This is a genomic window from Streptomyces sp. PL-25, from assembly GCF_058344915.1.
This window is the reverse complement of sequence record NZ_CP136997.1, coordinates 2,451,903-2,509,573: the sequence shown is the minus strand read 5'-3', so window position 1 is coordinate 2,509,573 and position 57,671 is coordinate 2,451,903. Positions and strand designations below refer to the sequence as shown.

Here is a 57,671-nt window from a genome sequence, read left to right as displayed (position 1 = left end):
CCGTACAGATAGCCGCCCAGCAGACTGCCGGAGCGCAGGGTGAGGTCCACGGCCACCACCTCGCCGTCGAGCCGGAACTCGGTCACCACCGCCTCCCCGGCGCGCGCCATCGGGCCCGCCGCCCGCGCCAGGTGCTCGTGGAAGCGCGTCCGCAGATGCTCCGGGGTGACCCCGCGGCCCTGCCACTGGAGCCGGTGCAGCGCGAGCAGCCGCCGTACGGCCGCGCCGGCCTCCTCGGGGCGTACGACACGCCGTTCCACACCGAGCGCGCGCAGCCTGCGCAGTTGGGCGCGGACCCGCTGGGCCCTGGCGGACGGCAGCCGGGCGACCAGCCCGTCCAGGGGCAGGGCGGGCAGCTCCAGGCAGAGCGAGCCCGGCGCGCGGTGCCGGGGGCCGTCCCAGCGGTCGTAGACCTGTTCGACGGCGCTGCCGGGCCGGACCTCGGGGAGGTCGATCAGCGCGGTGCGGGCGGCCCCGGCCAGCGCCCCGGTGAGCGCGTCGGCCGCCGGGCCGGGGCGCCGGTCGTCGATCAGGACGTCGGCGTAGTCGGAGATCGCGCCGCCGAGCGGGACCAGCGCGGGCACCGGCGCGCGGCGCAGCATGAGGGGCGCGGCGGCGACCAGTTCGGCGCCCTCGCGGACCAGGTGGAGCCGCAGCCGCCCCGGGGCGCCGTACGACTGCCACCAGGAGTGCAGCCAGGTGTGGCTCTGGAAGGGGGTGGCGGCGGCGCAGTGTCCGGCCAGGCGGGTCCACTGCGGGGCGAGGGCGGCGAAGGCGCGCGCGTCGGTGACGAGTTCCGTCGTGAGGCCGGGGTGTGCCGCGCGCGGCGGGGGCGCGAGGCGGGCGGTGGTCACAGCCGGCCGTGGACGTCGGCGGCGGGGGCCGGTCCGGGCACCGCCGGGGGGTGCGCGGGGTCGCCGGGCGTGGTCCGCCGGGGCCGTACCAGCAGGGCCAGGCCGCCGAGCAGACCGCCCGCGCTCGCCCCGACCAGGCCGGTCACCGCCGGGGACGCCGAGGACGGGTCGGTGGGGCGTACGGCGCGCGCGAAGCGGACGAGCGAGATGTGCGTGCTGCCCGTGGTGTCCGCGGCGTGCCGGGCGAGCGCGTCGGAGACGGCGTCGGCCATGGCGGTGGCCGGTCCCGGACGGCCCGCGGTGGCGGTCACGGCGATCATCGGCGCGTCGGGCGAGGTCTCCGCGCGCACGTCGCGCCGCAGGGTCCGCACCGGCACGCCCGCCTGCCGCTGGGCGTCCCCGAGCACCGCGACCTGGGTGGCGACCCGCCCGTACGCCTGCGCGAAACCGAGCGCGGCGGCCGGGTCGGACTTCTGGTCGGGGACGGCCACGACATAGCTGGTGGCCGAGTAGACGGGCGGCGCGAGGACGCCGTAGGCGCCGCCGAGCAGCCCGCCGGCCACGGTGCCGGCCGCGACCAGGGACCAGGGCGGCAGACGCCGGACACGGGCGAGGGACAGGCGGCGGGGCCGGGGCGGTTGCTCGGTCATGGGGTGGTCGCTTCCTGGGGTGGGATCGGGGCGGGGCGGCCCGGGGGCCGGGGCGCGGTGGCGGACAGGGTGGCCGTGTACACGTCCAGGAGTCGGGCGGCGGTGCGGGCGATGCTGTAGTGGCGGGCCGCGTCCGGGGGCGTACGGGGGAGCGGGCCCCGGGCGCGTACCTCGGTGATCGCGCGGGCGTACGCCTCGGGGCCGCCCCGGACGCGCCGGGCGCCCGCGGCGGCGTGCGCGGGCAGGTCCTCCACGGCCGGGCAGGAGGCGTACAGCACGGGCAGCCCGGCGGCCAGCGCCTCCACGACCGCGAGACCGAACGCCTCCTGCGGGGACGGCGAGGCGAGCACGTCCATCGCGGCGGCCAGCGCGGGCAGATCGGGGCCCGCCGAGCCGTCCGGCGCGCAGGGCCGCTCCCCGGCGAACAGCACCCGGTCGGCGACCCCCGCCTCATGGGCGGTGCGGCGCAGCACGCTCTCCTCGGGGCCGCCGCCCACCAGCAGCAGCCAGTGGTCACGGGGCAGCCGGGCCAGGGCGCGGACCACGACGTCGAAGCGCTTGCCCGCGGCCAGCCGTCCGATGCCGCCGATCACGTACGCGTCCTCGGGCAGGCCCAGACGGCGGCGGGTGGCGGCGCGCCGGGCCGCGTCGAAGCGGAAGCGGTCCAGGTCGATGCCGTTGGGGACGACCTCGATGCGCGGCGCGGGCACGCCCCAGCGCTGGAGCCGGTCGGCCACCGTGGCGGAGACGGCCACCGTGGTGGAGCCGAGCCGTTCCCCGGCCAGGTACAGCGCGCGCACCCCCGCCGTCAGCGGGCGCCCCTCCAGCTGCCCTTCGCCGAGGGAGTGCTCGGTGGCGACGACCGCGCGGACACCGGCCAGCCGGGCGGCGATCCTGCCGTACAGGCAGGCCCGGTACAGGTGGGTGTGCACGAGGTCGTAGCGGCCCGCGCGGATCACCCGGACCAGGCGCGGCAGCGCGGACAGGTCGCGGTTGCCGCCCATGCCGAGGTGGACGACGCGGACGCCGTCGGCGCTGAGCCCGGCGGCGACCGCGCCGGGCCGGGTGAGCGTCACCACGTCGCAGGAGACGGGCAGATGGCGCAGCAGCAGCCGCAACTGCTGCTCCGCGCCGCCCACGCCGAGGCCGGTGATGATGTGCAGGACCCGCAGCTCGCGCATCTCACACGCCCTTCACGGGGCGGCGGCGCAGCGGGTGCAGCCGGTGCTTGAGGTGCAGCCGCCAGGCCGTGTCCCGCTGCCCGATGTGCAGCCGGGGCAGCGCGTACGGGCCGGTCAGCGGGCCGGGCGCGACGGCGCAGGCGTACCGGTACCCGGCCTCGCGCACGGCGGCCAGCACCCGGGCGTCCACCGCGCCGTAGGGGTAGCAGAAGCCGTCCACGGGCGCGCCGGTCAGCTCTTCCAGGAGCGCCCGGCTGGTGCCGGCCTCGGCGGCGAGGACATCGTCGTCGGCGCGGGTGAGGTCGGTGTGGGTGAGCCCGTGCGAGCCGATCTCCACGCCCTCGGCCGCCGCGTGCCGGATGCCGTCGGCGCTCAGCAGCGGCTTGCGCGGGCCGCGCGGGTCCCAGGCGTTGTGCCCGCCGAGCCGGCCGGGCAGCACGAACAGCGTGGCGCCGCAGGCGTGCCGGTGCAGCAGCGGCAGCGCGGCGGTGACGAAGTCGGCGTAGCCGTCGTCGAAGGTGAGCCCGACCAGGCCCTGCCCGCCGCCCGCCGCGCGGGCGGCCAGCAGCTCCCGTACGGACACCCCGCGCAGCCCGCGCCGCCGCAGCCAGCGCAGCTGCGCGGCGAGCCGCTCGGGCGTCACGGTGACGCGGTACGGGTCGGGCGAGCGGTCGCCCACCGAGTGGTACATCGCCACCCAGGGGAAGGGCCCGGGGAGGCGCCCGGTGGGCTCGGCGATGCCGGTGAGCGGGACGGTGTCAGCGGGAGAGGCCATGCCGGACCCTTCGGGTGACGGAGCGCAGGGAGCGGAACACGGGTTCGACGCCCTCGGCGCCGAGTGCGCGGGCGAGCAGGACGTGGACGGCGGTGACGGTCAGCGCCCCGGCGGCCAGGCCCGCCGCCGCCGAGCCGGGCAGGGCCGCCGCGCACGCCCCGGCCGCGGTGGCGACCACCGCGGCGCGCAGCGGCCGGCTCGTCTCCGCCAGCACCCGCCGCACCCGCAGCGGCACCCCGCACCGGCCGGTGCCGGCCAGCAGCAGCGCGGCCGTGACGGTGATGCCGGCGGCGTTGGCCGCGGCGATGCCCGTCACGCCCCAGGGGCCGACGGCCGCCGCGCCGGTCCAGGAGGTCGCCACGATGCCCGCCGCCATCGCGGCCACCGGGTACCAGGCGGGCCGCCCGCCGGAGAAGTACGTGCGGACCAGGGCGCCCACCAGCGCCTGGCCGAGCAGCCCGAGCGCGTACACGCGCATGACACCGGCCGTCGCGGCGGTGTCGTCCGCCGTGAACGCGCCGCGCTGGAAGAGGAGCTGGATGATCTGCGGGGCGCAGGCGATCACCGCCGCCGCGCCCAGCAGCACCAGGCAGGAGACCAGCGCCAGGTCGCGTTCCACGCGGTCGCGGGCCCGTACGGTGTCGCCGTCGGCGAGCGCCCGCGCCACCACCGGGAAGGTGACGGTGCACAGCATCAGCGACAGCGTCATCGGGATCTGGGCCACCTTCTGCGCGTAGTTCAGGTGCGAGATGGCCCCGGCGGGCAGCGGCGAGGCGAGGAACCGCTCGATGAGCACCTGCGACTGGCGGCACAGCGCGAACAGCAGCACCGTGGCGATGACCGCGAAGTCCATGGGGTGCGCGGCAGCGCCCGGGGCGCCCGTGCGGGGGCCGGAGCGTACGCCGGTGCGCAACTGCTGCCACAGGGCGGGCACCTGGACCGCCACCATCAGACAGCCGCCCACCGCGACCCCGGCCGCCGCCGAGCGCACCCCCCACGCGCCGCCCAGCAGGAACATCGCGGCGACCACACCGGTGTTGTAGGCCAGGTAGATCGAGGCGGGCGCCACATAGCGGCCGTGCGCCCGCAGTACGGCGCTGCAGTACCCGGCGAGTCCGAAGCTGAGCACGCAGGTCGCCGTCAGCCGGGTGCAGTCGGCGGCCAGCCGCGGGTCGGGCAGGCCCGGCGCCAGCGCCTGGACGAGCTGCGGGGCGGCGCCGACGGCCAGCGCGCACACCGCGGCGCACGCGAAGGCCAGCCGGGGCAGCGTGCCGGTGACCAGGGAGCGCACCGGGTCGCCCGCGCCGCCGCGCGCCCGCCGGGCCAGCGCCGCGCTGAACGCCGGGACCAGCGCGAACGCCAGCCCGTCCTCGATGAGCAGGGTCGCGGCGAACTCCGGCACGGTCCAGGCGACCAGGAAGGCGTCCGTGTCGGACCCGGCGCCGAACAGCCGGGCCAGCGACTGGTCCCGGACCAGGCCGAGCAGCGAGCCCGCCACCGACAGCACGGCGGTGACCAGCGTGGCGCGGGCCAGGAAGCCCCGGGATGCGGAGACCGGGACCGGGAGCGCGCGGACGGTGCCGACGGCGGTCGCCGCGCCGCGCGCGGGCGGCACGGTCGCCGTGCCGTCGCCGCCCGGAGGGCCGGAGCGCGGCGGCAGGGGAGGGGGCGTCACCGTCATCGCGCGACACCTCCCGGACCCGGCTCCGCGGCCGTCGCCCACCACGCCACCAGCCCGAAGGACAGGGCGGTCAGCACCGTGGAGGGGCCGCCGATGTCGCCGTAGGCGAAGTCGACGAGCTGCCAGAGCAGCAGCCCGCAGGCGATGAGCCCGCAGGCGGGGCCGCCCGCCCGCGCGGGCCGCTCCCGCCGCGCGCGCCGCAGCCCGCGCAGCGCGCACACCAGCAGCGCGAGCCAGCTCCCGGCGACCGCGGTCAGCCCGGCCAGGCCCTGCTCGCTGAGGACCAGGAGATACATGTCGTGCGGCGACAGCAGCGGCTGCCGCCGGAACGCGGCGCCCGCGCCCCCGGTGTCGCTCGCCGCGGACAGGGACAGCGGGGCGTGCCCGTCGCGTACCTGCGGAAAGTTCTTCAACCCGACTCCCGTCACCGGATGTTCGCGCCAGCTGCCGACCGCGGCGCTCCACAGCGCGTAGCGGTCGCGTACGGACTGGTCCGGGGCGTCGGCGACCCGGGTGATGCTGTCGAACCGCTCCGCCAGCAGGGCCGTCCCGACGCCGAGGCCGCCCACCAGGACCACCGCCGCCGCGGCCAGCACCGCGCCCGCCGTCAGCGCGCGCCGCACCCCGGCCAGCAGCAGTTGCGCCGCACAGGTCACGGCCGTGGCGATCCAGGCGCCCCGGCTGAAGGAGAGCGCCAGCGGCACGAGCAGCACCGCCGCGCATCCGGCGGCCACCGCCCGCTCCCGCGCGCGCGTGTCCCGGCCGAGCGCGAGACCGGCCGCGCACACCAGGCCCAGGGCGACCGCCGTGGCCATGCCCATCACGTCCCCGGCACCGAAGGTGCCGACGGCCCGGACCGGCGCGCCCTGGTAGGAGGCGCCGGTCCCGGTGAGGTACTGGTGCGTGCCCACGGCGCCCTGGAACAGCGCGAGGCCCACGAACGCCCAGGCCGCCACCCGGAAGTCGGCGCGGTCCCGGACCAGCAGCAGCACGGCCGCCGGGACCAGCACGAACACCTGGAGATACCGGGCGAGCCCCGCGCACACGGCGGGCGCGGGAGACACGGCCAGCGCGGTCAGCGCGGTCAGCGCCGCCAGGGCGAAGCCCGCCACCGGCAGCCCCAGCACCACGGCGGCCACCGGGGTCAGCGGGCGCCGCCGCGCGCGCAGCAGCCGCAGCGCGCAGCACAGCACCAGCAGCCCGGAGACCACGTCGGCCGGACCCGCGCCGCCCGCGCCGCCCGGCGCCACCGGCACGGCGAGCGCCGCGAGGACCGCCAGCACGGGCAGCACCGGACCGTACGGCACCCGCCGGACCACCGGCCCGGCGCGCCGCGCGGGCGGCGGGGCGGCCTCGGTGGCGCGGTGCGCCGGCTCGGGCAGGGCGGCCTGGGACACGTCGGTCAGCTCCCCGTCGGCCGCACCAGCGCGACCGCGGTGCGCAGCAGGATGCAGACGTCCTGCCACAGCGACCAGTTGTCGATGTAGGCGTTGTCGAAGCGGGCCCGGTCCTCGATCGAGGTGTCCCCGCGCAGCCCGTGCACCTGGGCGAGCCCGGTGATGCCGGTGCGCATCCGGTGGCGGGCCGCGTAGCCGGGGTGGTCCTGGCTGAACCGGAGCGCGAAGTACGGGCGCTCGGGGCGCGGGCCGACCAGGCTCATGTCGCCGCGCAGCACGTTCCACAGCTGCGGCAGCTCGTCGAGCGAGGTGCGCCGCAGCATCCGGCAGAACGGCCGCATCTCCCGCTCGCCCGCGACGCTCCAGCGGGTGGCCGACTCGTGCGCGTCGGCGGGCCGGTGGGTACGGAACTTCAGCAGGGTGAAGGGCCTGCCGTCCCGGCCGGTGCGCTCCTGCCGGAAGATCACGCCCGGCCCGTCGGCCAGCCGCAGCAGCACCGCGCAGCCCAGCAGCAGCGGCCCGGCGAGCAGCAGCAGGAGCCCGGAGACCAGCACGTCCAGCGCCCGCTTGCCCGCGCTGCCGCGCCGCGCGGGCGCCATCGAGAGCCGCCGGCAGGAGAACCCGGCCAGCCGCTGCTTGGAGGCGTACGACGGCGAGTCCGCGTCGATCTCCCACACCGCGCAGCCCGACTCGGCCAGCGCCCGCAGCAGCGGCCCCTGTTCGGCCCGTACGCACGGGTGGACGGCGAGCACCGCCCGCACCCCGTTCTGCACGACCGCCCGCTCGACGTCCTCGCCGCAGGTCAGCACCGGCAGCCCGCCCGAGCCGCCCCGGGGGCGCTCGGCGACGACCCCGACCGGCCGCATCCCGCACCGCGGGTGCCGCAGCAGGGCGGCGGCCACCCGCTGGGCGGTCGCCTCCGGGCCGATCACCAGGGCGGCGCGCGGACGCCGCAGCAGCGCGGCGCGCCGCCGGGCGTGCACCGCGCCGCGCAGCGCGCAGCCCACCGCCGCCTGGAGCGCGCACCCGGCCAGCAGGGTGGCCGCGGTCAGCGCGTGCTCCGGCCGGTACGCCGCCACCAGCGCGGCCAGCGCCAGCCAGGACACCGCGATCCGGCCGCACACGGCGGGCAGTTCGTCCAGGACCGCCGGGACCGGCGGCGCGGGCGGCTGCGGGCGCAGCAGCAGCGAGGCGGCCACGAGCAGGGCGACGAGCAGCGGCCGGTGCTCGGCCCCGGCGAACGCGGCGGCGGCGCCCAGCAGGGCGGCGGCACCGTCCGCGAGGAGCAGCGGCAGCGGCGCGCCCGCCGGTACCGGGGGACGCCGGCGGCGGGCCGGGAAACGGAACCCGGGTGCCTGGCGGCGCGGCCCGCGGACCGGGACGGCCGTGCCTGCGTGGTCGCGTGGCGGCAGGCCGGGGGCCAGACCGGGCGGGGGGACGGTGCTTTCCGCGGTCACGAGTGAGTGGACTCCCTGTGCTCGGAGGGCACGGCGTGCTCGGCCGGCGGCGCCTGCGGTGCCGGGCGGGCCGCGCCGGGGCGGGCGGCGAGCAGGTCGTGGTAGAGCGCCGTGACCGCGGCGGTGCGGCGCCGGACGTCGTGCGCGGACAGCACATGGGCGCGTCCGAGCCGGCCCAGCTCCGCGCGCAGCGGCGCGTCGAGCAGCAGGGCGGTCACCGCGCGGGCCAGCGCCACCGGGTCCCCGGCGGGCACCAGGCAGCGCGCGGCGAGCGCGGGCGGCAGGCTCTCCCGGGCGCCGCCGACGTCCGCGACCACCACCGGCCGGGCGCACGCCATCGCCTCCAGCGGGGCCAGCGCCATGCCCTCCCACCGGGACGGCAGCACCACCACGTCGGCCGCCCGGTACCAGGGCAGCGGGTCGGCGACGGCGCCGGTGAACGCCACGGAGGGCGGGGCCAGGTCCCGCAGCCGGTCGTGGTCGGGACCGTCCCCGACCAGCACAAGACGCGCCCCGGGCACCCGTTCGGCGACCGGGCCCCAGGCCCGCAGCAGCACGTCCTGCCCCTTCTGCCGGCACAGCCGTCCGACACAGACGACGAGCGGGCCGCGGGAGGTGTCCCCGGCGGTGGTGGGGCCGGTGGGGTCGGCGGGGGCCGGGGAGGAGTGCCCGGGGTCGACGGGGCCGGGGGCCGGGGAGAAGTGCCCGGGGTCGACGCCGTTCGGGACGACGTGCCAGTGCGCGGTGATCCCGGCGCGCAGGCCGGTCGCGCGCTCCTCCTCGCTGACACACACCACCCGCGCCGCCCAACGCGCCCCCCAGCGCTCCCACGCCCGCGCGAGCGCCGCGGTGCCGCCGCCGACCGCCTCGAACGACCAGGCGTGCGGCTGGAACACGGTCGGGATCCGCCCGCGCACGGCCAGCCGCCCGGCGAGCCCGGCCTTGGCGCTGTGCGCGTGCACCAGATCGGGCCGTACGTCGTCGACGAGACGGGTGAGCCGCCGCACCTCCCCGAGGAGCGACCACCCCGGCGCGCGCGCCGCGTTCCAGGGGCGCACATCCGCGCCGAGCGCCCGGAGATACCCGCCGAGCGGGCCGTCCGCGCCGTCCGGGCAGGCCACGGTCACGCCGAAGCCGTCCGCGAGCTGCGCCCGCACCAGGTCCGTCACGACGCGCGCGACCCCGCCGTCCACGGGCTGGGTGAGGTGCAGGACCCGCGGCCGAAGAAGGAGCCGCATGACCGTCGTTGCCTCTTTCGGATGGCCGATAAAGCCGACAAAGGGGTGGGGCAAGAGGTCCGCAACTCTAGTCGCGAAAGGTACTTATGCGACGAAAGCAGGCAAGTGTGTCGGAACTGTGAAGCCGGTCCGATCGGGAGATCACTCTTTTGGCGGCACAACTCGGGGGGCGCGCCGCGCGTTGACCCCAGCGCCGGGCAGCCCGCCCGGGTGTTTGTGTGTCAACTGCAAGGAGCACCTTTCCATGTCGCGTATCGCCAAGGGCCTGGTCCTTACCTCCGCCGCCGCCGCGGCTGTCGCCGGCGGTGCCGGCATCGCCGCCGCCGACAGCGGTGCGAGCGGCGTCGCCGCCCACTCGCCGGGCGTCATCTCGGGCAACGTGATCCAGGTCCCGGTGCACGTGCCGGTCAACGTCTGCGGCAACTCCATCAACGTCATCGGTCTGCTGAACCCGGCGTTCGGCAACACCTGCGTCAACGGCTGACACCGGCGCGGCGAACCTCCTCCGGCCGGCCGCCCTCCCGGGAACCGGCGCCCACCGCTGTGCGGGCGCCCGCGGGAGGGCGGCCGTGCCGTTCCCCCGATCGGACGGCGCGCGCCGGAGCCCCCCGGATGCGCGTCCCGCCAGGTGGGACCGCGTGGCGTCGCACGGCGGCAGGGGGCGGGCGTACGCGGTGGGTGGATGATCGGTTGCGGACCGCGACCAGCGCTTCCACGGTGGGCTCCAGATCCGGTGCTCAGCGAAAGGAACCCCCATGCGTGGTCTGCCAGCACGGCGTGTCGCCTCCACCGCCCTCTGCGCCGCCCTTCTGGCCGGGATCGGCGGCCCCGCCGCCATGGCGGCCGACTCGGTCCGGGGGAGCGGCCCCGCGGCGGCGCCGCGGACCCCGCTCCCCGACCCCGGCACACTGCTCGGCCAGGTACAGAACCTTGCCGGACTCGGCGGCGCCCTCGCCCCGGTCCGCGATCTGGTGACCGCCGTGCTCGACCCGGAGCAGGGCGTGCTGTCGGCCGCCGACACCCAGAAGCTCGGCACCGCGGCGAAGGACGCCCTGGCCCAGGTGGGCGCGGCGGTCGCCGCCGGCACGGCCCAGACCGCCCCCTCGGCGGCCACGTCCACCACACCGTCCACGGTGCCCTTCGCCGCCGCTCCCGCCGCTCCCGCCGCACCAGCCGCGCCCGGCGCCCCTGTGAGCACGGGTGTCCTGCTGCCCGCCGCCGGTACTCCGCGGGTCGCCGCGCCGCGCGCCGCCGACCCCACGAGCGACGCGCTGGCCGCCGTGCGCAAGGCCCTTGACGGCCTGCTCAAGGCGATCGCCGCCGGTGACAGCACCCAGGTGCTCCCCGCCACCGACAGCCTGGTCAAGGAGCTCACCGCGCTGGTCGGCACCGGCCTGCCGGCCGGCGGCCTGTCCACGCAGCCCGCCGCCTCCGGCACGGCTCCGGCGGCCACCGCCTCGACCCTGCCGGCCCTGACGGATCCCGTCGCGGCCGTCCCCGACCTCCAGATCCCCGACGTCCAGATCCCCGAGATCGGCCTCCCCGACATCACCGTGCCCGCGGCGCCCGCCCCGGCGGCGACCGTTCCGGTGGCGGCGGGCGCGGCGGGGGCGTAACCCGGATCCGTACCCGCGGCTGGAGGGCCCAGGGCTCTCCAGCCGCCGTACCGGCCGCGTAGTCGTGTGTATGCCCACGCACCCCCGGAAACCTCTGGATCTCCCTCGTGGCGGGGGCTACAAACGGAACGTAATGGCTGCTCAGGAGCCTGTGGCGGCTCCGCAGCGGCCGTTGGTGCGGCCGACCGCTGGACCGTCGCCACGCTCTCAGGGAGCTCGTGCAGTCGAACAGTGAAGAGCGCCCGTCCTACTGCGAGGGCCGGGCGCTCTTGAACACGTTGATTACTCGGCTGGCTACGGCCGCTGGAACCCGCCGTCCACGGCGCCGCGCGCGAACGCCTTGAACTCGTCCGGCGTGAATATCAGCGCCGGGCCGTTCGGGTCCTTGCTGTCCCGCATCGCCACGGCACCGCCGAGCGCGGCGACCTCGACACACTGGCCATTGCCGCTTGAGTAGCTGCTCTTGCGCCACACGGCGCGGGAGAGGTCAATGTCCTTCATCCTTGCTTCCCCTCCTCTCACTTGCTCTCTCGAACCACTGACGCGATCAGGTCTGCCGAGTCGCTGGGACTCAACGCCATGGCGCGGAGGTGGTCGAAGATTTGGTTGTAGCGCCGTACGTCCTCCGCTGGGACTCGCCGTCCTGCATGCCGGCCTTGAAGGCTCGCCACCCTCCGGCGGTGAAGACCAGAGCAGCGCCCCGACCGTTCTCCTTGCTGTCGCGCGTCGCAACCCGACCATCGCCGAGGAAAGCTACCTCGACACACTCGGCCTGGCCGTTGCTGTAGCTGCTCTTGCGCCACACTGCGCCCGTCAGGTCGGAACTCTTCACTGCTCCAACTCCCTTATCGCTTGGTGAAGGAGGGTCTGCGTGTCCTGCTGGCGCAAGGCAGCACCCCAGATCGCCGTGAACGCCTCGTCGTAGCGACCGATCTCGTGGGGCTTGTCCAAGTAGAGAGCCCCGGTGAAGCCGTCCACGTAGACCGTGGGCGGCTCCGTCTCCCGGCCGTCGCCGTTGACCGGGAAGCGCAACATGGTGAACGGCCCTGAGAAGAGGCCGTGATGCAACCCCGTCGCGAAGGCCACGACGCGGATCGTGACGTTGTCCAGCTCGTTCAACTCTGCCAGCCGAGCGAGCTGTTCAGCCATCACCTTTGTGCCGCCGACCGGACGACGGAGCACGGCTTCGTTGAGCGCCACGTTCACCGTGGGGCGCGCTGTCACCCTGGTCAGTAGCGCCTGGCGAGCGATGCGAACATGCACGCGCCGCTCGATCTCGTCGTCATCGACACCAGGGTTGTCCTCGCGAATCAAGGTGCGTGCGTAGTCCGGAGTTTGCAGCAGACCTGGTACCAGTTCAGACGAGTACCACGCCAACCGATCTGCCGCTTCTTCCAGCCCGATATAGAGGTCGAACCCTTCCGGGATGACATCGCCGTAGGCGTGCCACCAGCCGCGCCCCTTGGTCTCCTTCGCCAAGCCCATCAGGGCTTCAGTCAACTCGGGCTCGGCTCCGTACGCCTTGCACATGGCTTCAACGTCAAGGCTGCGCAGTGAGGTCTGCCCCGTCTCGATGCGCCACATCTTGGCCTCGGACCACTCCAGCTTGCGCGCCGCCGCTTTGACCGTCAGCCGAGAACGATTCCGCAGGTCACGCAGGTGTCGGCCGAGCTGGCGACGAGGGACAGTCGAGCCTGTAGGGCCTTCAGTCATGCGGTCACCCCTCCTCGTTCTGAAAGCACTTTACCGCTCGGAATGAAAGCATCCGAGCACTCGATTCGCAACGAAAGACGCATGTTCGAGTCCTGCTTTTCGAATCCTTAAAATGAAGTCTTGCATATCGAACCCTCGTGATGCTTCACTCGGTAGCCCCAGTGAAGCGCCACGATCACAGTGCGTGGTCGCTGGCCCGGCAAGGGAGGGCGAAGCGATGAAACCCCTGATCTTCGGTTACATGCGGGTGCCAGACGAGCTGACAGAGGAGGAAGCGAAGCGGCGCGAGGACGCCATCAAGGCGTACGCGGAGAAGGAGGGCTTCACCTTGGTGACGATCTTCCAGGAGACGCAGCAGTTCCACTTCTCGGCGTTCGAGGAGCTGATGAACGCGCTTCAGGAGGCCGAAGCGCGACGGGTGGTCGTCCCGTGCTACGACGACTTCGCGGCCTCGTACCACCTCCAGACTGCCCTTGTCCTCCAGGTGCAGCATGAAGCGTCCGCACAAGTCATCGCCCTGGACGAGCTGTGAGCACACTCGTGTCCAACCTCCGCCTGGCGGCGACCCCCACGGCTGCCAGTTGCGCCCGCATCTTCGTGGCTCACGCCCTGCGCGAGTGGCAGGCTGACGCGCTCGTCCAGGATGCGCAGCTCGTCGTCTCTGAACTGGTGACTAATGCTGTCCAGGCAACGGGCGTGCGGAAGGAGTCGCCCGCGTGGCTGGAGCTGGAGGGGTTACAGCTCCTTCACGTCGGTGTCTACGGTCACGGAAGGTCCGTGACCATCCAGGTCTGGGACAGCTCGAAAGAACCGCCGGTCAAGCAGAAGGCCGGCGGGGAGGCTTGGGCCGAGAGTGGAAGGGGGCTGGCCATCGTCGAGACGCTCGCGCTCCATGTCGGCCACTTCTTCCTGAGCACGGGCGGCAAGGTGGTGTGGGCCGAACTGGCGCTTCCCGGCGTCGTTCAACCGCTCCCGCGAAGGATGCCCAAAGACCTCTCGAACGTCGTGCTGCCGCAGTCCGACCCCGACACGCTTCTCAAGCTCCTCGACGGCTTACAGAAGCTCTGAAGCACAGAAGCGCAGGTTTGCCACCCGCAACGAAGAAAACCCCGCGCCGCGACGGACGCGGGGCGCTCTTCGCTGTGGTGCGGGGTTGATGGTTGTCGGGGGCAGTCGTCCTCATGGATGCGGACGATCAGCTTCTCCGGACCGGGAAACCCCGGGTAGCCGGTGTTGGCCCAGCCCTCGGACTGCCAGTGCGGGGGGCTACTGGGAACTGCTGACTGATCGACCATTTGACGAGTTGGCGGCTGTCGTGTGTCCGCCGCGCGCCGCAGCCTCGGGTGGGCCTCGATCGCCCTATTACATGTCCCCGCGCGCCCGCGCGGGAGATCTCATATGCGGAGGATCTCGTATGAGGACTCGGCAATCTCCCGCGCCGGGGTTTCCGGTCCGCGCGGGGCTCGTTGGGCAGGGAGACCCCGTCCCCGCCCGGTGACGTGACCCCGTCGCCGCGACCCGCCAAAGGAGCACGATGAAGTCCCTCAAGGCTGCCGCCGTCCTCGCCGGATCCCTGGTCGCCGTCGGCGCCGCCGCGCCCGCGTTCGCCCAGAACACCTCCGACCTGACGCCCACCAGCCTCAACGGCGCCGTGAACTCGCTGACCAGGGAACCCATCGACGTCATGCCGGTCAAGCACCAGTCCGACGCGCTCGACACCGAGAAGAAGGGCTCGCTGCTCCACACGGTCGACGGCGCCACGCAGAGCCTGAACTCCTCGGCCGGTCCGCTGCTCGGCGGCCTGCCGCTGCGGAGCTGACGCCCGCCCCGGCCGCCCCGCCCGCCGTACCGGTCGTACTTGGTGTCCGTCGTACTACTGCGGCACCCGGGCGAATTGTGCGCTGGTCGCCGCACCCCTCTCGTTGAGCGGTGCGGACGTTGAGCCACCGAATCCTGAAAGGGACCGTGCCTGACATGAAGTCGACCACCCGAGGAACCCTCGCCGCCCTCGTCACGGGCGTGGCGGCAGCCGTCGGCGCCGCCGCCACCCCCGCCGCCGCGGTCGGGACGGTCCCCGTCCCCGTGCCGCTCGGCGGTGCCGAGAGCGCCCTCGGCATGGAACTGCCCAGCGTGGGCGGCGAGCTGCCGCTGCCCACCGCGGGCAGCCCCGAGGGGCCCCGGTTCGTCGAGGGCAGGCTGCTGCCGGAGCGCGCGCTGCCGCGCCTGCCGGTAGAGGGCGGGCTGCCCGGCCTGGACGTGCGGGCGCCGCTGGCGCACGTCCTGGGCGACGGATTCGACCACGTGGACGTCGCGGCGCCCGCCTCCGACCTGCGGGCCATGGCGCCCGGCCTGACCGTGGACGGCCCGCTGACCGGGCCCCGGCCCGGCAACGCCGGTCTGCCGGAGCTGACCCAGCCGGAACTGGGCGTCCTCGCCCCCGCGCTCCAGGCCGTGCCCGGAGCCGACCTGACGGCCGGTCAGGGCCTGTAGTCCCTCCTCCCTCCTCCCCCTCCCGCCGCCCGCACGGGCGCTCCCCGACCGCCATCCGGCCGTATCCCGGTGACCGTCCGCCGTCCGCCGTGGTTACCACCGCGGACAAACGGCTACGGACATACGGCCACCGACAGACGGTCGCGGACCCACGGCGACGGAGAGACGGCTCGGGCGACCGAACCGGACGAGGAGACGGGCCATGCGCTCAGGCAACGGCGGAACACCGGCACAGGCGGGCAGCACGGCGGCGGACGGCACCGGCGGCGCGGTCGCGGGCGCGGCGGACACCGGAGGCAGCACACGGCGGGAGGTGACGCGCCGGCTGCTCACCTGCGCCGCCGTCGCCGCGCTGGCCCCGGTGACCGCCGCCTCCCGGCCCCCGGGCACCGCCGCCGGGACCGGGACCAGCCCGTGGAGCACCCCGGGCGGCACCGCCTTCGACGAGACCTACCGCGGCCGGCGCATCCGCGGGGTGTGGACCCCGGAGCGCGGCGCCGGCGGCACCGGCCAGTGGTACGTCACGGTGGACGGCCGCCCGCTGCACCTGATGCGCCGCGCCGACGGCACCTGGCTGAGCATGGTCGACCACTACGGCTCGTACCGCACCCCCCTGGAGGCGGCCCGTGGCGCCGTCGACGAGATGGGGCCGGGGCGGCGGCTGCGCGACCTGGCTCCCGGCCCGGTCGGCGCGGGCGCCCCGTACGCGGGCTCCTACACGGGGGGAGAGCACGGTGGCGTACACGCGTAAGAACATCACCCGGCTCACCGCCTCGGAGAAGCGGCGGTTCGTGAACGCGCTGCTGGAGGTCAAACGGCGGGGCCAGTACGACGACTTCGTGCGCACGCACATCGCGTACTTCACCGCCGACGGCGAGAACGGGCTGCGCCCGGCCCACATGGCACCGTCCTTCCTGCCCTGGCACCGCAAGTTCCTGCTGGAGCTGGAGGGGGCGCTGCGCCGGGTGGACTCCTCGGTGACCGTGCCCTACTGGGACTGGACGCGGGAGCGCACCCGCACCTCGGCGCCCTGGACCGCGGACCTCATGGGCGGCGACGGCCGGGCCTCCGACCGCCGGGTGACCACCGGCCCGTTCGCGTACGTGCACGGCTCCTGGACCCTCAAGGTGGGGGTGACCGACGGGGAGTTCCTCACCCGTGACCTGGGCCGCTCCCGCGATCCGATCCAGCTCCCGGACAAGAACGAGCTGGAGTGGGCGCTGAAGGACGGCACCTACGACGTGGCGCCCTGGGACTCCACGGTCACCCGGGGCTTCCGCAACAAGCTGGAGGGGTGGGGCACCGGCCGGGGCAGCGTTTCCTGGCGCAACCACAACCGCGTGCACCGCTGGGTGGGCGGTGCGATGCTGGGCGCCGCCTCCGTCAACGACCCGGTCTTCTGGCTCCACCACGCCTTCCTCGACCTGCAGTGGACACGCTGGCAGAGCCGTCACCGGGGCGCCCGCTACCTGCCCGCCTCGCCGCCCGGACCGGGTGACGCGCAGCGCGGCCGGATCGTCGCCCGGCGCGAGAAGATGCCGCCCTGGGACGTCACCCCGGACTCGCTGGAGGACGTGAGCCGGATCTACCGGTACGCCTGACCCGCGCCGGGGTGGTGCGCCCGGCGCGTGAGGGGCCCGTGGGCCCGGCCCGGCGCACCGCCCGGCCCACGGGAAGAGCCCCGGCGCTCGAGGTGCCGGGGCTCTCCTTGCGGGTCCGGTGCGGACCTTGCGGGTCCGGTGCGGACGGGCGGGCGGTGTCAGCCGCCGTAGGCGCCCGAGCCGTCACCCTGGGCGAGGTGCCCGATGTTGGCGCAGGTGTTGCCGAAGGCGGGGTTGAGGACGCCGATGACGTCGATGGTGTTCCCGCACAGGTTCACCGGGATGCTGACCGGGACCTGGATCGTGTTGCCGGACACGACGCCGGGCGAGCCGACAGCCGCCCCCTCGGCACCGGCGTCCGCCATGGCGAGACCGGCTCCGCTGATCACCACGGCACCCGTGCCGAGAGCGACGGCAGCCGCCTTCGCGATGCGAGACATCACGTTCTCCTAACTTGCTCGGTGAGTGCGGCAGCAGGACGCGCGGCCGCACTCACCCTTCAACGCGACCGGCCCGCCCGGGTCACGGCGTATCTCCCCGGATCACCCGTTTTGAACAGCGTGGATCCGGCCGGGGCGCTGGTAGAGACCAATTCGACTGCTGTTTGGCCAACCCGATTGACGCGGTGGCGGCGGCTCCCCTGTGCTGTCCGGTAGCGGGAAGGCGAAGTCCGGGTGTCACACGGCAGAAGGCGCGAGCCTCGTCCGGGGAGGGGCCATGTCCGTCGAGACAGTGCAGGCGTGGGGCGAGTTCGGACGGCGGTTGCGGTCCCGGCGAAGACAGGCCGGGCTCACCCAGTTGCAGCTGGGGCTGCGGGTGGGCTACCACCACACCCTCATCAGCAAGCTGGAGAGCGGGCTGCGGGAGCCGCCCGCCGGTCTGGTGCGGCGGCTCGACGCGGTGCTGGAGACCGGGGGAGAGCTGGCCGCGCTCGCCGCCGCACCGCGCGAGGCGCCACCGGCGGCGGACCGTCCGCCGCTGGACCGGAAGCTGTTCGGGGCCATGCCCGGGGCGGACGCGCCCGGCTCCGGTGAGGTGCCGGACCCCCGGCTGTGGCCCGCGGAACTGCCCGCCGAGGGCCTCGCCTGCCCGCTGCACGGCACGGCGGGCTGCGCGGTGCCCGACCTGGGGGAGTTACCGGAGCTGCTGGCGGTGCTGGCCGCCCTGACCGGCCGCTCCCCGGGCGCGGCGGGCATCGGCCCCCGCACCGGCGCGGCGGGCGCGCGGGGTGCGGCGGCGGCCGCGCGGGCGCGCGGGACCGGCACGGGCACGGGCGCGGAGGCGGAGCTGCTGCACGCCCTGACCGCTGTGCTCGCCTGTCTGATCCGCGAGGCGTTCCACCGGACCACCGCGGACTCGCTGGCCACCGTCGAGCGGCTGCTGCGCTCGGTGGTGCGCTGGGCCGAGGAGGTCAACGCCACGGGCCGGCTGCCGTACGGGCAGCTCCGGCTCGCCGCCCAGTACGCCCAGGTCGCCGGGCGGCTGCGGATGCAGCGCGGCCAGGGCGGCATCGGCATGGCCTGGTTCGGGCACGGCCTGGGGTGGGCGGACGCCGTGCACGACGCCCCGGCGCGGGCGACCCTGCTCAGCGACATGTGCACGCTGGTCCGGCTGGACGAGGACCCCGGCTCGACACTGGCGTACGCGCAGGCCATCGGCGCGGTGGACCCCCGGCGGCGCTGGGTCGCCACCCTGTCCGGCCTGTACCAGGCGCGCGGGTACGCCCTCGGGCACGACGCCGCCGAGTGCCGGCGGCACATCACCGCGGCCCGCCGCGGCTTCGCCCGGCTCGGCCGCCGCGACCTCCTGGAGGCGCCCTGGCTGGCGGGCGCGGAGGGGGAGATGCGGGTGGAGTCGGCGATCGGCGGCGCGCTGCGCGACCTGGCCGCCGCGACCGGTGACCGTACGACGGCCCGGCGCGCCGTCGAGGCCACCGCGCGCTCGCGGGCCCGGCTGCCCGAGGTGATGCGGGCCACCCATCTGCTGCTCACCCTGCGGCTGGCCGACGGCTGGGCGTGCGCGGGCGATCCGGGGGCGGCGGTCGCCGTGGCCGGTCCGGTGCTGCGCGAGGCGGTGGCCGCGCGCGAGCTGATGATCAGCGCCGAGCTGCGCGGACTGCACGGCAGGCTCTTCGGTCGCTGGGGCGATCTCGCGGAGGTGCGGGAGTACCGCGAGCGGCTGCTGGCGGCGGACGCGGCGGACGCGGCGGAGACGACGGGGTCCCGTCTCTGAGGTCGTCGTCTCTGAGGTCGTCGAGGGGCCCGTGGTGCCACCGGTGGACGCCGGGCCGGCGGGGAGCGCGGCCGGTTCGCGCGCTTGCCGGATTTTGACAGGTCTGGACCACGGGCCGGAAACCGTTGACCCGGCCGCGGGTCGATGTGAGGGTTCGGCCGGTCCAGACCATGGCATGTCACCGTCACCCCGCCTCGGATTGACGTGCCCATGCTCTGGGGGCGACGGCCGGACAAGGGCCGCACACCTCTCACAAGGAGCCGCGATGCTGAGAAAGATGGCAGTGGCCGGGATATCCCTGGCCGTGACGCTCGGGGGGGTGGTGGTGCCGGCCTCGTTCGCCGCGGCGGCGCCGGCTTCCGCACCCGCCGCGGGCACGCCGGAGCAGACCCCCGACGCGAAGGCCGTGGCCGCCGCCGACCAGGCCGTGCGCAGCGGCCTCGACGCGCTCGCCAAGGGCCCGGACGAGCAGTACGACCGCCGGCAGGTCACCCCCTGGGTGAAGGGCCTGTACTCGGTCGCCTACCAGCGCACCTACGAGGGCCTGCCGGTCGTGGGCGGCGACGCGGTCGTCCTCGCCGACGGCACCGGCACGGTCCGCGGCGTCCAGTCCGCCACCCGGGCCCGGATCTCCGTCTCCACCGAGCCCTCGGTCACCGCCTCCCGGGCGGCTGCGGCCAGCCGCGCCCGGCTCGCGCACGTCGACAAGGCGGACGCCCCGCGCCTGGTGGTCCGGGTCGAGGACGGCACCGCCGCCCTCGCCTGGGAGACCGTGCTGACCGGGCGTACCGGCACGAACGTGCCCAGCAGGCTGCACGTCTTCGTGGACGCCCGGACCGGCAAGGTCCTCGGCACCCACGACGAGGTGCACGCGGGCACCGGCAACAGCAAGTGGAACGGCCCCAACCCGCTGACCATCGACACCTCCCGCTCGGGCAGCAGCTATGTGCTGCGCGACACCACCCGCCCCGGCCTCCAGTGCTCGGACTACAGCGGCGGTGTGTTCACCAAGTCCACCGACAGCTGGGGCACGGGCAACCCCACGAGCAAGGAGACCGGCTGCGTCGACGCGATGTTCGCGGCGCAGAAAGAGTCGGACATGCTCAAGAACTGGCTCGGGCGCAACGGCCACAACGGCAACGGCGGCAGCTGGCCGGTCAAGGTCGGCCTCAACGACCTGAACGCCTACTGGGACGGCTCCACCGTCACGATCGGCCACAACAGCGCCAACGAGTGGATCGCCGGGATCGACGTGGTCGGCCACGAGTTCGGCCACGGCCTGGACACCTTCACGCCCGGCGGCGACAACCACGAGAGCGGCCTGGGCGAGGCGACCGGCGACATCATGGGCGCCCTCACCGAGGCGTACGCCAACGAGCCGTCGCCGTACGACACTCCCGACTACACCGTCGGCGAGATGATCAACCTCCAGGGCCGCGGCCCGATCCGCAACATGTACAACCCGAGCCTGGTCAGCAACAACCCGAACTGCTACTCGGCGTCGATCCCCTCCACCGAGGAGCACGCGGCGGCCGGCCCGCTCAACCACTGGTTCTACCTGCTGGCCGAGGGCTCCAACCCGGGCGGCGGCAAGCCCTCCAGCCCCACCTGCAACAACTCCACCGTCACCGGCGTCGGCATCCAGAACGCCGGCAAGGTCTTCTACGGCGGCATGCTGCTCAAGACCAGCGGCATGACCTACAAGCGCTACCGCACCGCCACGCTCACCGCGGCCAAGAGCCTGGACTCCACCTGCGGTCTGTTCACCGCAACCAAGGCCGCCTGGGACGCGATCAGCGTCGGCGCCCAGTCCGGTGACCCGACCTGCCAGATCGAGCAGTCCGACTTCACGCTGGCGCTGAGCCCGGCCACCGGCTCCGTCCAGGCGGGCGCCTCCGCGCGCACCACCGTGGGCACCACCGCCGTCGGCGGCGCCCAGCAGGTCACGCTGACCGCCTCGGGCGCCCCCGCGGGCGCGAACGTCTCCTTCAGTCCGGCGACGGTCACCTCCGGCGCCAGCTCCGCCATGACGGTCACCACCGCGGCGTCGACGCCCGCCGGGACGTACCAGATCACCGTCACCGGCAGCGGGGGCGGCAAGACCCACACCGCCCAGTACACGCTGACGGTCGGCGGGGGCGGCACCGAACCGGGCACCCCGCCCGACATCGACGTGGCCAAGGTGCAGGCGCACCTGGCCCAGCTGAACACCATCGCCACGCAGAACGGCGGCAACCGCCGCTCCACCTCCGCCGGCTACCGCGCCTCGGTCGCCTACCTCAAGGACAAGCTCCAGGCCGCCGGCTACACGGTCACCGAGCAGACCTGCACCTCGGGCTGCACCTCCGGCGCGGGCAACAACCTGATCGCCGAGTGGCCCAAGGGCGACGCCAACAACGTGTACATGTTCGGCGCCCACCTCGACAGCGTGTCCGCGGGCCCCGGCATCAACGACAACGGCTCCGGCTCCGCGACCCTGCTGGAGAACGCGCTGACCCTGGCGCAGACCAACCCGACCATGAAGAACCGGGTCCGGTTCGCCTGGTGGACCGACGAGGAAGCGGGGCTGAACGGCTCCGACTTCTACGCCCGTTCGCTCTCCGGCACCGACCGCTCCCGGATCAAGGCGTACTACAACTTCGACATGGTCGCCTCGACCAACGCGGGCTACTTCGTCAACAACCTGAACTCGGCGGCCTCGGCCCCGATGAAGGCGTACTGGGACTCGCTGGGCCTGGCCCCGCAGGAGAACGTCGAGGGCCAGGGCCGTTCCGACGACTACTCCTTCCAGCAGGTCGGCATCCCCACCTCGGGCTACGCCACCGGCGCCGACGCGGTGAAGTCCTCCTCCGAGGCCGCCAAGTGGGGCGGCACCGCGGGCCGTTCCTACGACTCCTGCTACCACTCCTCCTGCGACACCACCAGCAACATCAACGCCACCGCGCTCAACCGCAGCGCGGACGGTGTCGCGTACACGATCTGGAAGACCTCCGTCGGCGACACCCCCGTGCCGGTCAACGACTTCTCGATCTCCGCGAACCCGGCCACCGGTACCGTCCAGCCCGGTTCCTCCGCCTCGGTGACCATCGCCACGGCGACCACCAGCGGTGACGCGCAGACCGTACGGCTGTCTGCCTCCGGCGCCCCGGCCGGGGTGAGCGTCTCCTTCAGCCCGGCCTCGGTGACCTCCGGCCAGTCCGCCACCGCCACCGTCCAGGTCGCGGCGGGCACCACGGGCGGTACGTACACGCTGACCGTCACCGGTGCCGGCGAGGCCACGCACACCACCACCTACACCCTGACGGTGCCCGGTGGGGGCGGCGGGACCACCTGGCAGCAGGGCGCCACCTACCAGGCGGGTGACGTCGTGACGTACAACGGCGTCAGCTACCGGTGCCTCCAGGGCCACACCGCCTACCCGGGCTGGGAGCCGCCCAACGTCCCCGCCCTCTGGCAGCCGGTGTGATCGGCGGGGGTCCCTGTGATCCCCGGCTGATCCCGGGCCGGTCCGGGCCGATCCCGGGCTGATCCCGGGCCGGTCCGGGCCGATCCCCGGCTGATTCCGGGCTGATCCCCGGCCCGTGGGGCGGACCGTCCGTCCCACGGCAGTGCCCGGTCGCCGCACCGGGTGCGCCGAGCCCCGGGCCCCGGCCGTCCCCTCCCGTCATCCGGGGGACGGCCGGGGCCCGGTCCGTGTGCGCAGACTGGAGGACGGTTCCTTCGTCCTGGGCGAGCGGCTGGGCGCGCCGCACGGGGAGAGCCGGACGCAGGCGCGGCTGAGCCGGACCCGCCCGGTGCTCGGTGCCCTGCGCGACGACCTGTCCGCCGTGGCCTGCCTCACCTTCTACGAGGACGGTGAGATCCGGGTGGCGGAGATCGTCGACGGCCCCCGGGCGCCGCGCGCCGAGCTGTGGGTGGGCTTCGATGACGCCGGGTACGCCACCGCGCTGGGCAAGCGCGTGCTGCGCGAGCTGGACGACGAGGTGCGCGGCGAGTACCTCTCCCGGCCTCCGCCGGCCGACCTCCCCGGACCGTCACCCGCCGCACGGAGCCGCTGCGGCGGCTGGACGCCTCCGGGTGGCCTGCGCGCCGTCCACGCCTGCCACGGCACCGTCGCCGAGGCGACGCGGCACGCGCCCCCGAGGGTCCCTGAGGGCAGCGGTCTGTCCGGTCGGCCGTACCACTGGGCGTGAGGGGCTCCGCTCACGGCCGGTCGTCGGGACGCCCGGCGCCCCCCTTCCCCATGAGCATGCGGACGCGTCGGCTGAGAGCGGCCCCCGCGGCGGTGAGGAAGACGAAGGTGTAGAGGATCTGGAGCACGGTGACGACCCGCGCGGACTGGCCGTGCGGGGTGATGTCGCCGTAGCCGATGGTCGCCAGGGTCACCAGGGTGAAGTAGAGGGCGTCCACGCGGGTGCTCAGCCCGGTGATCTCGCCCGGATGCCGGGACAGGACGTAGTACCCGCCGGCGAAGACCAGCACGGACAGGGCCATCAGGACCGGGATGGCCAGTCCTGGCCGGGTGTCCGGCTTGTCGGTGAGCACCTCGTGGATCTGCCGCAGGATCAGCGCCGCCACCGCGGCGAGCACCAGCACGAACACCGTCCAGCTCAGGACCGGGCGGTGCGGTCCGAGCCCGTCCAGGGGCAGCAGGAAGTAGACGGCGACCAGGGATCCCACGAAGAGCCCCGCGCCCGCCGGGACCACGGCCCGGTGCCAGGACCCCGCCCGACCCGAGCCGTCGTCCCTCACGCTCCGCCTCCTCCCGTACGGCGGCCGTACGGATCTCCGGTGCGGGCTCCAGTAAAGAACGCGGGCGGGCGGGGCGCATGTCGGGTGCGCGTCCGGGCCTGGGGCAGCCGGAGGGGGGCGGCACGACGGCGCCGGGGAGCGGGGGAGGAAGGATCGGTGAATGGCGGATTCCGGGGCGGCGGTGCGCCCGTGATCCGTGTATGCGCCGCCGGTCCGACAGGATGTCGGTGGCGCCCCCGGCAGGACTCGAACCTGCGGCCAAGCGCTTAGAAGGCGCCTGCTCTATCCACTGAGCTACGGGGGCCTGGTGGGTGGCTCTCGCCGTGGTGCCGCCCGTGCGGGCCGCTCCGTGACGTCGCCGGGGACAAGGATAGGGCTCCCGCGTCCTTGCCCCTGTCGCTTCGCCTCCGTGGCTCGATGTGGAGGTTCGGTGAAGCGGTCCTGATAATCGCAGGCAGGTGCGAATCGCGCATCGCTTTTGGTGCCTCGGGCACCGGGTGTTGTGCACTCGTTATGCCTGGCCTGTGCCGTCGCCCCAGTCGTCCGTTCCATCCCTTGTGTTCCGTCGGCACGCAGACATGCTCATATGCTTCAGAATTCCCCTAAAATTGGGCATTCTTCGCATGTGGTGACCTTGGACGTACGGCCTCAGCTGCTCGAAGCACTCTCCGCCCTGCGCGACCGCGTCGCCGCCGCACGCTTCCCGCTGCCGCTCGCGGGGGCCCCACGCGCGCGTGCCAACCGCGACGAACTGCTCGCCCAGCTCGACGACTACCTGGTACCGCGGTTGAGGGAACCCGACGCGCCGCTGCTGGCCGTCGTCGGCGGATCCACCGGCGCGGGCAAGTCCACGCTCGTCAACTCCCTGGTCGGGCGGCGGGTCAGCGAGGCGGGCGTCCTGCGGCCGACGACCCGGACACCGGTCCTGGTGTGCCATCCGGAGGACCATCACTGGTTCAGCGGCATGCGCGTCCTGCCCGACCTCGCGCGCGTGTGGGTGCCCCGCCAGGACCCCGCCGCCACGGCGCTCGGCGACGAACTCCCCCCGACCGAGGACGATCCCGCGCGCGTGCTGCGCATCGAGACCGTGGAGACGGTGCCCCCGGGCCTCGCCCTGCTCGACGCGCCCGACATCGACTCCCTGATCGCCGAGAACCGGGCCCTTGCCGCCGAGCTGATCTGCGCCGCCGACATCTGGGTCATGGTCACCACCGCCGCCCGCTACGCCGACGCCGTCCCCTGGCACCTGCTGCGCACCGCCAAGGAGTACGACGCCACCCTCGTGACGGTCCTCGACCGGGTCCCGCACCAGGTCGTCTCCGAGGTCTCCCGGCAGTACGGGGCGCTGCTCACCAAGGCCGGCCTCGGCGACGTACCGCGCTTCACGGTGCCCGAACTGCCCGAGTCCGCCTGGGGCGGCGGGCTGCTGCCCGCCACCGCCGTGGCCCCGCTGCGCACCTGGCTCGTCCACCACGCCCAGGATCCCGCCGCCCGCCGCTACGCGATGGGCCGCACCGCCCACGGCCTGCTCGACTCGCTCAAGTTCCGGATGCCCGAACTGGCCGGCGCCGCCGCCGCGCAGCACTCGGCCGCCCTGCGGCTGATCTCGGCCGTCGACAGCGCCTACGACGGCGAGCACGCGCGCGTGCGGGGCCGGTTGCAGGCGGGGACCGTGCTCGCCGGGGACGCCCTGAAGCGGTGGCGCGCCTACCCCCTGGACTGCACCGCGGGCGAACTGCTCGACGCGCTCGTGGAGAGCCTCGGCGCGCTGCTGCTGTGCGCCGTGACCGCCGCCGACGAGCGCGTCGACGACGCCTGGCGGCGCGAACCGGCCGCCACCGCGCCCGGACTCGCCGACCGCGCCCCCGCCGCCGAGGGCGCCGAGCACCGCATCGGTCTCGCCGTACGGCGCTGGCGGCGCGAGCTGGAGGAGTACGCCGAGGACGAGGTGCGCGAGCTGGACCGCAGCGTCGCTCCGGACCCCGAGGTCGTCGCCGCCCTGGCCGCCACCGGACTGCTGGGCGGCCGCCGGGGCCGGTCCGCGGGGGAGGGGCTGGCCGAGCGGATCGGCGCGCACGGCGCCCTGCGGCTGCGCGACCGGGCCGGGCGGCTGCTCGCCGACTACCTGGACCGGGTGATGCACACCGAACGGGAACGCCGGCTGGCTCCGCTCGACGCCCTGGAAGTGCACCCCGAACCCCAGGCCGAACTCATCGCCGCGCTGTCCGTACTGCTGAAGGAGAGGTGACCGGTGACCGCCGTCACTGATCAGGACCGAACGGAACACACCGCACGCGCCCCGCGCACCGGCCGTGCGGAGTACGCCGACGCCGCCGACGCCGCGGAGGGCGCTGAGGGTACGGAGGGCGCGCAGGGCGCGGCGGGGCCGGGCGGGGGAGCGGGCTCGGGTGCGGGTGCGGGCGCGGTGTCCAGCGGCAGGTACGGGGCGCGGGACGCGCCGGGGCGGGAGGCCGGGCGGCCCGGTGCGGGGCGGCCCGATCCGGGACGGGCCGAGGCCCGTGGCGGCAGTGGCGGTCGCGGTCGCAGTGGTGGCGTCGGCGGGGATGGTGGCAGTGGTGGCGTCGGCGGGGGTGGTGGCGGTGTTCCGGCGGGCCGGTCCGCCGAAGCCGCCCCGGCCGGTGAGAGCAGTGGCGGCGGCAGGGAGGACAGGGACGGTGCGGACAGCAGGAGCGGCGCGGACGGCAGGACCGCCGCCACCGCGCTCGCGCGGCAGGCGGGCCGGGACGAGCGGTACGCGCGCGGGCACGACGACGAGCGGCACGCGCGCGTGAGGGACGACGAGACGAACGCGCGCGTGCGGGACGACGACCGGCACCCGCACGGCAGGGAGGGCGACGCCCCGGGCCGCGGCGGCGCCGACGGGTCCGGGACCGGGTCCGGGTCCGGGGCCTGGGACGACGGGCTGATCGCGCGCCGGGTCACCGAGACCGGCACCGGCACGGGCACGAGCGCCGCCGACCTCGTGCACGTGGACCCCCGGCCCGCCCGGACGCTGCCCGTGCCGCCGCTCGCCTACGACGGGCCGCTGCGGTCGCGGCTGGACGCGCTGCGCGAACTCGTCGGGCTGTCCCGCACCCGGCTGGACAGCCGCACCCTCGCCGAGGCGGGGCGCGTGCTCGACGAAGCGGCGGCGCGCCGCCGACTGTCCGGGCAGCACACCGTCGTCGCCCTCGCGGGCGCCACCGGCAGCGGCAAGTCGCAGCTGTTCAACGCCCTCGCGGGCGTGGCGATCTCGGAGACGGGGGTGCGTAGGCCGACCACCGCCGCCCCCATCGCGTGCAGTTGGAGCGACGGCGCCGCGAGCCTCATCGACCGCCTCGGCATTCCCGGCCGGCTGCGCAGGCGCCCCGTGCAGGGCCCGGACGCCGACCCGCAACTGCGCGGCCTGGTCCTGGTCGACCTGCCCGACCACGACTCGGCCGCCGTGCAGCACCGCGAGCACGTGGACCGCATCCTCGGGCTCGTCGACGCGGTCATCTGGGTCGTCGACCCGGAGAAGTACGCCGACGCCGTCCTCCACGAGCGCTATCTGCGTCCCCTCGCGGGCCACGCGGAGGTCATGTTCGTCGTCCTCAACCAGGTAGACCGGCTCCCCGGCGAGGCCGCCGACCAGGTCCTCGACGACCTGCGGCGGCTGCTCGACGAGGACGGCGTAGCCCTCGGGGAGTACGGCGAACCGGGCGCTACCGTGCTCGCCCTGTCGGCGCTCACCGGAGACGGCATCCCGGAACTGCGCGAGTCGCTCGGCCAGTTCGTGGCCGAACGCGGGGCCGCCGCGCGCCGGGTCGCGGCCGACGTCGACGCGGCGGCGGACCGGCTCCGGCCGGTGTACGACACCCGGCGGCGGGCCGGGCTGAGCGAGGAGGCGCGCGAGGAGTTCGCGGCCCGCCTCGCGGACGCGGTGGGCGCCACCGCGGCGGGCGAGGCGGCCGAACGCGCCTGGCTGCGCAACGCCGGGCGCGCGTGCGGCACGCCCTGGCTGCGGCTGTGGCGCTGGTACCAGGACCGGCGCGAGCCCCCCACGGGCCGGCTGCCGGTGCGCGCGCAGCCCGACGAGGAGGCCACCGCGCGCCAGCGCGTCGAACAGGCGGTGCGCACGGTGGCCGAACGGGCGGCGGCCGGACTGCCCGCGCCCTGGGCGCAGGCGGTGCGCGAGGCCGCGGTGCGCGGGGCCCAGGGGCTGTCCGAGGCCCTGGACGAACTCGCGGCGCGGGCCGGTCTGCCCCCGGGCCGTCCGCCGCGGCCGGGCTGGTGGCCCGCGGCGGTCATGGCGCAGGCGTCGATGACCATCCTCCAGGTGGTCGGCGGCCTGTGGCTGGTCGGCCAGATCGCCGGTGTCCTGTCCCCGAACCTCGGTGTGCCGGTGCTGCTGATGATCGCCGGGATCGTCGGCGGCCCCATCGTGGAGTGGAGCTGCCGCATCGCGGCCCGCGGCCCGGCCCGCAGATACGGGCAGGAGGCCGAACGCCGGCTGCGGGAGGCCGCCGCGGGGTGCGGACGGGCCCGGGTGCTGGATCCGGTGGCGTCGGAACTGCTGCGGTACCGGGAGGTGCGGGAGCAGTACGCCCGGGTGGCGGGGGCGAGCGGGCGGTGAGCGGAGTCCTGGCGGGGCCGGAAGGCACTCGGTACCCGATCGGGTGAGCGGGTTGTCCACAGGCGGGCGGTGCTCCACAGGGCCCGGCGGGCTCGTCCCGGCGGCGGCAGTCTGGTGCCGCGGCGATCGCGACGGAAGCGGTCGGCGCGGCGAGCCGCAGCGGATGCGGCGGACGCAGCCGTACGGGACGGGCCCGTGCGGGTGTCCGCCCGGACCGGAAGGGCCGGGCGAGGGAGGGGCAGACGATGAACGAGACGACGGTCTGCGTGGTCGGCAACGTGGCGACCCAGCCGGTGTACCGTGAACCGGCCGCGGGCGCCTCGGCGAGGTTCCGCCTCGCGGTCACCGCGCGCTACTGGGACCGGGAGAAGAACACCTGGACGGACGGCCACACCAACTTCTTCACGGTGTGGGCCAACCGCCAGCTCGCCACGAACGCGATGGCCTCGCTGAACGTGGGCGACCCCGTGCTCGTGCAGGGCCGCCTGAAAGTACGGACGGAGACCCGCGACGGCACCAGCAGGACCTGGGCCGACATCGACGCCACGGCCATCGGCCACGACCTGGCGCGGGGTACGTCGGCGTTCCGCCGATCGGGCCGCCCGGAGCAGGCCGCGCCCGCGGAGCCGCCGCGCCCCGAACCTTCTTGGGAGACCCCGGATCCGGCACCGCGCGCACAGCCACGACAGCGATCGGGTCCGGAGCCGCAGGAGCGTGAACAGGGCCGGGAGCAGGACCGGGAGCCGGCCGCGGTGGCATGACGGCAGGCCGCGGCCCCCGGCCCCGCCGAGGTCCGTCCGGGCCCGCCTTCCGCCCGCGAGCCGGGTTGATTTGTCGATAAGCCCTGCTCGTCGGCGGTGGCGGCGATAACGATTCCGATTCGGATCGGGCCCCTGACGACCTGACAGCAAGTGCCGGTGCGAGGGGTCCTTAGGATGCCGAACGTAGCTCATGGGCTTGGAGATTCTGCTGGTGGGACCGCACCCCCACGTGAACGGGTCCTGCTCGAAGGGGAATTCTGTGTGTGCTTCGTACTCTGCGCGGTCCGCGCGCGGGCGAGGGGCGGCCCGTCTCGCCGCCACGACGCTGGCGTCCGGACTCGCCGTCGCCGCCGTGCTGGCCACCGCCGGCCCGGCGGCCGCCGACGGCAGGCCGCAGAGCCAGGGCGGGGCCACCGCCACGATGGGCGGCCTGAAGACGTACGGTGCCGCCGTCCTGCGCGACGAGAGCGGTAACCACCAGATCTCCGCGGGGCTGTTCGAGATGGCCGTGGACGGCGGCGGCATGCTCCAGACGTACTGCGTCGACATCCACAACCCCACGCAGAAGGACGCCAAGTACCAGGAGACCCCCTGGAGCGGCACCTCCCTCGGGGCCAACAAGAACACCGGGAAGATCCGCTGGATCCTGGCGCACTCCTACCCCCAGGTGAACGACCTCGCGGCGCTCGCCGCCAAGGCCGGGGTCAAGAACCTCACCGAGCAGGACGCGGCGGCGGGCACCCAGGTGGCGATCTGGCGCTACTCCGACGGCGCCCGCGTCGACGCCGTCGACTCCCGCGCCGAGAAGCTCGCCGACTACCTCCAGCGCAGCGCCCGCGACGAGGCGGAACCGAGCGCCTCGCTCAGCCTGGACCCGCCCGCCGTCTCCGGCCGCCCCGGCGGACGGCTGGGCCCGGTCACCGTGCGCACCGGCGCGAGCAGCGTGACGGTGTCGCCCCCCGCCGACGCCGGCGGAGTACGGATCGTCGGCAAGGACGGCAAGCCGGTCACCACCGCGAAGAACGGCACCCCCCTCTACTTCGACATCCCCAAGAGCCCCACGGGCACCACCGACGCCACCGACTCGGCCGAGAGCACCGACGGCACCCCCCGGACCCCGGACGCCGCGGCGGGCTCCGCCGAACTGACCGTCCAGGCCTCCACCACCGTGCCGGTCGGCCGCGCCTTCACCTCCGACAGCCGCAGCCAGACCCAGATCCTGGCCGGCTCCAGCGAGTCCACGGTCTCCGCGACCGCCGTCGCCACCTGGGGCGAGCACGGCCCCATACCGGCCCTGTCCGCCGAGAAGAACTGCGCCGAGGGCACCCTGGACATCCGCGTGACCAACAAGGGCGACCAGCCGTACACCTTCGACCTGATGGGCGCCGCCCACAGCGTCCCCGCGGGTGCCACCCGCACCATCGCGATCCCCCTCCAGGAGGACCAGGCCTACGACTTCACCCTCGTGGGTCCCGACGGCCGCGCCCAGCGTTTCACCGGCGTCCTCGACTGCAAGACCCAGGGCGCCGCGGTCGGCACCAAGACCCAGACCCTCGACGAACCGGCCCCGGCCCCCACCCCCGTCACCGCCGGCAACGTCCCCACCACCCCCGACCTCGCCGCCACCGGCGGCTCCGACACCACCCCCCTGATCGCCGCCATCGGCCTCAGCCTCCTGGTCCTCGGCGCCACGGCCCTGAGCATCCTCCGCAAGAAGCGGACCACCCAGGACTGACCGGATCCGGATCCGGGCGGGGCGGGGCGGTCGTACCGGACTTCAGCGGCATCCATATTTCGTTCACATTCTTTTCACCGAACGAGCACCTTTGAGTCGCCGCCCGGCTAGAGTCATCGCCCTGGCAGCACCTGCTTCCCGCTGAGGCGGGCATCGTCGCGCGACCGAGAGCAGGGCAGCCGCCGCGTGCAGGGGAGCACGCGGCGAGCGGAATCAGGGGGTTCGGCGCGTGGCTCGTAATCGAAGGTCTCAGTCCACGGCGGAGGACAGGAAAAAACTGCGGCTCGGGTGCGGCATGATGCTGGCCGCGCTGCTCGTGATCGGTGGCTGCGGCGCTCCGGTCAACGACGACAAGGACGACTCGACCGGTTCGTCGGCAGCGGCGAGTGCCGACGAAGCGAAGACAATCACCGTCGACGACTACGTCGGGATGGGGCTCCAGGCCGCCCAGGACGCGGCCCAGGAAGACGGTATCCACCGGCTCGACTCGACGGATGCCAGCGGCCGGAACCGGCAGCAGCTCTGGGACCGCAACTGGACGGTCTGTGCCCAGTCGCCGACCGCCGGTGCGTCGATGAGTGCCGACGACACACTCACCTTCGACACCGTCAAGTCCAGCGCGGGCGAGACCTGTGACGACCCCGGGGGAACTCAGGTCGGCGACGACGACGATTCGTCCGGCGCCAGTGGGGACGAGAGCGCAGCCGCCGCTGTGTCCGGCGCGGACGACGAGTCAGGTGACGAAGGATCGGCCGCGGTCGCCGGTACCGGTGAGGACCAGGGCGCCGATTCGTCCGATGGCGGCTCCGGTTCCTCGTCGTCCTCCGGCGGTTCACAGGACGAGACCCCCGTCGGAGCCACCGCCCAGTGCCGCGACGGCAGCTTCAGCTACTCCGCCCACCGACGCGGCACCTGCTCGCACCACGGCGGCGTGGCCGTCTGGCTGGCCAGTGTCCCGTCCTAGCGCGACATCGCTCCCACGGAATCGGGAAGGGTGAGATGACCATGGCGAACCCGTACATGACCTCGTCGATCCGAGCCAGGATGTACGCCCAGACCTGGCACAAATGGGTCTGGATCGTGGCCGTCGTGGGGTCTGCCGGGCTCTTGGCCCCGGTGCTGTTCTTCATCGCGGCGAAGAAACGGGTCGTTGCCCTGTATGTCCCCGCTGTCTACGCCGCCTTCGCCTGGGGCGCCCCGATCGCGGCGACCCTCACGGGTAACCCGAGGAACTGGGAGGGCGGCGTACTGCTCTTCACGCTCGTCGTCGCAGCCGCCCACGCGGCACTCCTGGACACCGACTGGAAGAGCGGGCGGTGAAGCGGTCGGGACAAGGGCTCCGAAGCCCCTAGGAAACGTCGATGTCCACGGTGGCGAGCCAGCCCGTGACTGCGTGGAAGTCGGTGTCCGCCAGTCCTCTGGCCGGGTCGACGCGGTGCAGCAGGGACCGGCCCGGGTGCTGTGCGGTGACCCAGGTGTGGTCCATGGCGGTGATCTCGTCGTCGAGCCAGACGAACGGCCGGCCGTCGGCCCACTCGACCAGGGCCCGGGTCTTCCAGTGCAGGCCCCGGGGACCGTCGCCCGGGTCGGTGGCCGGCCACTGCACCACGGGAAGCCGCGGCAGGCCGAGGAGCGGGGCGACGGTCTCGTTCGCGTCCTGCGTCCATGTCGTGGCCCAGACGAGCGTGCAGCCCAGGGCCAGGAGGCGTGGTCCGATGCCGGGGTCCAGCCGGTCCAGCAGCGGGTTCCCCCCGGGCCGGGCGGGCAGTGCGGCGGCCTGGGGCGGGGCGTTCGGTGATCCGAAGGGGATGAGCGGGCCGTCGACGTCGAGGAAGAGGAGGGGACGCTCCGCTGCGCTGGTCACAGCGGCACGATAGCCCGGCCGGGCGGCGAGTCCTGGCCGTCACCAGGGCCCCCGGTCAGGCGTCCCGGGCTGCCGCGTATCCGCCCGGACCGGCCGGGGGGAGCCTCAGGTCCGGCGGAGGGCGGCCCGCATCTCTTCGGTCAGCGCTGTACGGGCCCGGCCGACTGCTCGCCAGGCGTGGACGTACTCCGGTGAGTCCGGGGCGTGTCCCGCGGCCACCGCGTCATGGAAGTCGAGGACGCCGAGGGTGGTGCGGCCGGCGCTGTCGATGAGCCTCCGGCGGGCCACCAGTTCCAGTTGCTGCTGTGCCGCGTACACGCCGTGTTCGCCGATCGCGACGTGTCCCTTGCCGACACGGTCCGGGGAAGGGGCCGTCCGGGAGAACGCGTCCCTGGCTCTGGAAAGGGCCGACAGGTACTCCGTGCACGCGGTGCGCAACGTCTCACGGTCGTGTTCCGCCCTGTCGCGTCGCCATCGGACGTGATCGGCGGCGAGGGTGGCGACGACCCCGAGCACGGTGCCCACGGCTGTCGCGGCGATCGTCGACCATTGCATCTGTCCTCCCGGAAGGCGCCGGTACGGCGTGGGACTCCTGTGGACAGGGCGACGCCCACCGGGCCGACCACCCCCAGCCTCCGGCCGTCACCGGCGAACCCCAGGTCAGAGCCCCACAACCTGACGCGTTTCCGCGCAGGGGTGGCCGTACGGCAAGATGGGGTGTATCTGCCCACTGCCAGTTTCAAGCTGCCGGACGGTTTCTCTTGGCTGAGTTCATTTACACCATGCGCAAGGCGCGCAAGGCGCACGGCGACAAGGTGATCCTCGACGACGTCACCCTGAATTTCCTTCCGGGTGCCAAGATCGGCGTCGTCGGCCCGAACGGTGCCGGTAAGTCGACCGTGCTGAAGATCATGGCGGGGCTCGAGCAGCCCTCCAACGGTGACGCGTACCTGTCGCCCGGTTACACCGTCGGCATCCTGCTCCAGGAGCCGCCTCTGAACGAGGACAAGACGGTCCTGGAGAACGTCCAGGAGGGCGTCGCCGAGGTCAAGGGCAAGCTCGACCGGTTCAACGAGATCGCCGAGCAGATGGCGACCGACTACTCGGACGCGCTGCTGGAGGAGATGGGCAAGCTCCAGGAGGAGCTGGACCACGCCAATGCCTGGGACCTCGACGCCCAGCTGGAGCAGGCCATGGACGCGCTGGGCTGCCCGCCCGGCGACTGGCCGGTGGCCAACCTCTCCGGTGGCGAGAAGCGCCGCGTCGCGCTGTGCAAGCTGCTGCTGGAGGCGCCCGACCTGCTGCTCCTGGACGAGCCCACCAACCACCTCGACGCCGAGTCGGTGAACTGGCTGGAGCAGCACCTCGCCAAGTACGAGGGCACCGTCGTCGCCGTCACCCACGACCGGTACTTCCTGGACAACGTCGCCGGGTGGATCTGCGAGGTCGACCGCGGCCGGCTGCACGGCTACGAGGGCAACTACTCCAAGTACCTGGAGACCAAGGCCACCCGGCTGCGGGTCGAGGGGCAGAAGGACGCCAAGCGGCAGAAGCGCCTCAAGGAAGAGCTGGAGTGGGTGCGGTCGAACGCCAAGGGGCGCCAGGCCAAGTCCAAGGCGCGGCTGGCCCGCTACGAGGAGATGGCGGCCGAGGCGGACAAGATGCGCAAGCTGGACTTCGAGGAGATCCAGATCCCGCCGGGCCCCCGCCTGGGCAGCGTGGTCGTCGAGGTCGACAAGCTGAACAAGGCCTTCGGCGACAAGGTCCTCATCGAGGATCTCAGCTTCACCCTCCCGCGCAACGGCATCGTCGGTGTCATCGGCCCGAACGGCGCCGGCAAGACCACCCTGTTCAAGATGATCCAGGGCCTGGAGGAGCCGGACTCCGGCAGCATCAAGGTCGGCGAGACCGTCAAGATCTCCTACGTCGACCAGAGCCGCGAGCACATCGACCCCAAGAAGACGCTGTGGGCCGTCGTCTCCGACGAGCTGGACTACATCAACGTCGGCCAGGTCGAGATGCCCTCCCGGGCGTACGTCTCCGCCTTCGGCTTCAAGGGCCCGGACCAGCAGAAGCCGGCCGGTGTGCTCTCCGGCGGTGAGCGCAACCGCCTCAACCTCGCGCTCACCCTCAAGCAGGGCGGCAACCTGCTGCTCCTGGACGAGCCGACCAACGACCTGGACGTCGAGACCCTCGGCAGCCTGGAGAACGCGCTGCTGGAGTTCCCCGGCTGCGCCGTGGTCGTCTCCCACGACCGCTGGTTCCTGGACCGGGTGGCCACGCACATCCTCGCCTACGAGGGCGACTCCAAGTGGTTCTGGTTCGAGGGCAACTTCGAGTCGTACGAGAAGAACAAGATCGAGCGGCTCGGCCCGGACGCCGCCCGGCCGCACCGCGCCACCCACAAGAAGCTGACCCGGGGCTGATCGAAGCAGATGCGCCACACATACCGCTGCCCGCTGCGCTGGGCGGACATGGACGCCTACGGCCACGTCAACAACGTGGTGTTCCTCCGCTACCTGGAGGAGGCGCGCATCGATTTCCTGTTCCGCCCGGACAAGGATTTCCAGCAGGGGTCCGTGGTGGCGCGTCATGAGATCGACTACAAGCGGCAGCTCGTCCACCGGCACGAGCCGGTGGACATCGAGTTGTGGGTGGCCGAGATCCGGGCGGCGTCCTTCACCCTCGGCTACGAGGTCAAGGACGGCGACCGGATCTACGTCCGGGCGTCGACGGTGATCGTGCCGTTCGACTTCGAGGCACAGCGCCCGCGTCGGCTCACCGCCGAGGAGCGCGAGTTCCTCGGGGAGTACCGGGACGAGACGGCCGAGGAGGAGGCCGTCGCCGCATGACGGTGCTCCACCTCGCCGACGAGACGGAGGCGGCCGACCTCGCCGCCTTCCTCTCCCGGCTGCTGCACTACGACCGTGCCGCCGCCGTCCGCCTCCAGGCGGCCGGGACGGCGCTCGCGGTGTTCGGGCGGCCGGCGTCGTTCGAGGTGCTGGCGGTGCGCGCGGTGGCTCTCGCCAAGCCCTACGAGGACGGTCTCGACGCCACGCTCGACGTGACCGTCTCCGCGGGCGAGCTGCTGGAGTCCATCGACGAGAAGGCCGCGACGGGCGTCGTGCCGGCCGCGGTGACCGGGCCGCCGTGGGCGGGCGTGCTGCCGCCGCGCGGCGGCTGGCGGCGCGAGCCGGGGCTGCCCCCGGCCGAGGCGCTGCGCGCGCTGGTGTCGGCGGCCGTCGCCGAGTTCCGCTCCCGTACGGGGGGCCTGGTGCCCGAGCGGCGCACCCGTGCCGAGCTCGACCGGATCGGGCGGGAGATCTGGTCCCGGACGGTCGGCGAGACCGCCCTGCCGGTGCGGGCCGTGCACGCGGCGCAGTCCCTGGGCTTCCTGCGCGGGACCGCGACCACCGGGCCCACGGGGACCACTGAGTCCGGAGCCGGGGCCGCACCCGTATCACCCGCGTCACCCGCGCCGCCCGCCGTCTCGGCCGGGGCCGGCACCCCCGCCGTGCCCGCGCCGGGCGGGCCCGCGCTGTTCTCCTCGGGCGCCTGGCTCCGGCTGCGCACCCCGTTCGGGTCGGTGGCGGTGCGCCGGGCCGGGCTCGGCGCGCTGGGCGTCAGCGTCCGCTGAGCCCGGCCCGGCGCACCGGGCCGACGGTCCCGCCGGGCGCGGCGCGCGCTCAGGCCCGTTCGCTGTCGCTGTCGTCGGGCCACACCGCGATGTGGTCCTCCTCCAGTTCCAGCGCGACGCGGTCGCGCATGCCGAGGGTCTGGGTGTAGTCGGCGGGCAGCTGGAGCCGGCCGGCCCGGTCCAGCATGGCGTACTCGCGGCTGACCACCCGCTCGTCGCCGGTGGCGGCGTCCACCTCGCTGCGGCGCAGCACCTCCGTGGAGGTGCGGCCGTCGCGGATGGCGACCGTGCGGCGGACCTCGGTGGCCACCGCCTGGTCGTGGGTGACGATGACGATCGTGGTGCCCAGGCGTTCGTTGGCGGTGCGGAAGGCGGCGAAGACCTGCTCGCCGGTGTGCGAGTCGAGTTCGCCGGTGGGCTCGTCGGCGAGCAGCACCGAGGGGTTGTTGGCGAGGGCCACCGCGATGGCGACCCGCTGCTGCTGGCCGCCGGACATCTGGTGCGGGCGCCGGTCGCGGCAGTCGCCGACCTCCAGCAGCTCCAGCAACTCCAGCGCGCGTTCGGCCTTGGCGCGGCGAGCCAGGCCGCGGGCGCCGGCCAGCTGCATGGGCAGGGCGACGTTCTGCGCGGCGGTCAGGTACGGCAGCAGGTTGCGGGAGGTCTGCTGCCAGACGAAGCCGACGACCTCGCGGCGGTAGCGCAGCCGGTCCTTGGCCGTCATGGCGAGGAGGTCGTGGTCACCGACCCGGGCCGCGCCCGCGGTGGGCGTGTCCAGACCGGCGAGGATGTTCATGAGGGTGGACTTGCCGCTGCCGGACGCGCCGACGAGCGCCATCAGCTCGCCCTTGCGCACCAGCAGGTCGAGGCCCTGGAGGGCCTGCACCTCCACGCCGTCGGCGGAGAAGATGCGGACCAGCCGGTCGCAGGTGATCAGCGCGTCATGGCCGTAGGCGGGCCGGGTGCGGTCCTCGGTGGCGCGCCGGGCCAGGTCGGCGAGGGTGGGGTTCGTCGTCATCGCAAGACTCCTGCACGGCGGCTGTGGCGGCTACGGCGGCGGGGGCGGGGGCGGGGTCGGTCGGAGGGACTGGTTCGGCGGCCGGCCCGCCCGAGCGGGCCGGCCGCCTCGGCGGTGCTCGCCCCGGTGGCGCTCGTCGCGCGCCTCGTGCCGGTGGCGCTCATCGCGCGTCCCCCGCCCGCAGCTCCCGTACGGAGCTCTTGCGCCCCGTCCACCAGGCCTGCACGGCGGCGACCGCCACCGCCAGCAGCAGGACCGCGACGGCGGGTACGGCCAGGGACAGCGGGTCGGTGCGCAGCGCGCTCGCGCCGGTGGCGCCGACGCTTGTCGGCAGCGCGATCGTGGTCAGGTCGATACCGGGGGAGAGCAGCCGGATCGTCGCCCAGCCGGTCAGCGCGCCGCCGGCCGCGGCGAGCACCGCCTGCGGCAGCGACTCCAGCACCAGCAGGCGGCGCCCCTGGGCGCGGGTGAGACCCATGGTGCGCAGCCGGGCGAGCATCGCGCCGCGCTCCTGCGCGGAGCGCAGCAGGGCGAGGAGCAGGGCGAGCACCGCGTAGCCGGTGCCGGCCGCGACCGCCGCCGTGTAGATGCGCTCGGCGCCGGACTGGAGCGGCGAGTCGACGAACCGGGCCCGCTCGGCGGAGCGCAGCTCCACGCCCACGGACGCCCCCGCCGCCCGGCGCAGCGCGCCCGCGTCGAGCCGGTCGCCGGTCAGCAGCAGGGTGCTGGTGCGGGCGGCCTGCCGGGTGAGGCCGGAGCGGTCCACGACCAGGAAGTTGGTGCCGATCACGGCCGGTGTCCGCTCCCGGACCAGGGCGATGCGCACGGTGACGTCGCTGCCGTCGTCCAGCCGCACCGGGAAGGGTTGGGTGCCGTAGGTCCGGGCGACCGAGGGGGAGGCCAGCGCGGGCAGCGGGGTCCCGCCGCCGGACGGCCGCCGCAGCGCGTCCTGGGAGAAGGCGCCGAGCCCCATGCGGCCGGACAGGGCCGCGTAGTCGGCGGGGACCACACCGGCCAGGGTCACCTGGGTGAACCCGGTGCCCGCCTTGGCCTGGTAGTTGACGGCGGCCTCGGTGACCGCGCGGACGCCGGGGGCGTGGCGGACGCGGTCGGGCAGGGCGGCGGGCAGCACCCCGGTGCCCTCGACGCGGGCGTCGGCGCCGACCGCGATGAGCGCGGCGTGGTCACGGGCGTCCGCCACCCCGGCCAGCACGGAACCGCCGAAGGCGGCCGTGGTGAGCGCGGTCAGCAGGGCCAGCAGCGGCAGTACGGCCGAGACGGACGTACGGCCCGCGCGGGCCAGCGACAGATGGCCGACGGCTCCGCGCAGCCGCGCGGCCGGGCGCATCAGCAGGCGCAGCGGCAGCGGATAGAGCCGCACCAGCACCAGCGCGGCGATCACACCGATCAGCACCGGGGCCAGCGAGACCAGCTGGTCGCCCGAGCCGTCCGAGGAGCCGGACACCCCGCGACGGCGCAGCGCGATGACCGCTCCCACGGCGATGACCAGCAGCGTCAGTTCGGCGACCGTACGGCCCCTGGAGGGACGTACCGACATGGTGTCCTCGCGCGGGGCGTGGACGCGGACCACCCGGTGGGCCAGCGCCGCGCGCAGCGGCAGCGCGGCGCAGGCGACGGCCGTGACCGCGACGGCGGCGGCGACGGCCGGGAGGCGGCGGCCCTCGTCCACGGCGAGCAGGGCCGCGCCCAGGCCGACGGCCCCGGCGGGCACCGCGACCACCGCGGTCTCCGTCAGCAGCCGGCCGGTGAGCCCGCGCAGCGAGGCGCCGCGGGCGCGCAGCAGGGCCAGTTCGGAGCGGCGGCGGTCGGCGGCCAGGCCCCCGGCCATCAGCAGGACGACGAGGGCGACCGTGGCACCGCCGAACGCGGCGACCGCGACCAGCGGGCCGACGCCGGAGGTCAGCCGCCGGTAGGCGGTGAGGATGTCGTCGAGGTCGGTGTCCGCCTGCGCTGCCGGGTCGGTGGCCGCGCGGATCTGCCCGAGGCCCGGTCCGGCCTCCAGGGTGGCGACCGCCGACTTCAGCCGGTCCAGGTCGTAGGCGTGCAGGGCGCCGGCGTCGGGGGCGATCTGCCAGTAGCGGACCGGCTGGCCGTTGGTGCCCAGCAGGGCGGGGGCCGCCTCCGGCGGGAGCAGCAGGGCGCCCAGCCAGTAGTACAGGGGGTCGGTGCCGCCGGGGACCCGCACCAGGGCGGGTGTGCGCAGCAGCGTCTGGGCCGACCAGTAGGAGCCGTTCGGTTCGCGGGGCGTGACGATGCCGGTGACGCGGACGGCCAGCGGCGGCCGGGACACGGCGGGCACGTGGACGACCGAACCCACCTTCACATGCAGGCTCTCGGCCGTCTCGGCGGTGACGGCGGCCTCCACCTCGGCGGTCTCGGCGGTCACCTCGCCGTCGGCCCGGGGCAGCCGGCCGTCGCGCACGGTGGAGTGGGCGGCCAGGCCGTTCTGCGCGGCGAGCCGGATCTGCGCGGGGATGCCGTTGGGCCGCGGGATCCACGGGTCCGGGACGCTGAGGTCGGCGGTGTTCTGCACCCCGTACGCGGACTGGCCGGCGTCGACGCTCAGCGGGGCCGGTACGGCGCCGGTGACCCGGGCGAACTGGCGGCCGAGCGCCGGGGGCAGCAGCGCCTGGTAGCGCTCCTCGGCGGGCAGCTGGAGGCCGGGCTGCGGCGCCGTCACCGTCAGGACGGTGCGTTTCGGGGTCGCCTGGTCGACGGCGCGGGTCAGGCCCGCGTCCTCGTAGCGGTCCAGGGCGCGCGGGAGCGCGGCGGCCAGACAGGCCGTCAGCGCGACGAGCAGGGCCAGGGCCGCGGCGGCACCGGGCGCGGTGCGCAGCCGTACCCGGACCCAGGCGGGAGCGACGGTGCGGGTGTTCACCTCACTCACCTCCGCGGTCTCGAAGGGACACCGCCGGGTCGGCCCGGCGCAGGGTCATGACCGCCGTGACGACGAGCGGTGCGGCGGCGACACCGGCGAGCAGCAGTGCCACCTGGCCGGGCGGCAGCTGGACCAGCACCGACGGCACCGGTTTCGCGGCCTGCCCGGTCAGGACGATCAGCGGGATCACGGCCCGGGTCAGGACCGTGCCCAGGGCCACGCCGACCACCAGCGCGAGGGCCACCAGCATGCCCTGTTCGGCGGCGAGCATCCGGGCGAGCTGGCGGCGCGGGGCGCCCAGGGCGCGCAGCACCGCGAACTCGGCGTCCCGTTCGCGCAGCGCCCCGGCCGCGCTCACCGCGAAGCCGAGCGCTGCCAGCGCCGCCGCGACCACCGCCGCGGCCGTGAACGCGGCGGCCGGTCCGGCGCCGAACGGGTCGTCGCGCAGCCGGTCGGCGATCTCGGCGCGCACCACGACCTGCGCCGGGTCGACGTCGGGCAGGGCGCGCAGGGCGGCGGCGACGTCGCCGGTGTGCGCGGGGTCGGTGCTCAGCCACCACTCGGTGGGCTCGGCGCTCTCCCCGTAGCCGCTCTGGAGCAGCCGGTTCACCGACCGCAGGTCCATCAGGATGCCTCCGCCGTCGTGGGCCGCGTCCGGGGCGGCGCTCTGGCCCGCTCCGGACGTGGTCGGCAGCTCGTGCACCGCGCGGACGATCCGCACCGGCAGGTTGCGGCCGGCGAACGTGACGTCCATGCGCTGTCCGGTGCGGGCGCCCGCGGAGGCCAGGAAGCGGTCGGTGGCCACCGCCGCGATCTCCGTCCGCGCGGGCCGCCCGACCTGGAGCCGGACGCTCACCGTGTCCAGGTCGTAGCTGTTCTCGCGCGGCACGTATCCGGTGCCGTAGGCGACCGTCAGCGGCCGGGCCGAGGTCACCTTCGCGGCGGCCGGGGCGTTCCTGTGGTCGGGGAAGGAGTCCTGGTCGCCGCCGGAGGAGACCGCCGTCCAGGTCGTCGGCAGGGTCAGCGCCCGTGTCGTGCCGCCGTCGCCGACGGTCTCGATCCGGGACACGGTCAGACGGTGCTCGGCGGCCCGGTCGACCGGCTGGGTCACGGTCAGGTCCAGGCCGGTCAGCGTCAGCGGGCCCGCGCCGGGCGGCAGGCGCAGGTCGAGGGGGCGGGCGCGGCCGTCGGCGGGCAGCGCGGGCAGGGACGTGCGGTAGGGGACGCCGTACCGGTCCTCGACGGTGACCGCCAGGTCGACCGAGGGCGCCGGACGCTCGGCCGGGGTGCCGCGCACGGCCGTCGTCAGGCGCAGCCGGGTGGTGCCCTGCGGCACCGGCACGCCCGCCGCCGCGCCCTTGGGGGCCAGCTGCGCGAGCATCGGCGTCACCGGCTGCGGCGCCAGGTCGGGGCGCATCAGCACCGCGCCGGAGGCGGTGGTGGTGTCCAGGGCGAGGGCGGTCGCCGTCCGGTCGCCGGACAGCGGCAGCGAGGAGCGGACGGCGGGGGCGGCGGACCGCACGTGCGGGACGGCCGCGTACTGCTCGGTGCGGCCGAGGCCGCCCTCGCCCGCGCCCATCACCCGCACCGGCGCACCGGCGAGGAAGTCGGCCTGGTCGTTCTGCGAGCGGTCCCAGGAGGCGTTCTGGCCGATCGCCAGCATGCCCAGCGCGATGGCCAGCACCAGCAGCAGCACCGGTCCGGCGCCGCGGGTGGGGCGGCGGCTGAACTGCCAGCCGGCCAGCGCGGTCGGCAGTCCGCGGCCGCCGGCCGCCCGCCGCTCGGCCAGCCGCGCCACCGGCGGCAGCAGCCGCAGGGTCAGCACCGTGCCGGCCAGCAGGGCGAGCGCGGGCGCGGTGACCAGCAGCGGGTCGATGCCGAGTCCTCCGGCGCTGTCGCCGCCGACCGCGCCGGAGGACTGCTGGTTCAGCTGCCAGTAGGCGACACCGGCCACCGCCAGCAGGCCGACGTCGGCGCCCGCCCGCAGCGGCGCGGGCAGCGCGCGGGCGCGGCGGCCGGGCGCGAGGGAGGAGGTCAGGGCGGGCAGTGTCACCGCGAGCGCGCAGCCCAGCGCCACCGCGGCGGCGACCAGCCACACCCCGGGGCCGCCGGTCACCGGGACGTCCGGATGCAGCCCGATCCGGGCCAGGGCGCCCTGCCCGGCCAGCAGCCGGGTCAGCGGCCCGGCGAGCAGCGGCGCGCACACCACGGCCGGCACGGCCAGCAGCAGCGCCTCCGTGGCGGCCAGGCCCGCCAGCCGGGCCCGGGAACCGCCGCGGGCCCGCAGCAGCCGGCTCTCACCGGCGCGTTCGCTGCTCAGCAGCCGGGCCACCAGCAGCAGCGCGTACCCGGCGAGCAGCGCGAGCTGGAGCGCGGCGATCAGCAGGGTCGAGCGGGCCACCAGCAGGGAGCGGTCGATCCGGTCGAGGACGTCGGGCAGCGTGGTGGTGACGGTCGGGGTGGCGCCCAGGGCGGTCGTCTTCTTCAGGGCGGCCGCGCCCGCGCCGACCGCGTCGCGCAGCGCGCCGGTCCGGCCGGTGGTCAGGGTGCCGAAGTCCGCGGCGGCCTGCCAGGCGGTCTGCCCGGCGCTCACCCGGTCCCCGGCGAGCAGCCCGGCGTCGGCCAGCAGCGGCCCGTACGTCGTGAAGTCGACCTTGCGGACACCGCGTCCGCCCAGGTCGTCGAGCTGCCAGTACGGCGCGTCGGCCCGCACGGGCCGGTACAGGCCGGTGATCCGCACCTGGACCTCGCGCTCGCGCAGACGGTCGCCGAGGGTCAGCCGGGCGCCGGGCTTCAGGCCCAGGCGCTGCGCCGCCGCCTGCGGCAGCGCGGCCTGGAGCTCGCCCGTCGCGGTGGCGCGCGGGAGGCTGCCGGAGACCAGCCGCACCTGGGCCGGTTCCAGGGCGGCGAAGTACGTCAGGTCCGGGTCGCCGGAGCGCTGCGCGGCCGGCTGGAGCGTGCGCGGCAGGGAGTAGGGGCCGGAGCGGGCCAGCGCGTGCACGCTCACCGGCAGGCCGTCGAAGGCGGTGCGGACCTGCTTCCGTACGGCCGCGTCGGCAGCGGCGCGCTGCGCGGGCGGTACGTCGGCCTTGACGACCAGGGTCGTGCCGGCCGCGTTGCGCGGGTCCCGCAGCGAGTGGCGCAGCGCGGCGTCGCCGATCGCGCCGGAGTAGGCGGTGAGCGTGGCCAGCACGGCCGTCGTCAGCAGGACCGAGAGCACCGCGGCGGCCAGGAGCAGCCGGTGGGCGCGCGCCCGCGACAGGATGAATCCCGTGAACCCCGCCACCCGGCTCCCCCGTAGTTGTTCAGACCTTTCGGCGATGCTGTCAGAGGGGACCGGGCGCGGGTAAGCGCTTGTAGACCGAGCTTGATCGGATTGTGACCGGAAATCGGCGTCGAACGACCGGAATGCGGGACTCCGAGCGACGTTCCGGACTCGTGCACGCCAGCCGGTGGCTCAGAACCGGTGGTTCGGGCCGGGGCGGATCGGGCCGGGGCGGATCGGGCCGGGGCGCGCCGGGCGGCTCAGCCCGGGGTGTTGATCATGGAGGCGGCCGCGTACGTCAGGTAGTTCCACAGCGTCCGCTCGTGCTCCTCGGACAGGCCCAGCTCGTCCACGGCGGTCCGCATGTGCCGCAGCCAGGCGTCGTGCGCCGCGCGGTCCACCGTGAAGGGCACGTGCCGCATCCGCAGCCGCGGATGGCCGCGCCGCTCGCCGTACGTCGTCGGGCCGCCCCAGTACTGCATCAGGAACAGCCGCAGCCGCTCCTCCGCCGGACCGAGGTCCTCCTCCGGGTACATCGCCCGCAGTTCGGGGTCGCCCGCGACCCCCTCGTAGAAACGGTGCACGAGCCGGCGGAAGGTCTCCTCCCCACCGACCTGCTCGTAGAAGGTCTGCTCCTGAAGCGTGCCGCGCCGAATCTCATTCACCCGTTCATCGTCTCAGACCGCCGGACGGAGGACCCCGGTCCTAGGACCCGTTCACCCCCGGCCGGGGGGAAGGGCGCGGCCCGGCGCCGGTGCTCGCCTCGCGGCGCTCCGCGCAGCACAGTGGAGGCATGGGCGCGCACGCTGTCGGGACCGACGAGCAGGACTGGGACGGCCTCGCCGCCGAGGCGCGGGCGCGGCTGGTGCGCGAGATCGAGGCGAGCGGGGCGTGGGCGGCCGACCCGGTCTGGCGGGAGGCGTTCGCCCGGGTGTCGCGGCATTTGTTCGTGCCGTACTACTACGTCGCCGGGCCCGGCGGCCACGAACGCCGCTGGGGCCAGAGCCCGGATGCCGTGGCGCGCGAACGGTGGCTGCGCGGCGCCTACGAGGACGTACCGCTCGCCACCCGGCTGCGCGACGGCGAACTGGTCTCCTCCAGCAGCCAGCCCTCGCTGATGGCCCAGATGCTGGCCGAACTGCGGCCCGCCGACGGCGACCGGGTCCTGGAGGTCGGCGCGGGCACCGGCTACAACGCGGCCCTGCTCGCCCACCGGCTCGGCGACGACGGCCTCGTCACCACCGTCGACCTGGAACCGGAGATCACCGAGGCGGCCCGGTGCCATCTGGCCGCCGCGGGCCACCACCCGGCGGTGGTCACGGGCGACGGCGCCCGCGGGGTCCCCGAACGCGCCCCCTACGACCGGATCATCGCCACCTGCGCGCTGCCCACCGTCCCGCGCGCCTGGCTCGCCCAGTGCGTGCCCGGCGCCCGGATCCTGACCCCGCTCGCCACCGGCCTGGTGACGCTGACCGTGCGGGACGCCGCGCACGCCGAGGGTCCGTTCCTCGACACCGCCGCCTACTTCGTCCCGCTGCGCGGCACCGGCGGCGGCCCGGACGCGCCGCTCCCGGACCTGCGCGGGGTGCCCGCGCGGGCCCGGGAGGACGACGACTTCCGCTTCCTGCTGGCCCTGACCCGGGGGCGGACCGGCCCGCGCGAGGCCCATGCCCTGTGGGAGCGCGCGGGCCGCCCGCCGCGGGAGCGCTACGGCGTCACCGTGTGCGACGGGCGGGCCTGGGCGTGGCTCGACGACCCGCGGGGGCCGCACCGCTGGCCCCTGCCGGGGTGATCCCTACGGCGGCGCGGGTCAGCCGCGCCGCACCGTGATCGTCGTCCAGGCGCCCACGTGCACCCGGTCGCCGTCCTGGAGCGGCACCGGCACGAAGGGCTGGATGGGCTCCTCGCCGCCGTTGACGGTGGTGCCGTTGGTCGAGTTCTGGTCGACGACCGCCCAGCCGCCGTCCGGCTGCTGGACGAGCACCGCGTGCTGGTGCGAGACGCCCGGGTCCTCCGGCGGCACCGACAGGTCGATGTCGGGGGTGTCGCCGGTGGAGTGCCGACGCCGGCCGATGGTGACCTGGCCGCCGCCGAGCGTGCGCTGCTGCTCGGGCGAGTACGCGGGCAGGTTCAGGCCCGCGGCCTCGGGGCCCGAGCGCTGCATCATCGCCATGAAGTAGTCGCGGTCCGGCCCGATCGTCGCCGTCCAGGTCGCCGGCTGCTGGGGCTGCTGGGGCTGCTGGGGCTGGTGCGGCTGCTGCGGGAACGGTGAGGAGGGCGGCGACTGCGGGGAGCCGGGCTGCGGATAGCCGTAGCCGCCGCCCTGGCCGCCCTGCCCGCCGGGGTCGGTGGACGAAGGCGGGGACAGCACCCAGTCGTCGTCCCCGCCGAAGCCGCCGGGCCCGCCGGGGCCGCCCGGCTGCGGCCGGTTCGTCTCCTGCGGGAACGCGGGCGGCGCGGGCGGGCCGGACCGGTGGAACGCCTGCGCGGCGCCACCGGGGCCGCCCTGCTGGCCGGGGCCGCCGGGTCCGCCGGGGCCTGTGGGGTTGCCGAAACCGCCGGGTCCGCCGGGTCCGTTGGGGCCGCCCTGCTGACCAGGACCACCAGGACCACCAGGACCGCCGAAGCCGCCCTGACCGCCGGGCCCGTGGGGGCCGTGGGGGCCGCCCTGCTGGCCGGGGCCGCCGGGTCCGCCGGGGCCTGCGGGGTTGCCGAAGCCGCCGGGACCGTTAGGACCACCAGGACCACTGGGACCGCCGAAGCCGCCCTGGCCACCTGGCCCGTTGGGGTTGCCCTGGCCGCCGGGGCCCTGGGGACGGCCGAAGTCGCCCTGGCCGCCGGGCCCGTGGGGACCGCCGCCCTGCCGACCGGAGTCGCCGAAGCCGCCGGGACCGCCCGGCCCGTCGGGGCCGCCCTGTCGGCCGGGGTTGCCGAATCCGCCCGGACCACCGGGACCACCGGGACCGGCGGGCGGGGTCGGGCCGGGGGGCGGCGGGACCGGGCGCGACGGGTCCGCGCCGAAGCCGCCCTGGCCACCGGGACCGCCGGGCGCACCGGGGCCACCGGGCCGGCCGAAGCCGCCGGGCGCACCCGGGCCGCCGGGTCCGCCCTGGCCGCCGGGCTCCGCGCCGAAGGGCGGGATCGGCTCGGCGGGCCGGTTCACCTGTGAGGGCCGGGAGCCCTGGTACTCGTAGGAGTCACCGCCGCCGTAGGACGGGCCGGGTGCCTGCGGGAAGCGCGGGCCGGGGCCCGGGTTCTGCGGGCGCGGCGCGGCCGGGGTGTACGAGGTGGCGGTGTTCGTCAGGAAGTTCCAGCGGCACTCCTCGCAGAACGGCGCGCCGCCCTCCCGGGGCGTACGGCACTGCGGGCACAGCTCGGCCCGGCCGCCGGGCCCGGCGGAGGCGGGCGGGAAACCGCCGGCCGGACCGGGGCCGCCGGGACCACCGGGTCCGCCCTGGCCACCGGGTCCGCCCTGGCCACCGGGTCCGCCGGGACCGGGCGCGGGCGGGAAGCCGTAGCCGCCGACCGGGGGCGGCGGCGGGGGCGGGGGCGGTACGGCACCGGCCATGCGGTGACCGCAGACCTCGCACCAGTCGTCGGAACCCGACTGGTGTCCGTTCGGGCAGGTCGGCATGTCGGCGCTTCCCCCTCTCCTGTCCGGTCGCGTCGACCGGGTTTTCTCCCACCCCGAGGGGCCGGGCTCGCTGTCTTTCAGGTCACTTCTTTACACGAACAGTCTTTGTGGACCGGGTCTCGAGAGTCATCTCGTCGGCTTCCTCGACCTTCGCCTTCAGTCGCACAGTACCCGCCGCCGCGTCCACCACGTCCACCACCTTGGAGAGCAGCTTGGCCGTATCCGCGTTCCCCGAGGCGGCGGCGAGCTGGACCGCCCGCCCCAGTCTGGCCGTCGCTCCATCGGAATCGCCCGCTTTGCGGAGATCGAGGCCCTGTTGGATGACCTGTGCCAGTTCGGCCTGCCCGGTGTAGTGGGCGACCTGGGGGTTGATCGAGGTGGAGGCGGCCACGTCGTCGGTCCACACGGCCCGTACCAGCCCCTGGGCGCCGAGGTTCCGGGCGCCGCCGTCCGGCTGCGGCACCACCAGGGAGACCCGGGCCGCCAGCATCTCCTGGCCCAGGTGGGCCGCGGGCACCTCGACGCACAGGTGGTAGTCGCGGGACTCGTCGCCCCAGGAGCCGGTCGGATAGTCCCCGGCGCGCGGTCCCGCCTCGGTGCGGCGGCCGGTCAGGTCCTCCACCGTGGGCGCGACCTGCTTGACGAACCGGATCGTCGTGCCGACCGGTGTCCACACCCGCAGGGCGACGTCGGCGACCTCCTTGCCCATCGCCGTCTCCATCATCTGTGCGAAGTCGGCGGCCAGGCCCGCCGGGTCGGCGACGATGTCGGCGGTGCCGAGCAGCGCGGAGGCGATCCCGGTGACCTCTTTCACCTCCCAGTCGGTGCCCACGCCCCGGGCGTCGCAGGTGAAGCGCCCGGCGCACGCGTCGAGCGCCGCCCGCAGGTCCTCGGGCGACTCGTGTTCGTTGCGCCCGTCGGTGAGCAGGATGCCGTGCCGGATGGCCACGTCCTCCGAGGCGAGCAGCCGGTCGGCGAGCCGCAGCCAGGTGCCGATGGCGGTGCCGCCGCCCGCGCCGAGCTTGCGCAGCGCCAGCTTGGCGTGGCCGCGGGTGACGGAGTCGGCGACGGCGAGCCTGCCGCCGCCCGGATAGACCTCGGTGGCCCGGTGCGTCCCGGCGACCACCGCGAACCGCACCCCGTCGCGCAGCGTGCCGATCGCGGCGGCCGTGGCCTCGCGGGCGTTGCGCATCTTGGCCGGCGGATAGTCCATCGAGCCCGAGCAGTCGACCATGACGACCACCGCCGCGGACGGCCCCTCACCGGTGGCGGACGGATGCGGGGCGCCGGCCGCGCTCCCGATGGTGCCGCCGCCGGTCGCCGTCACCGTGACGACGGCGTTGACCTCGCGCCCGCCCTCGGGCAGGTACTCGTTCTGGTACACGTCCACCGAGAACTGCGGCACGCTGGACTTCGAGAAGTTGGCCATGCCTTGCCAGATCCCCCTCCGGGCCCCGTGAGCGGGGCCGACGACTGTGCGGTTCCTGCGGACCGGCCCCTTCCGGTCCACCGGCGCTCCCCGTACCCGTGGCCGCCCCGCCCGGTCCGGTCCCTCAGGCCGATCCTGCCCCCTGCGGCACGACCGGGAACGGCAGCAGCGCCACTGTTACGTTGTCGTGGCCCCCGCCGTCGAGCGCGTGGCCGACCAGCACCCGGGCGCTGTGCAGCGGGCGGTCGGCGGCGTCCCGGGGCAGCACCTCGGCCATCTCCTCGGCCGTCTCCGCGTAGTTCCACAGGCCGTCCGTGCAGACCACGACCACTCCGGGCCGGTCCGGCTTGAACGACGCGGTGTGCGGCTCCAGTTCGTAGGCGTCCGCGCCGAGCCAGCCGGTGATCGCGTGGGCGCGCTCGTCGGCGTACGCCTGCGCCTCGCTCATCAGCCCGGCGGCCACCATCTGCGCGGCCCACGAGTCGTCCTCGGTGAGCCGGGCCGGCGGCGCCGAGCGGTCCACCGGCACCCAGTAGACGCGGCTGTCGCCGACCCAGCCGACCACCAGCAGCCCGGCGGTGACGACCGCGCCGACGAGCGTGCAGGCGGGGGAGTTCTGCTGCGGGGAGTGCTCGCGGTCCGCTGCGGGCTCCTCGGCGAGCGCGTCGACCGACCGCGCGGCGGCGACGATCGCCTCGTGCATCGCCTGCTGCGGGTGGACGCCCCGGGGCAGGGCCTCCAGCAGAGTGGCGCTCGCCGCCCGGGACGCGGCCAGGGACGCCTCGTCGGGGCGGGTCGCGGAGGACACGCCGTCGCAGACGACGGCCACCGCGGCGGGCGAGCCGCCGGGCAGCACCGCGTTGCCGATCGCGAACGCGTCCTCGTTGCGGTGGTGGCGCCGCCCGCGGTCGCTGACCGCCGCCACGGGCCCCGACTCCCGCTCCATGTGGTCGCGTTCGCGCGGCTGGGCGTGCCCGCAGTTCTCGCAGTAGCCGTCGTCGTCCACCCGGCCCGCGCGGCAGGCCACGCACACGGCGGTGGCGGCCTGGGCGGCGGCGGGCTCCGCCGGGGTGCCGGGCGCGTCCTGCGCGCCGGGGACGGGTCCGCGCGGATCTGGTGCCTGCAACGGGTACTCCTCGGGCTCGGACCCGGCCGCGCGGTCGAACCGCACGCCCACGCCCGGCTGTTGTGGTGCCGGCTGCCCCTGCGCGGGCAGCGGCGAGCCGCCCGAGTCGGTGCCGGGCAGATCCGTGGGGCGCTGCATGCGCGCCCCGCCGGAGCTGTCCGACTGCGGGGCGAGCGGCCACTCCTCGTCCGCGGCGCCGTCCTCGGCCGGGGCGGACGGGCGCGGCACCGCGCCGGTGTGCATGGCGGCCGTCGGCGTGCCGGACGGCGCCGCGGCGGCCGCGGACAGGTCGAATCCGCAGGCGCCGCAGAAACGGTCACCCGATTCGAGCGGCTCCGCGCAGCTCGGGCAGTTCGTCAGGGCGGCGGCCTGCTGGTGCATCTGCGACATCAACTACACCCATGTCCGGGGGCGGTAACGGTTGGCACGTTCCACCAGGTCGATCCTCTCCTCACCGCCGGGCGCCAGCCGGGCCAGCGTGCGGTACGTACGCTCCAGGCCGAAGCGGAGTCCCCGCTCGTCCAGGTCGCTGCCGAGCAGCACCCGTCCCGGGGACGGATCCGCGGCCCTGCCCCCGGAGAGTATCCAGTCCAGCGCGCAGCCGAGAACCTCGGCCGACAGCGACTCGCGCCGCGCCGGGTCGAGACCGTGCGTGCGCAGCGCCTCCACCTGGGCGGCGGCGGCCGTCAGATCCTCCTGGAACGGCGTGTCGGAGGCGAGCGCCGTACGGTGCCGCAGCCGGGCCCGTACCGCCGCCACCCGGGCCGCCGTGCAGTGCACGGAGGACTCCGGGACCGACTCCAGGGTCCCTACGGCCGCGCGCCGGTCGCCGCCGGCGAGCTGGACCCGGGCCAGGCCGAACGCCGCGCTCACATGGCTCGGGTCGCTCGCCCAGACCAGGCGGTAGTACTCGGCGGCGTTGTCGAGCTGGCCGAGCACCTCGGCGCACAGGCCGAGCGCCAGCTTGGGCGCGACCTCGCCGGGGAAGGCGTCGTAGACCGCGTCGAAGGCGAGCGCCGCCTCCTCGTGTTCGGCCGTGACCAGGGACGCCAGGCCCCGGTACCAGACCACCCGCCAGTCGTCGGGGTGCGCCTCCTCCAGGGCGCGCAGCACCCGCAGCGCCTCGGTGCTCTCGCCGGTCTCCAGCCGGGCGCGGACCAGGCGCAGCCGGGTCTCGGTGGACTGCGCGGGCGCGGCGGCCAGCGCGGGGATCAGCTCGGCGGGCGCGGAGGCCAGCAGGCCCGCCAGGAAGCCCGCGTTGGGGTCGGTGGTGTCGACGTGCGGCACGGGCAGGGCGAGGGCCGCCGCCGGGGCGTCCACCGGCCGTACCAGGGCGGGAGCGGCGCCCGGGGCGCTCACGGCGGTCGCGGCGCCTCCGGCGCTTCCTGCGGTCAGGGCGGGCGCGGGCGCGCCAGGACCGGGGCCGAGCGCCGGGGCGGGCGCCGGAGCCGCCCGGCCGCGTCCGCGCCCGACGGGCGCCCGCGCGCCCAGCCGGGACACGTCCCCGTCCAGCGGCGGGAACAGCTCCGTGTCGGTGACCCTGGTCTCCGGGCCGAACAGCGTCGAAAGCGCCGGACGGGCCCGGCCCGTCTGGAGCGACACGACCTCCCGGAGCACCCCCGTCAGCTGCTCGGCCATCTCCTGCGCGGAGGCGAACCTGCGGGCCGGGTCCGGATCGGTGGCGCGCACCAGCAGCCGGTAGAAGGACTCGTAGCGCCGGAACACCTCGATGGTGTCCGGGTCGGGCAGCGAGTCGGCGTAGGTGTTCGTGTAGCCCTGGAAGTCGAAGGTGAGCACCGCGAGCGTACGGCCCACCGTGTACAGGTCGCTGGCCACCGAGGGGCCGGTCTCCGCGACCTCGGGCGCCTGGTAGCCCACGGTGCCGTAGATGGCCGACTCGTCGTCGTCCGCCCGGCGCACCGCGCCCATGTCGATCAGCTTCAGTTCGTCCTCGGTCTGGATCGCGTTGTCGACCTTGAAGTCGCAGTACAGCAGGTTGCGGCTGTGCAGATGGCCGAGCGCCTCCAGCGCCTCGATGCCGTACGCGCACGCCTGCTCCACCGGCAGCGGGTCGCGCCGTCCGTCCGGGGTGCGGCGGGCGTTGGCGATCTCCTTCAGCGACTTGCCGCCGACGTACTCCATGACGATGTAGCCGTCGAGGGAGCCGGTGCGCTGGTCCAGGTGCTCCACGAAGTTGTAGATCCGCACGATGTTGGCGTGCTCGATCTCCGCGAGGAAACGCCGCTCGGAGATGGCCGCCGCCATCGCGTCCTGGTCGCCGGTGTCCAGCAGGCCCTTGAGGACCACCCACCGGTCGGCCACGGCCCGGTCCACGGCCAGGTAGATCCAGCCCAGACCGCCGTGCGCCAGGCACCCGGCGACCTCGTACTGGCCGTGCACCACGTCCCCGGCGCGCAGCTTGGGCACGAACGAGTACGGATGGCCGCACTTGGTGCAGAAGCCCTCCGTGCGGCCGGGCCGCTCGCCGCGCGCCCGGCCCACCGGCGCCCCGCAGTCCGCGCGCGAGCAGAACCGCTTGCGCTCGGGCACCTCCGGGTTCTCCAGCACCATCGAGCGCGGGTCGGGCCGCGGCACCTGCGGCACCTGCACCAGACCGGCCCCCAGCCGGGCGCGGCCCGAGGAGCCCGCCGCCGAACCCGAGCTGCGCACCGACACCGACCGGCTGGTGGACCGCCCCGACACCGAGCGCGACAGCCGCCCCGACACCGACCGGGGCGACCTCGACGACTGCGACGACGTACGCTCGCCGGCACGCGAACCGCCGCTCGCCGCCGAGCCGTTGCCGCCGCCCACGGCCCCCGTGGGGGCGGAGGTCACCAGGCCGGTCGCCGACACCACCGGCGCCAGGCCGCAGGTGTCGCAGTACAGCTCACCGCCGCCCACGTCCTCGTACGCCCCGCCGCAGTCCGGCCGCTGACAGGTCTGCCCCGCCTGACTCATGACTCCCCCCCACCGTCGCCGTCCCGAGGACCGCCCTGGCGCGGCACCCGTGCCGCGCCCAGCAGTTCCGCCGCCGCGTGCTGGTAGCGCAGCACCGCCTGTTCGGCCACCCGCAGGTCGCAGGGGGCGCTCCACAACATGCGGCGGGCCGCGTCGTACCGCTCGACCAGCAGCGGGTCCTCCGCCAGGCCGTGCCGGGTCACCTTGGCCCGGTACGCGTCGAGGCGGCCGCGCAGCTCGGCGCGGACCGCCAGCGGCGCGGTGACCGCCGTCAACGACTCGCGGGCGCGCAGCAGTTCGTCCTCGGCCTTCTGTTCGAGGGACTCCAGTAGCGGTGACAGCCGGTGCCACTGGGCCTGCCTGCGGTACTCGGCCGCCGCCGACAACTGCTCCTGGAGCGCGGTCGGCGGGCCGCTGACCACGGGCACCTCGGTGGCGGCGATCTTCGCCAGCACCTCACCGCGCGCGGTGCGCGCCTCGGCGAGCGTGCGGTCGGCGCGCGAGAGCACGTCCCGCAGCCGGATCAGCCGCTGTTCGGCGTCCTGGCGCACCCCGAGCACGGCGTCGATCTCCCGGCGCACCTCCTCCAGCGCCCGCGCCTCGCGGTCGTACACCGTGGTGTCGGGCCGCCCGCCGCCTGGCGCCGAACTGCCCTGCGCGGGCACCCAGTGGGCGAGCGGGTCGCTGACCACCTGCTCGCGCAGCCGGGTCAGGGTGCGGGTGATGCGTTCCAGGTCGTCGCCCGCCGGGTGTTCGCCGGGGCGTACGCCCACCGAGTGCGCGAGCCGCCGGGTGCGCTGGAGTTCGGCGGCGAGCAGGTCGATACGGGCGGGCAGCGCCGACCACACGGCGTCCGCCGCGACCACCATGTCCAGGCTGCTCGCGTACAGCTCGTTCATCCGGTCCACCAGCTCGGCCAGCGAGAAGGACCGGCTCAGGCGTCCCGCCTCGGCCAGCGCGGGCGCGCCGGCCGCCGCGGCGCCGGGGACCGTGACGCTCGCGCCGCGCAGCAGTTCGGTCAGCTCCACCAGGTCCTCGCGGCTGGACCAGCGGCGGCGGGCGCGGATCTCACGGGCGGTGCGCAACGCGCCCGCGTAGGCGTCGAAGTACGCCCACAGCAGTGATATCGACGCCTCCGTCACCGCCCAGCGCTCCTCGGTGACCCCGGTCAGCCGGGCGCCTTCGAGGAGTCTGCGGCCCGCGTGGTCCTGGAGGGCGAGCAGCGAGGTCTCGATCGCCTCGTGCTCCGCGCCGAGCCGCGCCAGCGCACGGTCCACCTCGTCCCGGTTCAGCACCGGCCCGGCGGGGTCCGCGCCGCCCATCGATCACCTCTCGCTGCTCTTCGTGGTCCGTCGGCCCTGCGCCGCTCGGTGGCCTCTTCGTCCGCGGCCCGCGCGGGCCGGGGTCACCGGTAGGCCGGTGCCGGCGGAGTCGCCGACTCCGAATCCTTACCCAGGGTGGCGGACAGCCAGTGGTCGTACGCCGCCTTCCAGCCCCCGTCCTTGCGGTAGTCCTCCAGGCTGCGGTTGACCTGACGTACCAGATCGTCGGCGCCCCGCCGCATCGCCACGCCGTAGTACTCCTTGGTGAAGGTGCCGCCCTTCAGCTCCACCGCCGGGTCCTGCGCGGCCTGGCTGGCGGCGAGCGCGCCGTCGGTCACCACCGCGTCCACGTCGCCCAGTTGGAGACGCACCAGGCAGTCCAGCTGGTTGGGGACGGTGGTGGAGATGTCCGTGGACGCGGGCAGGGCACCGCTCTTCCGGTCGGCGGACAGGTGGTCGTAGGCGGTCGAACCGGTCGCCGAGCACACCTTCTTGCCGGCGAGGGACGCGTCGTAACCGGTGATCGGCGAGGTGCGCGGCGCGAGGACCTGCTGGCCGGTGAGGAAGTACGGCGCGGAGAACGCCACCTTCTCCAGGCGCTTGCAGGTGATGGTCATGGTGCGCACCACCAGGTCGACCCGGCCGCTCTCCACCGCGTGTTCGCGCTCGTTGGTCGGGATGGCCCGGAAGGTGACCTTCGTCGGGCTGCCCAGCAGGTCCTGCGCGATCCGGCGGGCCAGGGCGATGTCGAAGCCGTCCAGGTCGTCGGAGGTGCTGTTCGGGTTGCGGTAGCCCCAGGCGAAGCTGTTCTGGTCGACGCCGACCACCAGGGAGCCGCGCTTCCTGATCCGCTCGACGGCGGGGCCGTCCGCGTCGGCCGGTGCCAGACTGCGGTTCTGCGCGTCGCCGTCGTCGCAGTCGCCGGCCCTGGCCTGCACGCCCTGAGCCGCCCCGGCGCCGCCCGCGGCCGGGGGAGGCCCGCCGTGCGACCGGGTGGCGGGCAGCACCAGGACGAACGCCAGCGCCAGGACGCAGACGACCGCCATCGCGCCCACACCGCCCCAGCCCCTCAGACCGGACCGCAGTCGCCGCATGCGCATCCGCACGCCTCCTTCCACCCTTGTCACGCCCCCTCTCACTCTCACCGGTACTCCGACAGCCTTCGCCCGATGCCCAGCAGGGCACCGGCCCCGCCGAGCAGGGCCAGGGCGGCGGCGCCCTCGGGCAGCAGGCCCATCGCGCCGAGCCCGTCCTGCGCGGCGTCCTCGAACTTCGCCGTCTCGTGGTCGATCGCCGTCCTGAGCGCGGCGTCGACGTCGTCGAAGCACGCACCCGTCGACTCGTCCTTCGCGCCCTTCGCGCTCTTGCCGTCCGTCGCGCCGGTGCCGATGACCCGGTCGCGGGCCGTGCGGTAGTCCCCGGCGTCGTCGGCCTGGCGGGCCAGCGCGTGCCGGGACTTCCAGACCTTCACCGACTCGCTCGCGGCCCGCACCGGTGCGCGGCCCGCCGCGTCGTCGGCGATGGCCGCGGCCCGCGCCAGCTTGCCGGTGAGGTCGCCGATCTCCTGGTCGTAGTTCCAGTCGTAGGCGTCCCTCACCTTGCCGCCCGGCAGGGTCCTGGTCTCCGCGCCCCGGCTGACCAGGGTGAGGTTCTCGTCGCCACGCGCCTTGAGGGAGGCGATCCGGGCGTCGTGCAGCACGTTCAGCGAGTCCACGTCGCGCCGGGAGTCATCCAGGGCGGAGCGGGCGAGGCCGTGCCCGGCGACCAGCCACAGCAGGACGGCGGCGGTCGCGGCGGTGGCGCCCACCAGGCCCCGGCTCAGCACCCGGTTGGTCCGCCGGTACTCGCGGCGCTGGGCCCAGCCGAGCGCGGCCAGGGCGAGCACGCCGAGCGCGACGGCGGCCCACGGGTAGGGCGTCGCGTCGCCGTAGTCGGCGCTGCGCCGCCCGTTCTCGTTGCGGTACAGCGTCTCGGCGGCCGGGAGCATCTGCTGCTGCATCAGGGTGTTGGCGGTGCGCAGATAGGCGCCGCCGACCGGGAAGCCCTGCCGGTTGTTGGCGCGCGCCGACTCCACCAGGCCCTTGTAGCGCGGCAGCAGCTCGTTGAGGTCGCCGATGGTCTTCGCCGCCGGGGAGCCGGGCGCGGAGTTGGCGGCGGCGGTCACCAGGCCCTGGGCGGCGGTGCTGATGTCCGACTCGTAGCGTCGCCGGGTCGTCTGCGTCTCCTGGAGGCCCGCCAGATAGCCGCTGCTCGCCATGGTGTTGGCGTCGGCGAGGGAGCGGTAGATCCCGGCCGCCTCGGAGCTGAGGGGCTGGCTGCGGTGCAGGACGTCATGGGCGGCGGTCCGCCGGTCGCCGCTCTGCCAGGCGGCGGCGGCGCCGAACGCGAGGACGAGCAGCGCCAGGAGCGCGCCGATCGCCCGCAGCCTGCCCGGCCCGGTGACGGCGGCGGCGCGCAGCCGGTCCAGGCCCTCGGCGAACGCCGTGCGGCGCGGCGGCGCGGGAACCGGCGCCGGGGCCGACGGCGTCCGGCCGCCCGGCCCGGCGGGCGCACCGGGCTGCGGCGGCACGGCGGGTGTCGCGGGCGCGCCGGGGTGCGGCGGCGCCACGCTGCTGTTCGGCGAGTGTGTCACTGCTGACCCCCCCATGGTCATCCGTCGCCGCAAGTATCCCTGTCCTGACCGGGATCCGCACCGGCCTTCGCCCGATCTTGCTCCGATCGCGGCGGGGAACCCGGCCGCGCGCCCGGCGCACGCCCCCCCTGCTCAGGAACACGTGAAGCGGAACGGTTCGGTTCCCCCGGCACACACGGAACACGGGCCGGTCACCCGCGTGCCGGCCCGTGTCCGTGGTGCGTGCACCGCCCGTTCAGCCCCCGAAGTACGCCCGCACCCGCTCCTGCACCCCGGCCGGCGCCCCCACGTGGTCCAGGCCCAGCAGGGCCGCGCCCAGGACCGGGCGGGCGGTGACCACCTGCGGCACGGCCTTCGGGGCGCGCGCGGCCAGGCGTTCGCGCAGCGACGCGTCGAGCTGCGGGTGGCGGGCGGCCAGGACGCTGCCCCCCAGCAGCACCGGGGCCTCCTCGTCCAGCAGGTCCAGCCGGCCCAGGGCGACCACCGCCATGGCCACCACCTCCTCGGCCAGGCGTTCCACGATCGAGCGGGCGATCGGGTCGCCCTCGGCGGCCGTCGCGAACAGCACGGGGGCCAGTTCGTGGCGGCGCTCCGGGTCGACGTGCTCCAGGTGCAGCGCCTCGATGAGGGCGTACATGGAGTCGAGTCCGAAGTGACCGGGCAGCGTGCGCACCAGCGCGGTCGGCTCGCCGCGGCCGTCCTCGGCGCGGGCGGCGTACCACAGGGCTTCCTCCGCCAGGCCCGAACCGCCGCCCCAGTCACCGGAGATGCGGCCTATCGCCGGGAAGCGGGCCGTGCGGCCGTCCGGGCGCATGCCGACGCAGTTGATGCCGGCGCCGCAGACCACCGCCACCCCGCGCGGCTCGGCCACACCCGCGCGCAGTATGGCGAACGTGTCGTTGCGGACCTCGACGCTCGTGCCCCACGCGCGCGCGTGCAGGGCCGCCGCCAGCTGCTCCTCCTCCACGGGCAGGTCGGCGTTGGCCAGACAGGCCGACACATGGGCGACCGAGGCGACGCCCGCCTCGGCGCAGGCGCGCGTGACGGCGTCGGCGAGGACGTCCACGGCCGTCTCCACGCCCACCACGGGCGGGCGGAACCCGCCGCCGCGGGCCGTGGCGAGGACGCTTCCGTCGGCC

Annotated in this window: 47 protein-coding genes, 1 tRNA gene and 1 pseudogene (2 of these 49 cut by a window edge); 21 read left to right on the top strand and 28 right to left on the bottom strand. The window is 75.1% G+C overall.

Translation table 11 applies throughout. The features are described 5' to 3' along the window. The 8 genes in view from R4Z62_RS11110 to R4Z62_RS11075 are tightly spaced (at most 5 nt apart) and all read right to left on the bottom strand, a layout consistent with a single transcriptional unit that may run on beyond the window. Positions 1–854: the 5' portion of a GNAT family N-acetyltransferase gene (locus R4Z62_RS11110; protein ID WP_491519709.1), read on the bottom strand. The gene continues 304 nt to the left of window position 1, outside the view; the window shows 854 of its 1,158 coding nt (coding positions 1–854); its start codon is at positions 852–854; its stop codon lies beyond the left edge, outside the window. Then, positions 851–1,504, bottom strand: coding sequence for a YveK family protein (locus R4Z62_RS11105; protein ID WP_355480268.1), 654 nt, complete (start codon positions 1,502–1,504; stop codon positions 851–853). Before R4Z62_RS11105 ends, R4Z62_RS11110 begins: the two co-directional genes overlap by 4 nt. Further along, positions 1,501–2,685, bottom strand: coding sequence for a glycosyltransferase (locus R4Z62_RS11100; protein WP_491519708.1), 1,185 nt, complete (start codon positions 2,683–2,685; stop codon positions 1,501–1,503). Before R4Z62_RS11100 ends, R4Z62_RS11105 begins: the two co-directional genes overlap by 4 nt. Position 2,686: 1 nt before the next feature. Next, entirely contained in the window at positions 2,687–3,460 is a 774-nt protein-coding gene (locus tag R4Z62_RS11095) for a polysaccharide deacetylase family protein (protein ID WP_064533224.1), read from the bottom strand. After that, entirely contained in the window at positions 3,444–5,141 is a 1,698-nt protein-coding gene (gene murJ / locus R4Z62_RS11090; RefSeq protein ID WP_491519707.1) for a murein biosynthesis integral membrane protein MurJ, read from the bottom strand. Before murJ ends, R4Z62_RS11095 begins: the two co-directional genes overlap by 17 nt. Then, complete coding sequence (locus R4Z62_RS11085) at positions 5,138–6,538, bottom strand: O-antigen ligase family protein (protein WP_491519706.1); 1,401 nt, start codon at positions 6,536–6,538, stop codon at positions 5,138–5,140. Before R4Z62_RS11085 ends, murJ begins: the two co-directional genes overlap by 4 nt. 5 nt (positions 6,539–6,543) lie before the next feature. Beyond that, positions 6,544–7,995 (bottom strand): exopolysaccharide biosynthesis polyprenyl glycosylphosphotransferase, encoded by a 1,452-nt coding sequence (locus R4Z62_RS11080; RefSeq protein ID WP_491519705.1) that lies wholly within the window; start codon positions 7,993–7,995, stop codon positions 6,544–6,546. Then, positions 7,992–9,233: a glycosyltransferase gene (locus tag R4Z62_RS11075; RefSeq protein ID WP_385504703.1), complete on the bottom strand. Its 1,242-nt coding sequence runs from the start codon at positions 9,231–9,233 to the stop codon at positions 7,992–7,994. The genes R4Z62_RS11080 and R4Z62_RS11075 overlap by 4 nt, the downstream gene beginning before the upstream one ends. A gap of 244 nt (positions 9,234–9,477) precedes the next feature. Between R4Z62_RS11075 and R4Z62_RS11070 the strand changes: the two genes are divergently transcribed. Together R4Z62_RS11070 and R4Z62_RS11065 are read left to right on the top strand one after the other, a co-directional pair. Then, complete coding sequence (locus R4Z62_RS11070) at positions 9,478–9,717, top strand: chaplin (RefSeq protein ID WP_018568410.1); 240 nt, start codon at positions 9,478–9,480, stop codon at positions 9,715–9,717. A gap of 271 nt (positions 9,718–9,988) precedes the next feature. Beyond that, the gene (locus R4Z62_RS11065) at positions 9,989–10,849 is read left to right on the top strand and encodes a hypothetical protein (protein ID WP_491519704.1); all 861 of its coding nucleotides are present in this window, start codon (positions 9,989–9,991) and stop codon (positions 10,847–10,849) included. Positions 10,850–11,143: 294 nt separating this feature from the next. Here the strand turns inward: R4Z62_RS11065 and R4Z62_RS11060 are convergent, their stop codons facing one another. From R4Z62_RS11060 to R4Z62_RS11050, 3 genes are all read right to left on the bottom strand, one after another. Continuing rightward, positions 11,144–11,350 carry a DUF397 domain-containing protein gene (locus tag R4Z62_RS11060; RefSeq protein WP_355480258.1) on the bottom strand — a complete coding sequence of 69 codons (207 nt, stop codon included), beginning with the start codon at positions 11,348–11,350 and terminating at the stop codon, positions 11,144–11,146. Between the two features lie 70 nt (positions 11,351–11,420). Further along, a complete protein-coding gene (locus tag R4Z62_RS11055) occupies positions 11,421–11,654 on the bottom strand; it encodes a DUF397 domain-containing protein (RefSeq protein WP_355480306.1) in 234 nt (77 codons plus the stop codon). 23 nt (positions 11,655–11,677) lie between these two features. Further along, entirely contained in the window at positions 11,678–12,562 is an 885-nt protein-coding gene (locus tag R4Z62_RS11050; RefSeq protein WP_355480256.1) for a helix-turn-helix domain-containing protein, read from the bottom strand. A gap of 217 nt (positions 12,563–12,779) precedes the next feature. On the opposite strand from R4Z62_RS11050, the gene R4Z62_RS11045 reads away from it, so the two are divergent. The 6 genes from R4Z62_RS11045 to R4Z62_RS11020 all read left to right on the top strand — a co-directional run bounded on the left by R4Z62_RS11045 (position 12,780) and on the right by R4Z62_RS11020 (position 16,653). Next, positions 12,780–13,094 (top strand): recombinase family protein, encoded by a 315-nt coding sequence (locus tag R4Z62_RS11045; protein ID WP_389599208.1) that lies wholly within the window; start codon positions 12,780–12,782, stop codon positions 13,092–13,094. Further along, positions 13,091–13,630 carry an ATP-binding protein gene (locus R4Z62_RS11040; RefSeq protein WP_491519703.1) on the top strand — a complete coding sequence of 180 codons (540 nt, stop codon included), beginning with the start codon at positions 13,091–13,093 and terminating at the stop codon, positions 13,628–13,630. Before R4Z62_RS11045 ends, R4Z62_RS11040 begins: the two co-directional genes overlap by 4 nt. Before the next feature lie 466 nt (positions 13,631–14,096). Next, positions 14,097–14,381, top strand: coding sequence for a hypothetical protein (locus R4Z62_RS11035; protein ID WP_064533214.1), 285 nt, complete (start codon positions 14,097–14,099; stop codon positions 14,379–14,381). Positions 14,382–14,536: 155 nt separating this feature from the next. After that, a complete protein-coding gene (locus R4Z62_RS11030; RefSeq protein ID WP_389599204.1) occupies positions 14,537–15,052 on the top strand; it encodes a hypothetical protein in 516 nt (171 codons plus the stop codon). Between the two features lie 202 nt (positions 15,053–15,254). Further along, a complete protein-coding gene (locus R4Z62_RS11025) occupies positions 15,255–15,803 on the top strand; it encodes a tyrosinase family oxidase copper chaperone (RefSeq protein ID WP_079158907.1) in 549 nt (182 codons plus the stop codon). Beyond that, positions 15,787–16,653: a tyrosinase family protein gene (locus R4Z62_RS11020; protein WP_491519702.1), complete on the top strand. Its 867-nt coding sequence runs from the start codon at positions 15,787–15,789 to the stop codon at positions 16,651–16,653. Before R4Z62_RS11025 ends, R4Z62_RS11020 begins: the two co-directional genes overlap by 17 nt. Positions 16,654–16,811: 158 nt before the next feature. On the opposite strand, the gene R4Z62_RS11015 is transcribed toward R4Z62_RS11020, so the two are convergent. Further along, a complete protein-coding gene (locus tag R4Z62_RS11015; RefSeq protein WP_064533211.1) occupies positions 16,812–17,093 on the bottom strand; it encodes a chaplin in 282 nt (93 codons plus the stop codon). Positions 17,094–17,370: 277 nt separating this feature from the next. Between R4Z62_RS11015 and R4Z62_RS11010 the strand changes: the two genes are divergently transcribed. The 3 genes and pseudogenes from R4Z62_RS11010 to R4Z62_RS11000 form a co-directional block, all read left to right on the top strand. Then, the gene (locus R4Z62_RS11010) at positions 17,371–18,885 is read left to right on the top strand and encodes a helix-turn-helix domain-containing protein (protein WP_491519701.1); all 1,515 of its coding nucleotides are present in this window, start codon (positions 17,371–17,373) and stop codon (positions 18,883–18,885) included. Between the two features lie 265 nt (positions 18,886–19,150). Next, entirely contained in the window at positions 19,151–22,351 is a 3,201-nt protein-coding gene (locus R4Z62_RS11005) for a M28 family peptidase (RefSeq protein WP_385504720.1), read from the top strand. A 229-nt stretch (positions 22,352–22,580) separates the two neighbouring features. Beyond that, positions 22,581–22,960, top strand: a pseudogene (locus R4Z62_RS11000) (IclR family transcriptional regulator); the annotation flags it as partial. 128 nt (positions 22,961–23,088) lie between these two features. On the opposite strand, the gene R4Z62_RS10995 reads toward R4Z62_RS11000, so the two are convergent. Together R4Z62_RS10995 and R4Z62_RS10990 are read right to left on the bottom strand one after the other, a co-directional pair. Next, positions 23,089–23,637 (bottom strand): potassium channel family protein, encoded by a 549-nt coding sequence (locus tag R4Z62_RS10995; protein ID WP_491519700.1) that lies wholly within the window; start codon positions 23,635–23,637, stop codon positions 23,089–23,091. A gap of 228 nt (positions 23,638–23,865) precedes the next feature. Next, positions 23,866–23,941: transfer RNA gene (locus tag R4Z62_RS10990), tRNA-Arg, on the bottom strand. 321 nt (positions 23,942–24,262) lie between these two features. On the opposite strand from R4Z62_RS10990, the gene R4Z62_RS10985 reads away from it, so the two are divergent. From R4Z62_RS10985 to R4Z62_RS10960, 6 genes are all read left to right on the top strand, one after another. Further along, a complete protein-coding gene (locus R4Z62_RS10985; RefSeq protein ID WP_064533208.1) occupies positions 24,263–25,885 on the top strand; it encodes a dynamin family protein in 1,623 nt (540 codons plus the stop codon). 3 nt (positions 25,886–25,888) lie between these two features. Then, positions 25,889–28,252: a YfjP family GTPase gene (locus R4Z62_RS10980; protein WP_491519699.1), complete on the top strand. Its 2,364-nt coding sequence runs from the start codon at positions 25,889–25,891 to the stop codon at positions 28,250–28,252. A 245-nt stretch (positions 28,253–28,497) separates the two neighbouring features. Next, positions 28,498–29,013, top strand: coding sequence for a single-stranded DNA-binding protein (locus tag R4Z62_RS10975; RefSeq protein ID WP_355480237.1), 516 nt, complete (start codon positions 28,498–28,500; stop codon positions 29,011–29,013). 259 nt (positions 29,014–29,272) lie between these two features. Beyond that, positions 29,273–30,748, top strand: coding sequence for a Cys-Gln thioester bond-forming surface protein (locus R4Z62_RS10970; protein WP_491519698.1), 1,476 nt, complete (start codon positions 29,273–29,275; stop codon positions 30,746–30,748). 295 nt (positions 30,749–31,043) lie between these two features. Continuing rightward, a complete protein-coding gene (locus R4Z62_RS10965) occupies positions 31,044–31,712 on the top strand; it encodes a DUF3761 domain-containing protein (RefSeq protein WP_382843701.1) in 669 nt (222 codons plus the stop codon). 41 nt (positions 31,713–31,753) lie between these two features. Then, positions 31,754–32,068 (top strand): hypothetical protein, encoded by a 315-nt coding sequence (locus R4Z62_RS10960; RefSeq protein WP_355480231.1) that lies wholly within the window; start codon positions 31,754–31,756, stop codon positions 32,066–32,068. A 28-nt stretch (positions 32,069–32,096) separates the two neighbouring features. Here R4Z62_RS10960 and R4Z62_RS10955 read toward each other — a convergent pair whose 3' ends face one another. Next, positions 32,097–32,612 carry an HAD domain-containing protein gene (locus R4Z62_RS10955; protein WP_382843703.1) on the bottom strand — a complete coding sequence of 172 codons (516 nt, stop codon included), beginning with the start codon at positions 32,610–32,612 and terminating at the stop codon, positions 32,097–32,099. Positions 32,613–32,717: 105 nt separating this feature from the next. Beyond that, entirely contained in the window at positions 32,718–33,167 is a 450-nt protein-coding gene (locus R4Z62_RS10950) for a hypothetical protein (protein ID WP_491519697.1), read from the bottom strand. Positions 33,168–33,373: 206 nt separating this feature from the next. Here R4Z62_RS10950 and ettA point away from each other — a divergent pair, with 206 nt between their 5' ends. From ettA to R4Z62_RS10935, 3 genes are read left to right on the top strand one after another with little or no spacing between them, the layout of a single operon-like run. Continuing rightward, complete coding sequence (ettA, locus tag R4Z62_RS10945) at positions 33,374–35,038, top strand: energy-dependent translational throttle protein EttA (protein ID WP_355480225.1); 1,665 nt, start codon at positions 33,374–33,376, stop codon at positions 35,036–35,038. 9 nt (positions 35,039–35,047) lie between these two features. After that, complete coding sequence (locus tag R4Z62_RS10940; protein ID WP_018568429.1) at positions 35,048–35,464, top strand: acyl-CoA thioesterase; 417 nt, start codon at positions 35,048–35,050, stop codon at positions 35,462–35,464. Further along, positions 35,461–36,249, top strand: coding sequence for a DUF8010 domain-containing protein (locus R4Z62_RS10935; RefSeq protein ID WP_491519696.1), 789 nt, complete (start codon positions 35,461–35,463; stop codon positions 36,247–36,249). The genes R4Z62_RS10940 and R4Z62_RS10935 overlap by 4 nt, the downstream gene beginning before the upstream one ends. A 49-nt stretch (positions 36,250–36,298) precedes the next feature. Here R4Z62_RS10935 and R4Z62_RS10930 read toward each other — a convergent pair whose 3' ends face one another. The 4 genes from R4Z62_RS10930 to R4Z62_RS10915 form a co-directional block, all read right to left on the bottom strand. Further along, positions 36,299–37,264 carry an ABC transporter ATP-binding protein gene (locus tag R4Z62_RS10930; protein ID WP_064533200.1) on the bottom strand — a complete coding sequence of 322 codons (966 nt, stop codon included), beginning with the start codon at positions 37,262–37,264 and terminating at the stop codon, positions 36,299–36,301. Positions 37,265–37,424: 160 nt separating this feature from the next. Continuing rightward, positions 37,425–40,163 (bottom strand): FtsX-like permease family protein, encoded by a 2,739-nt coding sequence (locus tag R4Z62_RS10925; protein WP_491519695.1) that lies wholly within the window; start codon positions 40,161–40,163, stop codon positions 37,425–37,427. A 1-nt stretch (position 40,164) separates the two neighbouring features. Continuing rightward, the gene (locus tag R4Z62_RS10920; protein ID WP_491519694.1) at positions 40,165–43,449 is read right to left on the bottom strand and encodes an FtsX-like permease family protein; all 3,285 of its coding nucleotides are present in this window, start codon (positions 43,447–43,449) and stop codon (positions 40,165–40,167) included. A 239-nt stretch (positions 43,450–43,688) separates the two neighbouring features. Then, a complete protein-coding gene (locus R4Z62_RS10915; RefSeq protein ID WP_064533197.1) occupies positions 43,689–44,093 on the bottom strand; it encodes a globin in 405 nt (134 codons plus the stop codon). Between the two features lie 128 nt (positions 44,094–44,221). Between R4Z62_RS10915 and R4Z62_RS10910 the strand changes: the two genes are divergently transcribed. Continuing rightward, complete coding sequence (locus tag R4Z62_RS10910; RefSeq protein WP_491519693.1) at positions 44,222–45,220, top strand: methyltransferase domain-containing protein; 999 nt, start codon at positions 44,222–44,224, stop codon at positions 45,218–45,220. A gap of 18 nt (positions 45,221–45,238) precedes the next feature. Here the strand turns inward: R4Z62_RS10910 and R4Z62_RS10905 are convergent, their stop codons facing one another. From R4Z62_RS10905 to R4Z62_RS10870, 8 genes are all read right to left on the bottom strand, one after another. Beyond that, complete coding sequence (locus tag R4Z62_RS10905; protein WP_491519692.1) at positions 45,239–47,062, bottom strand: FHA domain-containing protein; 1,824 nt, start codon at positions 47,060–47,062, stop codon at positions 45,239–45,241. An 82-nt stretch (positions 47,063–47,144) separates the two neighbouring features. Next, the gene (locus R4Z62_RS10900; protein ID WP_389599171.1) at positions 47,145–48,491 is read right to left on the bottom strand and encodes a vWA domain-containing protein; all 1,347 of its coding nucleotides are present in this window, start codon (positions 48,489–48,491) and stop codon (positions 47,145–47,147) included. 124 nt (positions 48,492–48,615) lie between these two features. Beyond that, positions 48,616–50,007 (bottom strand): protein phosphatase 2C domain-containing protein, encoded by a 1,392-nt coding sequence (locus R4Z62_RS10895; RefSeq protein ID WP_491519691.1) that lies wholly within the window; start codon positions 50,005–50,007, stop codon positions 48,616–48,618. 3 nt (positions 50,008–50,010) lie between these two features. After that, positions 50,011–52,578, bottom strand: coding sequence for a serine/threonine-protein kinase (locus R4Z62_RS10890; protein ID WP_491519690.1), 2,568 nt, complete (start codon positions 52,576–52,578; stop codon positions 50,011–50,013). After that, positions 52,575–53,900, bottom strand: a complete 1,326-nt coding sequence (locus R4Z62_RS10885) for a hypothetical protein (RefSeq protein ID WP_491519689.1) — start codon at positions 53,898–53,900, stop codon at positions 52,575–52,577. The genes R4Z62_RS10890 and R4Z62_RS10885 overlap by 4 nt, the downstream gene beginning before the upstream one ends. Before the next feature lie 83 nt (positions 53,901–53,983). After that, positions 53,984–55,000 carry a glutamate ABC transporter substrate-binding protein gene (locus R4Z62_RS10880; RefSeq protein WP_064533191.1) on the bottom strand — a complete coding sequence of 339 codons (1,017 nt, stop codon included), beginning with the start codon at positions 54,998–55,000 and terminating at the stop codon, positions 53,984–53,986. 41 nt (positions 55,001–55,041) lie between these two features. Beyond that, positions 55,042–56,532, bottom strand: coding sequence for a GlnX family signal transduction membrane protein (locus R4Z62_RS10875; protein WP_491519688.1), 1,491 nt, complete (start codon positions 56,530–56,532; stop codon positions 55,042–55,044). Between the two features lie 235 nt (positions 56,533–56,767). Then, positions 56,768–57,671, bottom strand: the 3' portion of a protein-coding gene (locus tag R4Z62_RS10870; RefSeq protein WP_064533189.1) for an N-acetylglucosamine kinase. The gene runs 68 nt beyond the window's last position; the window shows 904 of its 972 coding nt (coding positions 69–972); its start codon lies off the right edge, out of view; its stop codon occupies positions 56,768–56,770.

Coding starts and splice junctions, on each gene's coding strand:
- R4Z62_RS11105 (WP_355480268.1), bottom strand. CDS start 1,504: ATGACCGAGCAACCGCCCCGGCCCCGCCGCCTGTCCCTCGCCCGTGTC.
- R4Z62_RS11100 (WP_491519708.1), bottom strand. CDS start 2,685: ATGCGCGAGCTGCGGGTCCTGCACATCATCACCGGCCTCGGCGTGGGC.
- R4Z62_RS11095 (WP_064533224.1), bottom strand. CDS start 3,460: ATGGCCTCTCCCGCTGACACCGTCCCGCTCACCGGCATCGCCGAGCCC.
- murJ (WP_491519707.1), bottom strand. CDS start 5,141: ATGACGGTGACGCCCCCTCCCCTGCCGCCGCGCTCCGGCCCTCCGGGC.
- R4Z62_RS11075 (WP_385504703.1), bottom strand. CDS start 9,233: ATGCGGCTCCTTCTTCGGCCGCGGGTCCTGCACCTCACCCAGCCCGTG.
- R4Z62_RS11070 (WP_018568410.1), top strand. CDS start 9,478: ATGTCGCGTATCGCCAAGGGCCTGGTCCTTACCTCCGCCGCCGCCGCG.
- R4Z62_RS11065 (WP_491519704.1), top strand. CDS start 9,989: ATGCGTGGTCTGCCAGCACGGCGTGTCGCCTCCACCGCCCTCTGCGCC.
- R4Z62_RS11060 (WP_355480258.1), bottom strand. CDS start 11,350: ATGAAGGACATTGACCTCTCCCGCGCCGTGTGGCGCAAGAGCAGCTAC.
- R4Z62_RS11050 (WP_355480256.1), bottom strand. CDS start 12,562: ATGACTGAAGGCCCTACAGGCTCGACTGTCCCTCGTCGCCAGCTCGGC.
- R4Z62_RS11045 (WP_389599208.1), top strand. CDS start 12,780: ATGAAACCCCTGATCTTCGGTTACATGCGGGTGCCAGACGAGCTGACA.
- R4Z62_RS11035 (WP_064533214.1), top strand. CDS start 14,097: ATGAAGTCCCTCAAGGCTGCCGCCGTCCTCGCCGGATCCCTGGTCGCC.
- R4Z62_RS11030 (WP_389599204.1), top strand. CDS start 14,537: ATGAAGTCGACCACCCGAGGAACCCTCGCCGCCCTCGTCACGGGCGTG.
- R4Z62_RS11025 (WP_079158907.1), top strand. CDS start 15,255: ATGCGCTCAGGCAACGGCGGAACACCGGCACAGGCGGGCAGCACGGCG.
- R4Z62_RS11015 (WP_064533211.1), bottom strand. CDS start 17,093: ATGTCTCGCATCGCGAAGGCGGCTGCCGTCGCTCTCGGCACGGGTGCC.
- R4Z62_RS11010 (WP_491519701.1), top strand. CDS start 17,371: ATGTCCGTCGAGACAGTGCAGGCGTGGGGCGAGTTCGGACGGCGGTTG.
- R4Z62_RS11005 (WP_385504720.1), top strand. CDS start 19,151: ATGCTGAGAAAGATGGCAGTGGCCGGGATATCCCTGGCCGTGACGCTC.
- R4Z62_RS10975 (WP_355480237.1), top strand. CDS start 28,498: ATGAACGAGACGACGGTCTGCGTGGTCGGCAACGTGGCGACCCAGCCG.
- R4Z62_RS10965 (WP_382843701.1), top strand. CDS start 31,044: ATGATGCTGGCCGCGCTGCTCGTGATCGGTGGCTGCGGCGCTCCGGTC.
- R4Z62_RS10960 (WP_355480231.1), top strand. CDS start 31,754: ATGGCGAACCCGTACATGACCTCGTCGATCCGAGCCAGGATGTACGCC.
- R4Z62_RS10950 (WP_491519697.1), bottom strand. CDS start 33,167: ATGCAATGGTCGACGATCGCCGCGACAGCCGTGGGCACCGTGCTCGGG.
- R4Z62_RS10940 (WP_018568429.1), top strand. CDS start 35,048: ATGCGCCACACATACCGCTGCCCGCTGCGCTGGGCGGACATGGACGCC.
- R4Z62_RS10935 (WP_491519696.1), top strand. CDS start 35,461: ATGACGGTGCTCCACCTCGCCGACGAGACGGAGGCGGCCGACCTCGCC.
- R4Z62_RS10930 (WP_064533200.1), bottom strand. CDS start 37,264: ATGACGACGAACCCCACCCTCGCCGACCTGGCCCGGCGCGCCACCGAG.
- R4Z62_RS10910 (WP_491519693.1), top strand. CDS start 44,222: ATGGGCGCGCACGCTGTCGGGACCGACGAGCAGGACTGGGACGGCCTC.
- R4Z62_RS10905 (WP_491519692.1), bottom strand. CDS start 47,062: ATGCCGACCTGCCCGAACGGACACCAGTCGGGTTCCGACGACTGGTGC.
- R4Z62_RS10900 (WP_389599171.1), bottom strand. CDS start 48,491: ATGGCCAACTTCTCGAAGTCCAGCGTGCCGCAGTTCTCGGTGGACGTG.
- R4Z62_RS10895 (WP_491519691.1), bottom strand. CDS start 50,007: ATGTCGCAGATGCACCAGCAGGCCGCCGCCCTGACGAACTGCCCGAGC.
- R4Z62_RS10890 (WP_491519690.1), bottom strand. CDS start 52,578: ATGAGTCAGGCGGGGCAGACCTGTCAGCGGCCGGACTGCGGCGGGGCG.
- R4Z62_RS10885 (WP_491519689.1), bottom strand. CDS start 53,900: ATGGGCGGCGCGGACCCCGCCGGGCCGGTGCTGAACCGGGACGAGGTG.
- R4Z62_RS10880 (WP_064533191.1), bottom strand. CDS start 55,000: ATGCGCATGCGGCGACTGCGGTCCGGTCTGAGGGGCTGGGGCGGTGTG.